Origin of the sequence: Chelativorans sp. ZYF759 (assembly GCF_012911015.1) — a bacterium.
Classification (GTDB): Bacteria; Pseudomonadota; Alphaproteobacteria; order Rhizobiales; family Rhizobiaceae; genus ZYF759.
Genome location: NZ_WVVV01000016.1, coordinates 1 through 56,568, shown reverse-complemented (window position 1 = coordinate 56,568; position 56,568 = coordinate 1). Strand labels below are relative to the sequence as shown.

The window sequence follows — 56,568 nt, the reverse complement described above, 5'->3', positions numbered from 1 at the left end:
CGAACCGATGCCGATCGCTTCGCAGGCAGTCGACACACCCAATCATTTTGCCATCGGCGAGATCGCCCGAGATCCAGGGGAGCCACCAGGCAGCCTGTAACGATCGTACCCGCAACACCGGGTTTTCCAAGACGCCAAACTGACAGCAATAGGTGGGGAAGATGTCGCCTCGCGACGCCAGACTGTCGACCAGATAGGGCACATATGCCGCCATCGTCATGGCACGGATCCGGTCGGCAGTAACACCCGTGCGTTCCGCCAGCTTCTGGATCAAAGAAGCTGATGGCCAGAAATCCACCAGTTCGATATCAGGTCTCTTTATCCCCAAGGCAGCTTCGGCGAATTCTCCGGCGCCCATGTCATATGCATCGGCGAGCCGCCACAGCCATGAAGACAAAGCTTCTTGCGGCAATGGCTGAGGATGAATAGGCAGCCTTGTCGCCATCCTCAGACCAGAAGCTTCTCGGTGAGGCGTCGGCGTTCTGCCGGCCCCTGGTATTTCATCAGACGAAGTGATCGCTGATTGATCGCCTCTTCCTCGCTTTCAACCGCGGCGACAGCCGCCGAACGCAACAGCGCCGCTATTTCGCCGATCGTCCCGCCTGTGCGGGCCAAAATCCACCGCTGCAGCTCGGCCGAGCTGAGAAACGACGGCTTGCGAAGCGGGAACGTCGCCACAAAGCTCTGAAGCAGCCGGTTGAGTTCGTCGCCCTCCACCCACACCGGCAGGATGATCGGATGAAACCGGTTCTCAAGCTGCGAATCGGTGCGGATGGCGAGATAGGCGTCCTTCGTCCCTGCCCCGACAATCGGGATTCGCAGCTCGTTGCCGAGAAACCGCAACAAATTGAGGAATTCCCGCTGTGCCGGTACGGTGCCCGCCAGAAGATTGTGCAATTCGTCGATGATGAGGATTCGTGCGCCAACCCTCTTGAGGATCGATAACGCCAGCGCTTCGAGATCATGTTTGCGGGCCGTTCTTCGAACCGGGGATCCCAAAATCTCAAGAAGATGCTGGTAGAACCGCGCAACGCCCGGATCGGTGAGCATCTGCACTACGACAACGGGGATGTTTTCCTCGTCACGACCGGGCAAGACAGGCGGCGTATGATCGCGTCGGAGTTTCTCGATGATCATCGACTTGCCGTTGTTTGTCGGCCCGAGCACGAGAAAACATTGCGGCCGCACGCGGCCTGGCTCGTTCTCAATCGCGGCGCCGAGCAGATCGAGCGACGCCTGTGCCTGCGGGTAGCCGATCCACCACTGGCCACGGATGAAGGCAATTCGTTGCGCATTGTCCCCGGCGGCGATCTCTTGCAGATCGAGGGGAAGGTGGCTGAGATCACTCATCACCATCTTTCCATCGGAAATGGCGCCGAGTCGGCAGCCTGATCATCGCCGGCGAGCTCGTTTTTGATCGTCGGCATGACAGCCGCGCGATCCACCGATGTTTCTCGGACCGGCGTCTGTCGCGCCAGATGGCGCCGGGCCGCTCTGGATTTCTTCGCCGCGGCCTTCACCAGCCCGCGCTGCTGCTCGATCGTCCTGAAGATGACCTCTTCATCGACCTGGGCGCGACCGCCTGCCCTGATCGTTCGAATGGCCTGGCGATGCTCAAAAAGCGAGATTCCGGGCCTTTCCAGACGTCGGCAAGGCACCGTCACGTAGCTGCGGCCGCCTGGCTCGAGCACGAATATCTGCGACAGATCGCGAGGATCGCGGCGGATCAGGAAGGACCGGCAGCGATCCCTGTTTGCGATCCACGGGCGCAGAACGTCGGAATAGTAAGTAATGTGATCAAGCGTGAAGCCGTCCCGCTGGATCGTCCGGCGAACGACAGGCAGGAAATCGACCAGATATTCGCGACTATTGGCGACTGGTCGAGGCTCTCCATGCTCAGCAACACCATGCTTCCACCGCGCGAGCGGCGGCTCCATGATCCCTTCGTGGACTTCGTGATGGTAGCGTCCGCTGATCACCAGAGCCAGCCAATGCTCCAGCTCGGACAATGTAAGAACCGCAGCTGCATCGCTGTCATAGGTTCCCCGTTCGGTCGTATTTGAGAACGTCGTGCCGGGCAAATCATGCACCAGGCCCATCAATGTACCGATCAGACGTTCGATTACGCCGCCGAAATGAGGTTGGCCCTTCGGGCGGTATTCCAGGCCGATCCCATGCTGCTGGCAGCCGCGCGCGAGAGCCTCGCCATGAAATTCCGCAGCATTATCAAGATGCAGGAGACGCGGGACACCTGCGATCGGCCACTCTGTATCGAGACCCAAGCCGTCGAGATAGGTGCTCTTGTCAACGCCAGTGTGGGCGAGGCACAAACCGACACTCGTTGCGGACGGCGCCTCGAACGAGACCAGAAAGCCGGTGATGCAACGGCTATAGACGTCGATCGCCACGGTCAGCCACGGCCGCCCGACCGGAAGGCGGCTGATTTCGTCCACCAGAATGATATCGACCGGTGTGTGATCGATCTGAATGATGTCGAGCGGTCCCCTCGGAAGTGGTCCATGGCCCGCGGCCGACGTCAGCCGCCTTGCTGCGCTGCTGCGCGGGCCGTCACGACGCATCGCTACCTCTTCAGCCCGAATCGTCTCCAGACGACGGCGGATCGTTTTCGCCGAGGGAGCAGGCAATCCGGCCTTCTTGCAGCGAAGTTGGACCTCCTCGACAACCCGAACGATCCGACGCTTCTGCCGCGTCAGGTAGGTGTCGTAGATTGCGGCGGTGACAATATCGTCCACCCGCGCCGGCATTCTGGATCGGCCTCGACCACCGGATGGTTTTCCGGGTGCCAGCGAGCTCATCAACCCACCTGAGGCCCGAAACCGGGCGACGAGCGTGTAGATCGATCGGGTGCTCATCCCCAAAAGAGCGGCCGCGCCCCGCGCATCGGCGGCTGAGACCAGTTCCTGAGCCGCCAACGGAGCTACTACCGGATAGCGGCGCTGCGCCTCTTGCCGCTCATCTGCAGACAGCCCGAGCGTACCGCGTTCGGCAATCTGATCAGCGTGCTCCTCCACCTCTCGACGTCCCTCCCTTGCCGGCAACCGAATCGGCGACATTGAAGGGAAGTATGGGCAGTTTGTGCTACATAGTGAAGACAACTATGGGGAATCAGGAGCCGATTGCTGTGACCATAACCTTCGCTAAGATATTGATCTTCCATGCTCCGCATTGAAGCTAACTTTGACAACTGACATCAGGCGGTCCAAATGGCCAAAACGCCGCGCAATCCCTCCTCTCGTCGACCACAGGGTCGGCTTATCGGCTATGCGCGCGTCTCCACGGACGAACAGGCGACGGAAGCGCAGGAGATCGAGCTACGGTCGGCCGGATGCGACACAATCGTCCAAGAGCATGGTTCCGGCGCCTCACGAACCCGCCCCGCCCTCGCCAGGCTTGTGCGCGAGATCGGCGCCGGTGACACCCTCGTTGTGGTTCGACTCGACCGCCTGGCGCGCTCCGTCAGCCATTTGCTTGAGGTAATTGAGGATCTGACGGCAAAGGGAGCGCATTTCCGATCTCTGCGCGATCCTATCGACACCACGACGCCGCAGGGAATGTTCTCGCTGCAGGTCCTTGGCGCCGTCGCCCAGCTCGAACGCGCGCTGATTTCGGAACGCACAAAGGCCGGCATCCAGGCAGCCAAGGCGAAAGGCCGACTCCCGGGCAATCCTGGTATCCGCGAGCGCCGGCCCGACGTGCTGGCCAAAATGACAGCCGCACAGAAAGCAGCCTATGGAGCTCGTATCCAGGCGAACGCCAACCAGTGGCTTCCGACGGTCCGGCGCATGCGCCCCGATCATACATGGGACGATATCGCGCGTGTCCTCAAGCAGCGGGGTCTCGACTGGACTCCGGAGCGGCTTCGGCGCGCCGTGAAGTGGCTGGTTGCCGAGCGTTTGGCGGACCCGGCCCTGCTCCGAAAATCTCCGCCGCGGCTTCCCGAGGATCGGCTGATGACACTTGTTGCCGGTATTCATTCCTCGAACCCGGATCTCACGCTTCGCGAAATCGCTGGCCAGCTCGAACGGCTTCACGAGCGCACGCCGCGTGGCGGCACGAAATGGTCGCCCTCCTCGGTCAAGAACCTCATCGACCGCGCCCGACGGACCGGCCTGATTGCCGAGGACGCGGAGAGCGACGCTGGTCCCGCTGGAGGGTGAACCGCGCATCATCGTCTCGGCTTCTGCAAGGACTTCAGCAGCGAATCCGAAACCTGCAGGCGTGGGCTGTCATCATCGGGTACTTTTGCAGGCCCGGCGCTGGTTTCAGACGAATTTTGCGCCTTGAGGCCTGCGTTGAGCAGCGCCATGATCATCGGCCAGGTGGAGAATTTGCCCGCCCTCGCCCGCTCAGTCAGGCCGCGCAGATATCCACCCGGACTGTTGATCTGAGCGGCTCGCTGATAGATGGCCGCCAGCGTGATCGCCGCATGCTGCTCACCCATGACCTCCCGGGCGTCGCTCCAGGCGCTCGGACTGATCGCCAGCATCGGGCGGGCAAGCTCAGCCGTCGCCAGAAAGTCCCGCCAATGGCGAATATCGCCGCCTTGCGCCAACTCACGCAGGCTTGGGCACGCTTCCAGCACGATTCCCAATGGCAGATCCCGCTTCGGGAGGCTGCGTACGTTGTCGGTTTCCGCGGCGCTGCTGCCCGCTTCATTTTCTTTTCCAGAGCCAACTTCAGATTCAGATATGGAGTCTGGTTTTGAATTCTGTATGTGGCGACCAGAATGGGACTCATTGGCGTCCATATTCTGTGTTTTTGTGAATGATTCCAATACCTCTAGTATCTCGGTGTAGAGGCCGTGCAGATCGACGCAGATGTCGTCGATGAGCTGCTTTGGCGCCGAGCGCGGCAGACGGCCGACGATCGCCTGGTAGGCCTGCTGGACCCGGCCCCAATTGCCAGGAACCCCCTCTTCGATGCCAGTCTCGATGAGCTTGACAATATCGCGACGCAGAAGCGTCAGGCGCTCCCTGGCAACACGAAACGCCTTCTTCTCGGCACGGATGGCCTCGGCCATGTCCCTGAACTCTTGAGCCCGCGTGACGATCGGAGAAAGGTCGAAGCCATAGGCCTGTTCGATCTCCCCTCCCCTGCCCTTGCGTGCGAAGCGCTTGCCATTGGGACTGTCGCGGCGAATGACCAGGCCGCAATCGACGAGCACGGCGAGATGTCGGCGCAGCGTCGTCGCCGGCATTCCGTTGGAACGGGCCTTCAGCGCCTCGTTTGATGGCCATACGATCAGCTTGCCGTCACCGGCGAGCTCGTCGTGGTGATGGAACGACAGAAGGGCATTGAGGACAGTCAGCGACCGGTCCGTTGCGCCAATCAGTTCCTTGGCCTCGCGGATCGACTGGAACACCTTCCATTTCTCGACCTGCGCGCCATCCGGCATTGCCTTGGAACGGGCTTGGCTTGCCATCATGCCAAGCGACATCGTTCGCCGCCCAAAGGGCGTCGTTGGGATATGCGTCTGCATTTTTCTTCACCTATCGCTAGGCAAAAGAAACCTGCTCGCCGAAACGGCGCACGAAGTGGCCCATATGGCCTTGACTATGATTCGCGGAAGTGGGATTCTCTCAGTCGCCAAACTAATAGAGAAGGTCTTCCGGACTGCCGTTTCGGGGGGCCTTTTTCTTTTGCGGTCAATCTCCGTTTGTGGTTTCGCCTTTTGCCTTCCGGAAATCCTCGTAAAGAGCAGAGAGGTTCTCCGAGAGGTAGTCACCGAACGCAGTTGCGTCGGCACCCTTCGCCCTGAGGGCGATGGTGTATCTCTTTCCGTTCGCCATCATCTCTGCGGCGAGACGTCCATCGGATGGCGCCCAGGTGCGTTTGGACGATGCCGGCGCCGCGCGACGGCGTGGCTTGGACGCTTTTAGTTTCGCGACGATCGCGTCGAACCGAGCTTCGCTAGGCAGTCCCTGAAAATCGGCATTCGACGTCTGAGCCAAGGCAGTTTCGACATTCCCCGGTTTGTCAAGGAGCAACTTGAGTTCATACCAACGATCGCGGCCAACGCCTTTGGCGCGGCCGATGGCCAAAAGCAGTTCCTGAGGCATCGAGGCAACGGACAGCATTTTCGAGAGGGTGGGCCGGTCGACACCGATTGCGGCGAGCGCGGTCGCATTGTCCTCGTCAAACTTGCGCTGAACGATGTCCGCAGCGAACAACGCCTTCTCGATGAAGGAGGTGTTCGCCCGCGCATTGTTTTCCTGTCCCTGCGCGATCACATGATCGCGTTCGGAAATCTCCTTAACAACGGCACGCAGCTTGAGACCGAGTTCCGTTGCAGCGCGCCACCGGAGCCGACCAAAGACCAACATGTAGCGGCCGGGATGCTGTGGGTGAGGGCGAAGGAGCGCAGGAGAATTCTGGCCAGAACTGCGGATTGACTCGAGCACCTGGGCGTAGTCTGCCTCGTAATCCTCCTGATCAACGTTGAGGCGATCATTGGCGAAGGATTGGTCCACTAGGTTGGGATCAACCTCGACTATTGTCTCGCCCTCGAGCAGCTTGCCTGCCTGGGCCGCCATCTCGTCGATCGAACTTATGAGCGAGCGTGATGCGCCCTTGAAGCTGTAATCCCGCGCGACGGGCCTGTCGGCAGGTGTGTCGCTGCTGTCCATAATGTTGGCAAAGGGGTTTTTCCGAGCCATTCGACTAGAACCCCCTTACTCGGTTTATGCACTTGAAACCGTAGGTTTTTTTGTCGGTTTTGACGGCAGTCAACATCACAACCGCCCCCATGCCTGGTGAATGAGACCCTGGATCTCGAAGTTGACGGCATCCATGCTATCGATTGCCCGATCATAGGTGTCGCGATTGAAGTTCGATCGCTCCACCTCATAGAGCGTCTGCTTGGTGAGGCCGGCATCCGAGATCGCCGTAGATTTGAGCATCGGGCTTTTCAGAATTTCCTCAGCAAGCATCGACTGCATGAAGCCGACCATCTGTGCCTGTGGGATGTCCGTGGGCTCATATCGCGTGATGAGATAGCGCAACCAGTCCAGCTGGACGTGGGCGCCAGCATTCTTGATCGACTTCAGGATATTGCCCAGCATCAGCAGAAACTGACTCATGGACATGAGATCCAGCATCTGCGGGTGGACGGTAATTAGGACGGAAGTGGCTGCCGAGAGTGCCGACAGCGTCAGATATCCAAGCTGAGGCGGGCAATCGATGACGACGACGTCGTAGTTCTCGCTGACAGAATCAAGCGGTCGGGCGACCCTTGTGAAGAATCGTTTCCCCTCCTGAGACGGGGACTGCATAGCAAGCGGCGTTTCGTACTCGTATTCCTGCAGCTCAAGGTTCGCAGGAACGATGTCGAGCAATGGGAAGTTCGTCTTCTGGATGACGCTTTCAAGCGGGGCGGGACTCTCGTACCGGATTGCGTCGTAGAGTGAAGGGTTCTTATCGAGCTCCGGCTGAAACCCGTGGAGCGCTGAAAGTGAAGCCTGTGGATCAAGATCCACCGTAAGGACCCTGTGGCCAGTGAGAGCGAGGTGTTGCGCAAGGTGCGCCGTCGTCGTGGTCTTTCCAGAACCGCCCTTGAAGTTGACGACGGCGATGACCTGCAACTTCTCGCCGGGTTTGCGATAGGGCACATACTTCTTGGAATCCGATCGCCCATTCTTGTCGAGATAGTGCCGGAGCTCGGTCATCTGCTCAGCAGAATAGAAGCGCCGGCCTCCGGCGCCCACAAACGGTTCTGGGCCTTTCTTTTCGAGATGGAGCCGCTTCAGATTGTTCGGACTGACGCCCAAATAGTGGGCGACTTCAGCCATCGAGAACCGCCGGAGCGTTTTTTGGCCCTCAGTCGGAAACTTCTCAATTCGCAATTGATCGAGTTTGCGCGAAATCTCCGCCCCCTGGGCAAGGATCTTGTCATCAAACTCAAATGCTGGGAGAATAGTCATTCCCACTCCGGTCCCCAAGAAAGAAAATAGCGCCAACTACCGCTAGTTGGTCGATTTAGCGCCAGTATGTCCGATTCCCGTTCGTAGGCAAGGAATTTTAGGTTAACAGAAGCTTACCGTCTGGAGCGCTGCTGTCTTTCCGCGGCTTTGATTGGCTCGGACATCGCTATATTTTTCAATCAGTTACGGAGTTCGGTAGCTCCCGAGCACTACAATAGAAATCCCGGCAGAAATGCCGGGGCCTGGGGCTATCCCTCAACGATCGGGCCCACCGGTGAGTGTGGAAGTCCAATATCACCCCGACTCACCCGTCCGTAACCCGGCAATTCTGCCGGGCTGACGTTTCACATTCTTCCGTGGTCCATAGGGCCGCCGAATGAACGAACGGACAGGCGCGATGACGGGCAAAGTGAAATGGGCTGCGAACCCCTTAAACCGCAGTACGTGCTCCACCCTCCCGTGGGCTCGGGGAGGGGGGCAATGACTATGTCACAGTCCCAGTCCCGACTCGTGCGCAAGCTCCAGGAAGCGCTTGGTAAGGGCATTTGTTCGGCCCTAAGGGACGTGTCGGTGGTCGAGATCATGCTCAACCCCGATGGGCGATTGTTCGTGGAACGGCTGGGGGATGGGATCGAGAGCCTTGGCGCACTCGAGCCAGGCGCCGCGGAAATCATCATCGGCAGCGTGGCCCATGCTTTGCAGACCGAAGCCGACAGCGAGCACCCAATCATTTCGGGCGAACTGCCGATCGGCGGACACCGGTTCGAAGGCCTGCTTCCGCCGATCGTCGCAGCACCGACCTTCACCATTCGCCGGCGCGCGTCACGCCTTATTCCCCTCGACGACTATGTGCGTGCAGGGATCATGACCATGGGGCAAACGGCCGCCATCCGAAACGCCGTCGCCTCTCGCCTGAACATCGTCATCAGCGGCGGGACCGGATCTGGCAAGACGACGCTCGCCAATGCGGTGATCGCGGAGATTGTCGCGGCTGCCCCCAATGATCGTCTGGTCGTTCTTGAGGACACCGCGGAGATCCAGTGCGCTGCCGACAACGCGGTTGCCCTCCACACCAGCGACACGGTGAATATGGCGCGGCTGCTGAAGAGCACGATGCGCTTGAGACCGGACCGCATAATCGTTGGCGAGGTCCGCGACGGGGCAGCGCTCACCCTGCTCAAGGCCTGGAATACGGGACATCCAGGTGGTGTGACCACCATTCACTCCAACAGCGCCATTTCAGCCCTTCGTCGCCTCGAGCAACTCACTGCGGAGGTCAGTCAGCAGTCGATGTGCGAGGTGATCGGCGAAGCCGTTGATCTCGTGGTTTCGATCGAACGCGCGGGGCAGGGGCGCCGCGTGCGCGACGTCATGCACGTCAGGGGCTTTGACGGCACGCGCTACGAAACCCGCCACCATCCCCAGATCGATGAGGAAAGCCATGCCGCATAGTTCCCGCCGAACGGCGACCCTCTGGTTCATCGCGGCAGGATTCTGCCTCGTTGCCGCGACGCCCGCACTTGCGGGCGGCGGCGGGGGCCTGCCGTGGGAAGGTCCACTGCAACAGATCCAGCAATCGATCACCGGCCCGGTCGCGGGCTTCATTGCGCTCGCCGCCGTCGCGGTCGCCGGCGGCATGTTGATCTTCGGCGGCGAGCTCAACGATTTTGCCCGACGGCTCATGTATGTCGTGCTGGTCGCGGGCATCCTGCTTGGCGCGACACAGATCGTCGGCCTCTTCGGTGCCTCGGGCGCCTCGATCGGACATGTCGAGCTCACGGTGCGATCTGGGGCAGGGGAGGGGACCGATGGCTGATGCCGGCGACCCGCTCACGCGATCACGCATCCATCGGGCGCTTTCGCGCCCGAACCATTTGATGGGCGCTGATCGCGAACTGGTCCTTCTGACAGGGCTCGCGGCCATCATCCTGATCTTTGTGGTGCTGACCTGGTTCTCGGCGCTGTTCGGCATCGCGATCTGGATCGCGGTCGTTGCCGCTCTTCGCATGATGGCGAAAGCGGACCCTATGATGAGGCAGATCTATCTGCGTCATATCGGATACCTGCCGACCTATCGCCCGACCTCCACACCCTGGAGGAAATCCTGAGCCATGGTCGCGCTGCGACAGTTCCGCAATACAAAGCCATCCTTCGCCGACCTATTGCCCTATGCGGGTCTCGTCGATGACGGCGTGATCCTCTTGAAGGACGGGTCGGTCATGGCAGGCTGGTACTTTGCCGGCCCGGATTCGGAGAGCTCAACCAGTCTCGAACGCAACGAGGTCTCGCGGCAGATCAACACGATTCTCGCCCGGCTCGGTTCAGGCTGGATGATACAGGTCGAAGCCGTCCGTGTGCCCGCGACCGCCTATCCCGCAGGCGAGGATTGCCACTTCCCCGACCGGGTGACACGGGCGATCGACGATGAACGCCGGGCACATTTCGAGGCAGAGCGCGGGCATTATGAAAGCCAGCACGCCATCATCCTGACCTACCGGCCGCCTGAACCCCGACGCTCAGGGCTCGCCCGCTATGTCTATTCCGACAACGAGAGCCGGGGCGAAGCCTATGCCGATATCGTCCTCGACGCGTTCCGGACATCGATCCGTGAGTTCGAGCAATATCTGGCGAACGTTCTCTCCATCCGGCGCATGGTGACGCGCACAATTGTAGATCCGGAGACAAGCCGCAATGTCCAGTATGATGAGCTGTTCCAGTTCATCCGGTTCTGCATTGTCGGCGAGAGCCATCCGGTGCGCCTGCCGGCCATCCCCATGTATCTCGATTGGCTCGCGACGGCCGAGTTCCAGCATGGGCTCTCACCGCTCGTCGATGGCCGCTACCTCGCAATAGTGGCGATCGACGGTTTTCCGGCCGAAAGCTGGCCCGGCATCCTCAACTCGCTCGACCTGATGCCGCTGACCTACCGCTGGTCATCCCGCTTCGTTTTCCTCGACGATCAGGAAGCCCGCGCCAGGCTCGAGCGCACACGCAAGAAATGGCAGCAGAAGGTTCGCCCTTTCTTCGATCAGCTCTTCCAGACCCAAAACCGGTCGGCCGACCAGGACGCCATGTTGATGGTGGCCGAGACCGAGGACGCCATTGCCGAGGCCTCGTCCCAGCTTGTCGCCTATGGCTACTATACGCCGGTCATCGTCATGTTCGACGCCGACGATGCTCGCCTGCGCGACCAGGCCGAGGCCGTGCGCCGGCTTGTCCAGGCCGAGGGGTTCGGCGCACGGATCGAGACGCTCAACGCCACGGAGGCCTATCTCGGAAGCCTGCCTGGGGTCAGCTACGCCAATATCCGCGAGCCGCTGATCAATACGCGCAACCTCGCCGATCTCATCCCGCTCAATTCGGTCTGGTCAGGCAGTGCGGCTGCGCCATGCCCGTTCTATCCGACCGGCGCTCCGCCTCTGATGCAGGTCGCCTCCGGCTCCACGCCCTTCCGGTTGAACCTTCATGTCGACGATGTGGGACATACGCTTGTCTTCGGGCCGACCGGTTCGGGCAAGTCGACATTGCTGGCGCTGATCTGTGCGCAGTTTCGTCGCTATGAGAACGCGCAGATCTTCGCTTTCGACAAGGGCAGATCACTGCTCCCGCTGACGATTGCGGCCAATGGCGATCACTACGAGATCGGGGCAGGGGAGGGGACCGCCTCGCTGTCATTCTGCCCGCTGGCCGAGCTCTCGACCGCCGGAGACCGGGCATGGGCATCGGAGTGGATAGAAACCCTGGTTGCGATGCAGGGCGTCACCATCACGCCCGATCATCGCAATGCCATCTCCCGCCAGATCGGTTTGATGGCGTCGGCCCGCGGCCGCTCGCTTTCGGACTTCGTGAGTGGCGTGCAGATGCGCGACATCAAGGACGCGCTCCATCATTACACGGTCGACGGCCCGATGGGGCAACTGCTCGATGCCGAAGAGGACGGGTTGGCACTCGGCTCCTTCCAGACTTTTGAGGTCGAGGAACTGATGAGCATGGGCGAGCGCAATCTCGTGCCGGTATTGCTCTATCTCTTCCGCCGGATCGAAAAACGCCTGACGGGGGGCCCGAGCCTCATCGTGCTCGACGAGGCCTGGCTGATGCTCGGTCACCCCACGTTCCGTGACAAGATCAGGGAATGGCTCAAGGTGTTGCGCAAGGCCAATTGCGCGGTCGTCCTGGCCACCCAGTCGATCTCGGATGCGGAGCGCTCCGGCATTATCGATGTGCTCAAAGAGAGCTGCCCCACAAAGATCTGTCTGCCGAACGGCGCCGCGCGCGAGCCTGGCACGCGGGAGTTCTACGAGCGCATCGGGTTCAACGAACGCCAGCTCGAGATCGTGGCAACGGCCACGCCCAAGCGCGAATACTATGTCGCGAGCCCCGAGGGCAGGCGTCTCTTCGACATGGCGCTCGGTCCGGTCGCTCTGGCCTTCACGGGCGCGTCCGGCAAGGACCACCTCAAGCGTATCGATCAGCTTCGCCAGGACTACGGCCCGGAATGGCCAAAGGCCTGGCTTTTGGAAAGGGGGATCGGCGATGCCGAAACCATTCTCGCACGCGATTAGGATCAGTTTGGCGTCGGTGCTGGCTGTGGGCCTGATTTTGCCCCTACCGGCTCATGCCGGTGTGGTGACAGGCAATGCCACTGAATGGACGCAGCTGCTCAACAATGCCGAGCTTGTCGGTCTCTCCGCTCAGTCGGCCGAGCAGATCCAGAACCAGGTCACCCAGATTTCTCAATTGGCCGAGCAGATCCAGAATCAGATCCGCATCTACGAAAACATGCTGCAAAACACCTTGCAGCTGCCAAACCACATCTGGAGCCAGGTCGAAGGCGACCTTTCGCGGCTGCAGAGCCTCGTCAATCAGGGCGAGGGCATCGCCTTTGCCATGGGCAATATCGACGATGTTTTGAAACAACGGTTCCAGAGTTTTGCCGAGTTCGAGACAGGGCTTTTCAATGGCGAGGATTTCTCCTCGAGCTATCGGAATTGGTCGGACACCAACCGGGAGACCATCGCCGCCACGCTGAGGGCCGCCGGCCTCACGGCCGAGCAGTTCAGCACCGAGGCCTCCACGATGTCGCAGCTGCGCTCGATGTCGGAGAGCTCCATCGGACAGATGCAGGCACTCCAGGTCGGTCACAAGATCGCCGAGCAGCAGGTGGCGCAGGCCCAAAAACTGCGCGGTCTCGTCTCCCAGCAGGTGACCATGATGGCGACGTGGTTCCAGTCCGAGCAGGCCGCAAAAGACCTCGCCCAGACCCGCCGCGAAGAATTTTTCAACTCGAACGCGCCCGCGACGTCTGGCGGACAGATGATGGAGCCCCGCTGGTGACCAGAATTCTCGTTGTCGTTTTGGCATGCACCGCACTCGTCTGGATCGGTCTTTCGATCTGGTTTGCCTCTAACGGCGGACAGCAGCCCGATCGGGCAGGGGACTTCCTCGAGGGACCAAGGCAATTCGATACGACCGGCGGACAGGAGATGCGGCCGCGCTGGGACAATGGGGAGGGCGAGCGCGATGAAGCCACCGGGAATTAGGCTTGGTTTCGCCGCGTTCCTTGGCGCCCTACTCTTCCTTGAGCCTGCCCTTGCGCAGGACGGCTCGCTTCTGACCAATCTCGAGAACGAGGTCGCGTCAGCCGCGCAGGGCTGGGAGACGACAATCATGCAGGCGGCACGATCGCTGTTCTGGATTCTCGCCGGCATCGAGATCGGCATCGCGGCTGTCTGGCTGGCGCTCGGCGCGGCCTCGCTCGACACCTGGTTCGCCGAACTGGTGCGCCGCATCATGTTCATCGGGCTGTTTGTCTTCATCCTCGAGCAGGGCCCCGATTTAGCCAGGGCGATGGTGGACAGCCTGTTCCAGATCGGCGCCGGCGGCGGCTCGGCTTCGCCAGCCAATGTCTTCAACGCCGGTCTTCAGGTCGCCAGCTCGATGTCCGAGCGGGCGCAATTCGGCCTCTTCGAGGACAATGCGCTGGCGATCGCGGCCGTGTTCGCGATGATTGTGGTGGTCATCTGCTTCAGCCTCGTGGCCGCGATCTTCGTCTCGGTGATGGTCGAGATGTATGTTGGCCTCCTTGCCGGCATGATCATGCTCGGTCTGGGTGGCTCGAGCTTCACCAAGGATTTCGCGGTCCGCTATCTCGTCTACGCGTTCTCGGTCGGGATGAAGCTGATGGCGCTTGTGATGATCGCCCGGATCGGTTCCGAGGTCCTCATCAATCTCGCCAACGATTCCGGTTCCTCGGACGAGTTTCTCGCGACGCTGGCCATCGCCGGGATCTCCGTCGTCGTGTTCATCATCGCGATCTACGTGCCCAACATCATCCAGGGCGTCGCGCAGGGCGTCTCGGTCACGGGCGGCATGGAGGCCATTCGCCACGGCGGACAGGCGGCGACTCTTGCCGCCGGCAGCGCAGCCCTGGCCTGGGGCGGGGCGAGGGCAGGGGCCTCGGCCTATTCCGACGCACGCGCATCGGGCAGCTCATTTGGAGCGGCAGCTCTCAAGGGCATGGCAAGCGGGGCAGGGGCGGCCGGTTCGGCACTCGCTTCGGCCGGGCGCGACAAGGCGATCGGGGTTCCGGGTACCTGGGGTGCCTCAACGCTCGGGCTCGCCAATTCCAAGCTCGACCAGAGCCAGGGCCGGCCCACCACCAGAAAATCAGCAGACGACAAGGCGTGAAACCGACGATGGCCGCGAAGACTCCACCCGAGAACCCATATCTTGCCGCGCGCCAGGAATGGAACGAGCGCTATGGCTCTTACGTCCACGCCGCAGCCTCCTGGCGCATCGTCGGCGTAACCGGCATGCTGATGTCGGTGATCGGTTTTTCATACGCGCTCTACCAGAGCACGCAGGTGCAACTCGTGCCCTATATCGTGGAGGTCGACCGGCTTGGCACGGCCGCGAGTGCCGGCTTCCCCCAGCAGATCGAATATGCCGATCCGCGCGTGGTGCGTGCCACACTCGGCAGTTTCGTTTCGAACTTCCGTTCCGTGACCCCGGATGCGGTCGTGCAGAAGCAATATATCGACCGCACCTACGCCCACCTTCGCACCTCAGATCCCGCGACTGAGAAGGTCAATGCCTGGTTCCGGGGGAGCTCCCCGTTCGACCGCGCGCGCACGATCACCGTCGCGGTCGAAGTCACCAACATCGTTCCGCTGTCGAGCCAGAGCTTTCAGGTTGACTGGACCGAATATGAGCGCGACCGGCAGGGCAGGGAGCTCGCGGTACGGCGGTTTCGGGGCGTTGCCACCGTGACGCTCACCCCGCCCCAGGATGAGGCGGTCATCCGCCTCAATCCGATCGGCCTTTACCTCAGAGATTTCGACTGGACGGCACAGTTGTGAGTGCCCGGAGGATATTCCCATGAGTTTACGAGCATTCCGGAGCACAGCCCTGTGCTCTGGACTGGTTTTCGCAATGATTGCAGGGCCGGCCCTGGCGCAAAATCTCAGCGTCACCGAACAGCGCGCAACCGGGCTTTCGGGCCAGTGGCAGCACGGGCAGGGGGTCGTGACACGCGGACCCGACGGCAAGGTGATTTTTCTCTTCGGCGAGGTGCAGCCCTCGGTCGTCTGTTCACCGCTTCAGGTCTGCGATATCGAGCTTCAGCCGGGCGAGATCGTGCGCGATGTGTTGGTTGGCGACACTGTGCGCTGGAAGGTCGAACCGGCAACCTCGGGGCCTCCCGGCAGCCAGTCAGTACATCTGATTGTGAAGCCATCGGAGGCAGGGCTTTCGACCTCGATGGTGGTGACGACATCGCGGCGCACTTACCACATCCAGCTCAAGTCCCATTCGACCCAATATATGGCCCGTGTCGGCTTCGAGTATCCCGAAGACGTCAATGCACGCTTTGCAGAGGTGGCGGCCCGCATGGAGGCCAGTATTGTGCCCGGCGCCGGCGTGCCGGCCGACCAGCTCGATTTTTCGTTTCGCGTGAGCGGAACGGCAAGGTGGCGGCCGACGCGGATCTACAGCGACGGCCAGAAGACCTACATCCAGTTTCCGTCATCGCTTTCCGGTCAGGACGCGCCGGTCCTCTTCGTCGTTTCCGGGGGCGAAAACCGCATCGTCAACTATCGGATGAACGGCACCATGATGGTGGTCGACTACCATATCGACCAGGCCATCCTCGTGTCTGGCGTCGGGCGCACCCAGGAGAAGATCACCATCAGGCGGGGAGGGTAGGGGGATGCGAAAGCTCTCAAACCTCGTCCGCCTCACTCTGCTGATCGCGTCGGTGTCGGCACTGGCCGCGTGTCAGACGCTTGGCAGCGCGGGACTCGTCCAGAGCACGGCGTCTGCGCAGCTTACGCCCGAAGCAGCGTCCTCGATCGCCGGAGACATGGTGGGCCGTCTCACGGAACAGATCGGACCCGGCAGCACCACGATCAGCCTGACGCCCGACGGCTCGGTGTTCGGCCAGGCGCTCGAAGCCTCGCTCAGGGGCTGGGGTTACGCCGTCGTCACGGACCAGGTGACCGAGGCAACGAACGTGGTGGCACTTGCCTATGTCGTTGACGAGTTCGAGGGAAGCATCCTCGTTCGCCTGTCGACCCTCACGCTCGATCTCACGCGCATGTACCGGCATGGCAGCGAAGGCGCGGCCCCGATCTCTCCCCTTTCGATCATGCAGCGCGGGGCAGGGGAGCCGGTATGAGCGAAGCCCTTAATCTTGGCGGCTCCAATAGTGCCGGAACACCGCGTATCCGGCGGCTCAACCGCCTGCCGATCATCGTGGCGATTGGCCTGGTGGTGCTGTTCCTCGCCGTCATCTTTTATGGCCTGTCCTCTCGCGGCCTGCGCTTGGGGGGTGATGATCCTGGATACGCGCCCGGTTCGCGGCCTGCCTCGACCCATGCAGACCAGCTCACACGGGGCGTGCCCGACGGCATCATTGGGGAACCGGCACGTCCCGAGCGCCAGCCGGCGCCAGCCGAGCCGAGAGAGCCGGCAACCAACCCCTTCATGCCGCAACCGCCGGCCTCAAACGCGGCAGAGCCGCAGCGAACCGCGCTCGAACCGGAAGAGGCTTGGCGTGCTCGGATGGAGCGCGAACAGGAAGAGCAGTTTTTGCGCGAGCTGCATCGCCAACGCATGGCGAGCCTACAGGCCAACGATGCCGCGTTCGATTCTCCGATTACGGTTGACCTGAGTAACGTGTCCGCGCAGAGCCAGGGCGAAACGTCAGGGCCGTCCGGGACCCAAGGCGGATCTACACGACCGCCGAACGCGATGGACCTCTATGCGGCCGCCATGCAAGCCGGCTCGGGTGGTGCTGCGGATGCGAACGCACAGGCGGCCAAGGAGAGTTTCTTCAACCAGGACATTCGCGACCTTGGATATCTACCCAACACGGTCGTCGCGCAATTTTCGGCTTATGAGCTCAAACGCGGCTCGGTCATCCCTGCAACGCTCGTCACCGGCATCAATTCAGATCTTCCCGGCCGCATCACAGCGCAAGTTTCCCAGAACGTCTATGACAGCGCCACGGGGCGGCATCTGCTCATCCCGCAGGGATCGAAACTCTTTGGCCGCTATGATTCCAAGGTCACATTTGGACAAAACAGGGTGCTCGTCATCTGGACTGACATCATCTTTCCGAACGGGGCGACGCTCCAGATCGGCGGCATGGCGGGTACGGACTCTGCCGGCCATGGGGGATTCAACGACCGGGTCGACAATCACTATCTGCGCACCTTCGGATCGGCGATCCTGGTCGCGCTGATTGGCACCGGCACCGAGATGATGCTCCCGCAGGATCGCAATAGTTTGGGCACTGCCAACAGCGCCGAGGATGCCGCGCGGCGTTCCTTTGCGGAGACGTTTGGACAGATTTCCGAGCAGACGGTGTCGCGCAACCTCAACGTACAGCCCACCCTCGAAATCCGGCCGGGCTACCGTTTCAACGTTCTGGTCGACCAGGACATCGTCTTCCCCCGGTCGTACCGATAACCATGGCCCCTATCGTTGTCAGCGCTCCGTGCGGAAGGCAGGCCTTCTGCCGCGCCGCATTGAACTGGAGCTGCTCTCCATTGAACGACATGCTTTTGCTTTTGATCGACAGACTCTCACTCCCGCTCGAAGAGAAGGCTGCACGGCGGGCGCTGCGCGATTTCGCGGAAGCTACGGGCTTCGACTTCTATGCCTACCTCTACCTGAGCGGACCTGAGAGTTTTGCTGTCTCGAACTATTCGCGCGAATGGCAGGAACTCTATGTGGAAAACGACTTCATCCGCGTCGATCCGGTCGTGACCAAGGCCAAGCACGGCCCGCCGCTGTTCGCCTGGTCGGCAGATGAAGCAAGGCGTAGCGGGCGACGTGGCGTTTCACAGTTCTTCACGGAGGCAGACCGGTTCGGCATCCGGTCGGGAATATCGATTTCGATCCCTGTCGGTTTCAAGGACCGCATGGTGTTCACCCTGGCAAGCGGCAGGCCAGTATCCGCCCTCAGCACGGACATCGATCCCGTCACCGCAGCCGTTGCCGTCGCCTTCATTCATTCCCGATTGGACGGGGTGTCAAGCGACGCATCCCTGGCATCCGGCATCCGGCTGTCACCGCGCGAAGCAGAGTGTCTGCGCTGGTTCGCCGAAGGGATGTCGATGCCGGATATCGCTCTCATGCTCGGGGTGGCCTACCGCTCGGTGCGCTCGTATCTCGATGGTGCAACCAAGAAGCTCGGGGCGTCCAATACCAGGCAGGCCGCGTCGATCGCAATCCGTCTGGGCCTCATCTAGAAGGGTGAATGCCAGCCGCTTGGGATCGGCTTCTAACAGCCGGACGCGCCCCCAAGCTTGGACTGCCCGGCTTATTTGCCCGCGACCTGAAACCCGCCATTCGAAAGGCATCTGGCTTTCGGCGTGAATGGGGCCGTGAACAGACCGTCGGCTGTTGGAAATCGGCACACGGTAAGCGGACACTGGGGAAACGCCCTCGTGAGCCCGCGAGGACATTGGCGACTCGGCGGGCAAGGATTGGTAGATTCAGGCTTGTCGCCAACCACTCGGGCGCGGTCCGCTTCGGAGGTGCGTGACGCCAGCAGTGCCCCCCAGCATCAAAGGGCGTAGTGCACCAGCATCCACACCGCCATCCCAATCATCATGAGGTTCTCGGTGAGCGAGACGAAGCCCAGTGGCACGTTTGAGCCACCGCCGACGCAGGCGCATTTGAGTTCGCGCCTGTCGATATAGACGGCCTTGAATACGGATACGGCACCCACCGTTCCAATGAACAACGCAATCGGGATCGACAGCCACATGAGCGCGCCGGCGAGCATCAGCAGACCCGCAAGCGTCTCGGCGAAGGGGTAGATGTAGCCATATGGCACCCACCTGCTGGCGAGCAGATCGTAGTTCAGGAACATCGTTGAGAAGCCCTCGACATCGCGCAGCTTCTGAAGCCCCAGCAGGACCATGGCCGAGGCGATGAACCATTCGGCCGTGTGGATCGGATGAATCGTCCCGAGAGCTGTCCAGGAAATCGCGACACCCATGAGGAATGCGACCGAGAATATGGCGATGACCGGTCTGTAGGTCGTGTCGCCTTCGCGAATGACGGTCTTGCCGAACCGCTCCCGAAGCTCATCATAACCGCCGATCCGCTCGCCATCGATGAAAGCCTGCGGCGTGGTATCGACACCATGCTCTGCCTTGAAGGCGTCGGTCTCTTCGCGCGTTGTCAGGTGATGATCCTCGACCGTATAGCCTTGGGACTCAAGCAGCCATTTGGACTTGGTGCCATAGGGGCAGACATGTTGGGGCATCACCATCCGGTAGAGCGTCGCGGATTTCTCAGAAGTTGGAGTGTGCTGGTTCATGACAGTTTTCCTGTGAAGGGCCCGGGGCGGGCTGCAGCGATCTTTCAGCCCGCGCGACATAGGACGAGGAACTCATCCCCCGCACGGGAAGCCTGATCGTTGGCAGAGCACCGGACTTATTCGGCTCGACCTCGTGGTTGTTTCCGGCATGGGCAGACATCTTGGCTCCAGTCGGCAAGCTCATGGACGCTTTCGTGCGCCTTCCAGTCGATGGAAGGTCAACACCGACCGCCTAACACAGCTATAAAGGATTCTCCCTCTTGACCTTCCACCTGCTGGAATCCCCATCTCCCTGGTGAAACGCAATTCATTCGAGGAGTGCCCGATGCAATTCCGTATCGACAACATGACCTGTGGCGGCTGCGCCAAAGGCGTTACCAAGGCAATCCATTCCGTCGATCCCCAGGCGACGGTGGAGATCGATCTGGCGACCAAGGCGGTGCGTGTCGGGTCGAGCGCTGATGAAGCTGCCCTCCTCGCCAAGCTCGATGATGCGGGTTACCCGCCGGAGAGGTAGGTCTGGTGGGACGCGTCTGCCGCCCATCACAGCTGATGATCGCCGTGCTGCTGGCGCTTGCGGTGGCTCTGGTATGGCCGTCAGCTGGTCCACTTGCCTCCGCTTCGGACACGCACGCGCATGGAGCTGGGGCCACCCAGACGCACGTTCATTCGACGCATCATTCTCCTGTGCATCGGGATACGAACGATGTCCATGTCGGTTGCGAGCCTTCCGGCATCGGCTGCTGCATGATGACGCTTTGTCATCCGGGAGTGGCGATGGACCCTGATGCCATGCCTCTTAAGCGCATGAGTGACGAAACGGAGAACATTCTTGCCTTAGAGGCGTTGGGCAATGGTCCCGGCGTCGACCTCCCGCCTCCGCGAGATCTCCTCGGCTGACCGTATTCAAATCAGACTCAACAGGAGAATTCCGATGAAACCCGTAAAGACCCTACTCATGGCCGCTGTCGCGGCCGCCAGCCTGTCCATCCCGGCTCTTGCCCAGGAGGCCGAGTTCCAGCTTCCCGAGCAGTGCACGTCTTCCACACCGGGCGGCATGGACCATTCGTCGATGGGTCATGGGGGCATGCATGGCAGTCAGAATGACGACATGCACGCGGCCATGATGGACATGATGGGGATGGGCGGCATGAACCTCGAGGCCGTGCCCGAGCATGTTCAGGAAAACATGCGCAAGATGATGATCACCATGCCCGCCATGCACGAGGGCATGATGAACGACGATGCCGACGTGGCGTTCGCCTGTGGGATGATCGCCCACCATCAGGGCGCCATCGACATGGCGCAGGTGCTGCTTGAGCATGGCGACGACCCGCAGATGCGGGCTTTGGCCGAGGAGATCATCGAAGCTCAGGTCGCCGAGATCGAGCAGATGACCAACTGGCTGGTCGAAAACGCGAACTAGACACGACAGGCCGCGCGGTCCTGACCGCGCGGCCACCACCTTGCCGGATTGGCCAGACACCCGTTGAACTTACAGTAGGAGCGGCGCCTGTACGGTACCGACAGCCACAATGAGCGCATCGTCAGCCGGAAAATCGCACTGGGACGGCGTCTATTCGAGCAACGCCGAGGACACGTATTCCTGGTTCCAGGACAATCCTGCCACGTCGCTGGAACTCATCGGCAAATTTGCGCCGAGCCTCGATGCCCCCATCATCGACATTGGTGCCGGTGCCTCGCGTCTCGTCGATGCTCTCTTGGCCAGAGGCTATTCCGACATCACGATCCTCGACCTATCGGAGCAAGCCCTCGACTCCGTCCGCAAGCGGCTGGGCGAGCGAGCCTCTGAGGTCACCATGATCACTGGCAATATCACCCAATGGCAGCCGTCGCGCAGTCACGCAATCTGGCACGACCGAGCTGTGCTTCACTTCCTTACCGAAAGCCAAGACCAGCAAGCTTACATCGATGCGCTGACCGCCGGCAGTCGGGCCGGGTCGACGGTGATCATCTCTACCTTCGCGCCGGAAGGGCCTGAGCGCTGTAGCGGTCTTCCTGTCCGTCGCTATTCCCCCGCGGAGCTGGCCGCGCGACTGGGCGCTTCATTCGCTCTCGTGGAGTCCCGCAAGGAGGAGCATTTCACGCCAGGCGGGAGAACGCAGGACTTCACTGTCGCAATCTTCAAGCGGCTGTGAGCATTTTTTCAAGTTCATCCAGGAGAGGCGGTGGCTCCTCACTTGGACCATGCGCGGTCAAGCGGCGCCACCATTCAGCCTTGGCGCCGCCTGATGGTCGAGGGCAACGGTGGCTTTGGGGAGTTATTGGAAACCATTCTGCGGATGCCAATCGACCTGAACCCTCCAGCGTCGAGGCTCCTGCCTGCCTTCCTACCAGTCCTGACGGCTATGCGGATCGGCAAGCACGGCATCGGGGCGGCTTATTGGCACGGAAGTCAGAGACGTTCGTTTCGCCATTTTCTCCGCTCCGACCTGCTCCAGCAATCGACGGAAGGTGGGATGCATGCCTCCGTCGACATATCCATGCGCGGCTAACGCTGTGCCATTCTCCAAAATTCTCTCGAAGGCTAGGCGATCGGCCTCAGTCTTGTTGGCAATCAATGGAACGACTTCATTAGTTGTCGGCGGGCACGCGGCCAGCGGATTGGGCGGTTCGCCCCCCTGGAATTGTCCATCAAACGCGTAGCGGCCCCCACAATAGGAGACCCTGGGTTGCCGTTTCTTGACTTCAAAAATGTCATAGCCATGCTTCAGGTCGCTCCAGAAAGCGAAATTTGGATCGTCGCGATGATCGGCCATGTTCTGGGGGGTCATTCGGAACGGGAATGCCTGTACCTGAAAGGCCGTCTGGCTACCTTTCAAAGCCTCTCGGGCCACAGCGAAGATTTCCGAGACGCCCTCGTCGGTAAGAGCGTAGCACCCCGATGAAGAGCATGCTCCATGAACCATGAGCGCGTCACCCGTGTAGCCGAGAGCCGCTTCCAGCCTGTTGGGATAACCGAGGTTGAAGGAGAGAAAGTACTCCGAGTTCGGATTCAGCATCCCGGCGCTGACATGATAGAACCCTTCCGGTGCCTGCCTGTCGCCCTCGCGCTTCTTGGGACCAAGCGTTCCAGACCAGCGGCACATCGGATAAATCTTGAGCAAGGCGAATTTTCCGCTGCTGTCCTGCTTCCAGATCTCCAACTCGCTTTCGTGCTTGAAAATCCTGACCAGGATCGGCGCGGATGGGGACATCGATTTTCGCGACATCTCCGCGAGCAGGGCTGATGGTATAGGTTGTGTCGCCTTGCCCTCGACGTCGAGCATACTGGACACGCAACCAGTCACCATGACAGCGATGAGCCCAATCAGGCCAATTCTCAGCATTCGCAGCATACTCGGTGAAATCCTTTGACTTTCGTGCCCGCCGAGGGAACGCATCTATTTCTGTTCGAAACAAGGGTAACTGTAGGTAAGTTGAGGCCCCAATAGGGCGTGGACTAAACTATGCATTCGACGTGACGGGCTTTTCAGCAGCAGGGACCATGGTGAGCAAGTCTCGTCCTAATCGTCCTTAAGAGATTCATGTCGAGGCCCTGGCGATCGCGAATCCGGGCGACTTCTTGTGTGGAAAGCCAAGCCTAATCATTTCATAACCGGGCGCAAGCACCGGGCTGCGACTTGCTTTTGGCGCAAATCAGCCTGGCAGCATCCGGCTCACCACCGCGTCGCGACGGATCAGCATGTGCCACAGCGCGGCGGCAATATGAGCTGCAACGAGCACCAGCAGCAGGCGCGTGAGAGCAACGTGAACGGGCCCGAAAATATCGAAATCGATATATCGTGCCAGGAGCCCGATTGCGGGCAGCGCAAGCAGAACCGCATAGAGCGCAAGATGATTGGCCACGGCCAGCATTTGGATGAAGCGGTGCACGTTCCGGGGCGCGCTGGGTGCTCCGAACACCAGCCGCATCAAGATGCGCAACACAACGAGTCCGAATATCGCAAGTCCACCGAACGTGTGGAGTTCGTGAAGAAGCAGGTCGTAGCTGGCAGGCTCAATGCCCGCAATATGGTCGGCATGGGATCGGCCGATCCCGCCTGATGTCCAAACCTGCGCCAACACGAGGAGAACCACCAGCCAATGTACAAGGATTTGTGGAAGCGCGTAGCGATTGCCTGTCGCGCACCGGCGTTGTCCGGGGAGTTGGTCGTCCTTCATGGGAAAAGCATACGCGGCCCGCTCCTAACGGCGCTTTAACAATCGGTTTGGCGCTCCAACCAAAGCCGGGTCTACTTCAGAACTCGGCCAGGATGAACTCGACGCCAATGCTAGCGTCGTCGAATTCGATGCCGACGTGCCAGCGGCCGGGCATCTCCAACCGCCCAGTTGCTCGGAAAATGCCGTCCGCAACCGCGTCGACCTCCGCCATGACCGACGCCATTTGATGAAGAAGCATGTGGAAGCGGACGACGGGAAGGTTCACTGAAGCCTCCCTTGCTACGGCCATCAGAAAATCCCCCGATGCGCCGATCTGGATTTGAATGGTCGCGGGTTCGCCATCCTCAGCATCCGCTAGCAAGGCCGGATCGCCGGGCCGCACAACCAGCAGCGGCTCGCCAATGAGCAACGGTATGGCCATCAGGCTCCCGGCCAGGCCCAAGATGACCAGCAAAAGCCCACCGGCCAAAAGCTGTATGCGTCTTGTCTGGGTCATCAATCCTCTGCTCGATGGAGGAAGCGCTTCGGGTGGAGGCCGGCCGCCAGTTCAGAAGGCGGAGATGATTTCAGTCTTGCCATTGCCAGGCTGCCGAACTCGGGGCAGCGAGGGCCGACGAAGCGCTGCACATGGCTGCGCATCCCGATCACTCGCGTCGATAGCGGAACCGGGCATGGCACGAGGCGCAGGTTTCCATCATGAGATGGAAAGCATGCTCGGCGGGAACATCTTCATCCTCTCCCGGCCAGACCGTTCCGCGACCGCCAAGCAGGCTGCCGCCGCCCATGGGTGTGCCGGACCGCATTCTCATGGCATCCGTCAGATCGTCGGGATTGTTTCTTCCAGCTTCCGCGACAATTCCCGCGAACCGTTCCAGATAGAGGGCAAGTTCCTGGAATTCTTCCTTCCGTTCCCAGATTTCCGGCCGCGCCTGTGAGACTACGCTTGCTGAATTGTGCGAAAAAAGCTCGACCATGGTGGTTCCAGCTCGCAATCGCACTGTTTCCGCTGCTGTCTTGAGGACCTGACCGCTATAAGGTTCCTGCCCGCTGAACATGCGATTGATGCGGTTCATCGCCTCGGCGATCTCCTTCATGAGATCCTGGCGCTGGCTTACCTCGTCCTGGGCCAGTGCTGCTCCGAGCGCTGCCGCCAGCGCGAGGATGATCAAAAGCGGCCTCATGGGGTTTCTCCCAATCCGGCACGGATGTGGCGCATGCCCGTGCATGGGCCGTCACGACTGACCCGGATACACGCGACACGCGCTTGCCTCAAATGGATGCAAACCTTGCCAATGTGAGTTCGTGTCAACGTCCCTTCGAGCGAACGGCCCATGGAATCCGTGTCCATCGTCGCGCACATGTCCGGAGGCCTTGCTGGCCCGATCGCGCTTGGCTGTATCCTGCTCGCCTTCTTGCTGGCGATGGGCCGCATCGATGCGTTGGCGCTCTCGTTTGCAATCTCGATCACGGTAATGCCGTTGCTGCTCGTCCTCGCCCTGTATGAGGGCTGGCCGCCCATGGACGTTCCCGTCGTGACATTGCTGGTATTTGCCATCGTCGCCCAGGGGTCCCATGCCATCCTCGCCCTCAGGCGATGATTGCCGACCCGGGACGCCTCGAATGCCGGAAACCCGCACCCTCCCTGTTGCAAATGCTGGAGGTCCACAACGGCGACTGCCAACTGCATCCGAGGATTCATGAGAGCTAGAAAGCTGCACGCCGGTGTTCCCATCCGCAACTTCGTGTCGAGAACTGGAACCGCCATCAAAGGATCCGTCCGGTCACCAGATAGCGCCCAAGCGCTCCGGCTGCCAGGATGAGAACGAGCAGCATCATGAAGCCTATGCCTGCCAGAAGGGCCATGCCGAGCCAGCCGGAAAGGCCACAGTCCATCAAACCGTTCGTTTCCATATTCATGTCCTTTCTGATGCTGGCGATGGAGCCCCGGACGGTTGCGGGTCGGCTTCCAGAACGGCTCCCTCGCTCTTCGCTCTGGAAGGACGCCTTTTCTGGCGCCAGGTGACGACGGACGCCGTGATACGGAGCGCGGAAACCAGAACGACAAACGCCACAAACGGCCAGCGCAATGGGTTCGGTGCTGGTACAGCGCGGTGGAAATCAAGGAAGTGCATGAACAGGAAATATGCCGTGTGCAGAACCACGAGGGCCCAGAGCACGAAAGCTGCCGTCTGAACGAACTTCCAGACCTGAGGCCCGAGGAACCGGACCGAGCGGTCATTGGAGGTCGCTGCCAGGACAAAACCATATGCAAGCGCGACGATCCCGACGAGGTTGGCGAGGCCGAAGCCGTGCTGCAGCATGACCTGGTGCCCGAGGTCAGGGTGGAATACGAAGCCAAACAGGCCGAGTAGATCGAACTGGACCCACCCTTCAATTATGATAAGGGCGTGCGCCAGAGCGAGCACGACAGCGTAAATTCCGCATTCGCGACGATAGGCAATCAGGCTGAGGAGCTTCGGCCAGAACCGTGCCGCTGGCCCGATTCCCATCGTGAAGGCCAGAAGAACGAACGACGCGTCGGCGGTAGCCCTGTTCCATCTGTGCATGGGGTCCCAGTCGCCATGGACCATGCCGAAGAGGAAGACCAGAACTGCGGCTATGGTCAGCACCAGGAGATGTCGAAAGCCTGCTCGCGCATTCCTCCCGTTCCGATATCGTCCCGCACGTGGGCCGGGGAGAGCTTCGGTGTTTAACCGCCTCATACCACCTCTCCCACTGAGGGGGCCGATGCCGTTGCTGACCGATGGTCGAGAACAAACACCCGCGTACCGGTTGGCGTTCGCTCGTAGAGGTCTATGATGTCCTGGTTGAACAGCCGGATGCAGCCCGACGACATCGCCCTACCGATGCTCCAGGGCTCATTGGTTCCGTGCAGCCGATAAAGCGTGTCTCGACCGTTCTCAAACAGGTAGAGCGCTCGTGCGCCAAGCGGATTTTGGAGTCCCGGCTCCATCCCTCCAGCGAACCGAGCGAGGCTCGGATCACGCCCGATCATGTTTTCCGTTGGTGTCCAGCGCGGCCACTCCCGCTTCATCTGGATCAGGGCGCGGCCGCTCCAGCTAAGTCCCTCCCTCCCCACGCCGACGCCGTAGCGCAAGGCTCGGCCTCCTTCGCGGACCAGATAGAGGAACTTCTCGGACGTATCGACGACGATCGTACCGGGTTCCTCGCCGGTGGGATCGGAAACTTCCTGGCGCAGATAGCGGGGGTCCACCTGAGTGACGTCAACAGCCGGAATGGGAAACCGCTCCTGGGGCATCGCCGCATACATCCTCGCCAAGTGAGGATCCGGCCGCATGGCACCCGGCACGGTCACCGGATCCGGGCGCGACGCCGGCGACATGCATCCGGTCAGGGATGCGGCGATGCCAGCCAACATCGCGCGCCGTGTTATGAGTGCGCCGCGGGCGCGGCGCAGTATAGACGCTTCATGGTTCTGCATTTCGTTCCTCTTGATGATACGACAGGAGGGCCCCGAAGGCCCCGATCGGAAAATCAAAGAGGAAAGCGCGGTGGCTGGTCGGGTGGGGCCGTGGCGAAGTTCGCGGGCAATTCTTCGGACACAGGCAGGCCGTAGCCGGAGGCGGGTGTCGATGGATGAGGAGTAGAACGGTTCAACGTTGCCCAGCACGATGCCGACGGAGCACAATTGACATCCGCTGAGGCTATTCCGAACTCGTTAGCCCCTTCCGCAGTGGCCGCTATATCCAGAGCACCCACATGCGCGTGCTCTGGGACTGATGGCGCGTGCTGCGACAGCGCCATGGTCGACAGCGCAACCAGCGAGAAGAGGAACATCATGCGCAAGCAGGTTGTCATCCGGTCTCCCAGCAGTGCTGGATGTCTAGTGACGATCCTATGGTGTTCCTATTTAGAACATTAGCCGAAAATGTGACCGGCTGCGACTGCATCCGTGCTGAACATTCGGCTTCCATATTCGGGCTCGTCCTCACCTCACGATCACCTGAGCTCCGGTCTGCACCCGCTCGAAGAGATCTTCGACGTGTTCGTTGATCAGGCGTACGCAGCCATTCGAAATTGCCTGGCCAATTGTCCACGGCTCAGTAGTGCCATGGATTCGATACATCGTGTCGCGGCCATCCCGGTAAAGGTAGAGTGCGCGAGAACCCAGGGGATTGTTCGGCCCTCCAGGAACGCCGTTGGCGTACCGGGCGTATTTCTCGGGCTGACGCCGGATCATGTTTGCTGTCGGTCGCCAGCCTGGCCATTTGGCTTTGCGGCCAATTTCGGCCTGGCCCTGCCATGCCAGTCCCGCGCGACCTACACCGATCCCGTAGCGCCGGGCCAGTCCTTCGCCGAGAATGAGGTAGAGATACCTGGCATCGGTATCCACAACCAATGTGCCGATCGGGTGCGGTTCCAGGAACTCCACCTCCTGCGGAACGTGATCTGGGTCCGGAACGAATGGCTGCGGATGTGCATAGGCGTAGACGGGTGAGGCGACGAATGCCAGCCCGAGCAGGAATCTGCGTCGGTCGATCATGGTGAAGCTCTGTGCTTGCGGTTGACGGGCTAGTGCAGGAGGAAGGAACCCGTACACTTCGGTGGTCTTTCGGGAAGCGCCCGGGGAGTCTCGGCGAAGCCACGCGTAATGATAGCCGACAAAAATTCTGGGCCGGAATAGGCCGCACCAGAAACAGAATGGACCAAGCAGGACTGGTCAGCGAGGCAATGGGAGTCGGGTTGGCGCGCCGAACTGCAGCACTCGTGGGCGGGTGCTGCGTCGGCTGATCCCAGAACTTCACAATGATGCAGAGAACTCGCCTGCGGAAACGCCTTCGCCATAGCATCCGTTACGCCCGCAGTTACAAAGACTGCGACAATTATCAGCATGGTGCAGAGCAGACGAACCAACATCGACGCAATATCGCCGATATGCGCGCAACAATGGTTACCGGGCATTCAACTTCACGTGAAGCGTTCGGAAGAAAGACCGGCCCTCGCAGGGGCTCACATCCGGATCGTAAACTGCTCCACGATCGAAACACTGATGGTCAGACGCTCGCCTGACACGGATGACCTCATTCTGGTCCCGGCGGGCATGCTACTTCGAGTCGAGTCGCGGAAATCGCTGCGTAATCGGTCGGGTCATTGAAAAACTCTTCCGTTAGGCTGCCCCGGTTTTCCGCGATCACCTGATAGGGATCTGGACGTATAATGGCCGTATCGCAATCCGCAGGAAGGCGTCCGATCGATATGTGTTCGTCTTCTTGGAACTCGATCGCTGTGAACAGCGTAGGGTCGTAGATGCCGAAAGTCAGGGATCCCCTCAAAGGGAGGGGGTCACGTGGCTCGGTCTCGAATTCGACGATTAGCTGGAGGTCGTCAAAATATGCTCGCAGTCCAGCCGGTGGTCTCATGACAATCTCTTCACCATTGGACTCGATGGACTGGAAGTAGTTGAAATCCGCAAGTGAGGTGTGAATCGTCCTTGAAACGGCATCGAGTTCCTCTTCATCCAATTCCATACTGCCTGCAGCGCCGAATTCCAGGATGACGGTGCTTGAGAAGAATTCATCGAACCGCCACAGGTGCTTCAGCCGATCAACGGTCCCAGTCGCATTGAGGACGATTTCGAGGTGCGCTTCCGCAAGGATATGTGGATGGGCCTTCAATGGAAAAGTCCTCGCCGTGGCCATCAGCATGGCAATCAGCAGGATTGTCAAAAATCTGCGAGCCTCCAGGCGCATCAGAATGTTGCGTTTCATGCTATTTGATCGCTTCAATTCCTACGGCAGCAACGAACTGGAATGCTCGGCTGGCGCTGCTGTTTCAGTAGCCCGCCACGGTTCGTCAGTAGTTCCTGGCAGCGGCAACGATCTCGTTGTGACAATGTGCTGCATTACCGCGTGTCTGCGATGCAGCGTGAGTGCGTCAAAACTAGGGTAAGGCCCCATAAAGGGTTCCGGTTGAGTGGCCTGATGCGATTCACGGCCTCCGAAAGGAGGACAGCGATGCGTCGGCATCATTTCTGGCTTGCCGACGAGCAGTCTGCGATGCTGAGACCGCACATTCCACGCCCGGGGCAAGCCGCGATTTTCGCCGGCCAACTCGCCTGGGCGATTACGGTGGTCAGACGTGGCAACATGCCATTGGCGACTGCCCTCGTCGCAACGCTTCATGCATCAGCCTCACGTATTGCCCGCGCTCCCAGGAGATGGCGGCGTGTCAGCCAGACCACGAGCGGTGGGATGACGAGCCATTGCAGGAGCGGGCTCAGCCCTGTGCCGAAGGGCGGTACGAGCGGCATCAGGTCAGAATATGTCCAGCGCAGGCTAACGTTGGTGTAGTAGTACTCGAACCCAACGGTCAAAAGGATCCCAACAGCCACGAAGATTGCGACCGGCACGCGCGTCGGGCGAAGGATCCAGACCCGGCCACGCGCCGCCACGCTGGCCATCCAGAATGCCGTCAGCGCAAACCCTACATCGCCAAATGTTGCCGACATGCAAAGCTTGATCGCCTCCCAGTGGGCCATCTCGGCCATGCCGGTGTAGGTCGGCACCTGAACGAACTCCCAAACGAAATGCAGGACGAAGGAAAACAAGGCAACGGGCAGTTCGGGCACCTCCCATATGCCTGCGGCTCGCTCGTCGTCTCCGGAATGGTGGGCGCGCGCGGGCTTTTCGCTGTCCTGCCCCATCAGACGTCCTCAGTCGGCTCAACCAAGCCCGGGAACTGCGCTTGACAGATGTCGGGACAGACGGCGCAGGCCCATTCAATATGGGTGTCCGCGCCGACTGAAACGTCGCATGCCGCGAAGTGATGGTATTGTTTCATGTCACTTGCCTTTGTCTTTCGGTCCTGGTCTCAGACTTGTTCTATGGAAGGCTCAAGGGCTGTCACTGATGATCGTGATCCCCCTGCCGGCCCCGGTTGCGAGATAGGAATACGCGCTCGAACAGGAATACAGACGCCATACCGACAATGCCGACCACGACAATCAGCGGATCGGACTGCCACTTCATCGCCGCGAAGGCGGCCAGCACGACAGCATCGAGCGCGATGGCTATCAGTAGAACCCAACCACGCGCGTTGATTTCCCGACGGAGATGCCGGAACACGCCCCAGTGGATGATGATATCCATCACGAGGTAGAAAAAGGCCCCGAGCGAGGCGATCCGGCTCAGGTCGAAGAATACCGTCAGAAAGCCTGCCAAGACGACCGTATAGACCAGCGTATGATCCTTGATCGTGCCCGGCATCCCGAAGTGCCGATGTGGGATCAGATCCATGTCAGTCAGCATCGCCAGCATGCGCGAGACTGCGAACACGCTCGCGACGAGGCCGGACGCCGTGGCAACCAGGGCCAGCGCCACCGTAAGATAGAATCCGGTCTGCCCCAGCGCAGGCTCAGCGGCCTCTGCAAGCGCGTAGTCCTTTGCCGCAACGATCCGGTCGAGCGGCAGGCTCGATCCGACTGCAAAGGCGACTAGAACGTAGACGATCACGCAGGTCGCGATGGATAGCATGATGGCCCGGCCGACATTGCGGTGCGGATGGGTGATCTCTGCGCCGCTGTTGGTGATGGTCGTAAAGCCTTTGAAGGCCAGAATGGATAGTGCAACGGAGGCCAGAAAACCGCCGGCTCCGGCATCTCCGCCGGTGGCTTCGAATGAAATACCGCTCGCCCACAGCGCGCCCGCACCGAAAAGCGCGATTCCGCCCACCTTGATTATGGCCATAACGATAGACAGAAGGCCGACAGAACGGTTGCCTGACACGTTCACCAGCCACGCGAAAACGATCAATCCGACGCCGAGAACAGGAACCAGGATGCTATCAGCATCGACACCGAAGGCTCGGAGCGCATAGGTCCCGAAAGTACGAGCGACGAGGCTCTCATTGATCACCATGGAAAGCGCCATCAGCATGGCCGCGCCTGCCGCCACCGTCGTCGGTCCATAGGCCTTCGTCAGGATCATCCCGATCCCACCTGCAGAGGGATAGGCGTTTGACATCTTGACGTAGGTATAGGCGCTGAACGCCGACACGATCGCACCAACGAGGAATGACAGCGGGAAGAGCGGCCCGGCAAGCTCGGCAATCTGGCCTGTCAGGGCAAAGATTCCAGCGCCGATCATCACGCCCGTGCCCATGGCGATCGCGCCCGGCAGGCTGATGCTGTTCTTCTCGTAATCTTTTGCCATCAGTCTCTCTTTTTCACTGCCAACTTCGCGCGCTTCAGAAGGATCGAGTTGCCGATAACTGACAGAGAGCTCGCCGTCATGGCGACGACTCCGATCATCGGATGGAGCAGTCCGAGGGCGGCGATCGGGATCGCGGCGACATTGTAAAACCAGGCCCAGAACAGGTTCTGGACGATCTTTCCGAACGTGGCTTTCGACAGACGGATCGCCTCCACAGCCTTGGTCAGTTCACCTTTGACCAGCGTCACGTCCGCCGCCTCGATGGCGACGTCCGCGCCGGCTCCGATGGCGATCCCGACATTGGCTTGCTTGAGGGCGGGCGCGTCATTAATGCCGTCTCCCACCATCGCGACCTTTTCGCCGTGCTCTTCCTGGAGCTTGCGAATCGCGTCGACCTTGCCTTCGGGAAGGACTCCCGCCATCACCTCGTCGAGCCCAACCTGCGAAGCGACATGTTTGGCCGTGCGCTCGTTGTCGCCGGTGATCATGACAACGTGGATGCCAAGGTCGTGCAGAGCTGCAATTGCGTCCTTGGAATCGTCCTTGATGGTATCTGCAACCGCAACCAGACCCGCCGCCGCATTTCCAATCGCAACCAGCATCGCCGTTTTGCCCTGCATCTCAAGCTCCTGCAGCCGACCCTCAAGCGAGGAGGCATCGATCCCTGCTTCATTCAGGAGCCTTCGCGATCCGACGCGGATATGGGCGCCCTCAAGCTGACCCTCGACGCCGCGCGCGGTAATCGACCTGAAGCCGGAGACTTTGGGTACGACGAGGCCACGATCGCGCGCACCCCTCACGATCGCTTGAGCGAGCGGGTGCTCCGAACCAGCTTCGACGCCTGCCGCTGCACGAAGAACCGCCTCTTCCTCGAAACCGTCGAGGGCGACCACGTCCGTCAATGACGGCTGGCCTTTGGTGATGGTTCCGGTCTTGTCGAGAACAACGACCTTGATGTCCTTCAGGGTCTGGATCGCCTCTCCGGAGCGAATGAGTATACCCTGCTCGGCACCCATTCCGGATCCGACCATCAGCGCGGTGGGCGTTGCCAGACCAAGCGCACAGGGACACGCAATGACCAGCACGGCGACTGCTGAAAGAACCCCGAGCATGAGCGGGCTCAGATCAGGATTGACCCAAGGCAGGAACGTTGCACCCCAGAACAGTATGGGTCTCAGGGACTCGGCGAAGAACAGCCACATTAACAGGCTGCCCAGGCTGATCACGATGACAGCCGGTACGAACTTCGCTGTCACTCGGTCGGCGAATTCCTGGATGGGCACTTTTGATCCCTGCGCTTCCTCCACGAGGCGGATGACCTGCGAAAGGAAAGTATCGGCTCCGACCTTGGTGGCGCGGATCTTGAGCATGCCTTCATTGTTGATGGTCGCGCCCAGGACTCCATCGCCCGGCCCCTTTTCCACCGGCACCGACTCGCCCGTAGCGATCGATTCATCGAGATGGCTGTTGCCCTCGACGATCTCGCCATCGGTTGGCACCTTGGCGCCCGGCCGCACCACCATGACGTCGCCAACGATGAGCTCGGCGATGGGAACCTCAATCTCCTCATTGTCGCGCTCCACCGTGGCGGTCTTCGCCCCTAGTGTGATCAAGCGCTTGATGGCCTGGCTGGCTCGTCCCTTCGCCCGCGTCTCCAGATACCGCCCCAGAAGATGGAAGGTCATGATCGTCGCCGCCATCTCGATGAAGGAGGTCATCGGATAGAAGAACCCGACCAGGCCGATCAAATACGGCGGCAGGCTGCCCATCGATATGAGCACGTCCATGTTCGCCGTGCGGTTGGTGAGCGAACGCCAGGCCGAGCGATGGGTCGACCAGCCGCCGTAAAGAAACACCACGGGGAAAGCGAGCGCCGCAACAATCGCCAGGTAGCCAGGAATGGGCTGCCAGAACATGTGCGGGACCATGATCAGCATAATCAAGGTCGTGGGAGCAGCGGCGATCCACAAACGCCTCCAGGCCGTCGCCAAATAACGCTCTTCTGCATCCTCGGCAGTTCCCGAAGCTGCTTTTGCGTCCCCGACCTCCACGGAAACGACGTCATAGCCGGCGCGCTCCACAGCCGCCCTGATGCTGTCTGCGTCCGTCGTGCCTGGCACGAAGGAGACGTTCACGCGATGGGCGGCGATGTTTGTGTCGACCTTGGTGATACCAGCGAGCCTCCGGATCGATTCCGAAATCAATCCGGCACAATGATCGCTGCCCATTCCGGGCACTGTGAGGCGGACATCACCGGCAGGTTCTGCGGCCGGAGGAGCAATTTCCGCGACTTCGTATCCGGCCCGCTCAATGCCCGTCTTGATCTTCGAACTCGACACAGATGCGGGATCGAAGCGTACCGCGACCTTGTGGGAGGCAATACTGGTCTGCACGGCATGCACGCCGGCGAGGCGCTTGAGCGACGTGGAGATCAGCCCAGCGCAATGGTCGCTTCCCATGCCGGGGACCAAGAACTCGACCGTTGTCTCCCCAGCGGCAGCGGAAGCGTCGCCAGGCTTTGTCGCATTCCCTTTGATGGACGAGATCATCGTTCAAACCCTCCAAGCAAAACCCAGACGATGACGATCGGCCATCCCAGCATTAGAGTAGCGATCGGGAGGCTCCACCAAGTCAGGCCAACGAAACCGTAGAGGGCGCCGACGGCCAGTAACCCGAGGACGATCCAAAGCCACGACGGCCGGAACCTGGACGGGATTGTTTGCGGGTTGCCAATCGCCGAAATGGGCGGTTTGACGTTTTGAATAACTGAACGCGTAGGCATGAATGCCTTCCTTCCGCTGGATTGTTGTTCCTGCCGGACTTCCTGCGCGCGGCCGCAAATCGCGGCGCGACGGATGGATGTCGCAGGTAACGTGCATGCGCCTGGTGGCCACGCCGATGCAGGCGAAGCCTCGAAGCGCCGTGGCCGATCAACAGATGGGAGGGCGGTCGATCAGGCTCTGGCCGGAGCCGGGGCAGATACGAGGTCTGAACGGGCGGCGGAGGACTTCTGCTGGCGCAGCCAACACCATCGAGGGGGAGAAAATGGCGGCCGCAGAGCAGTGTCCATAGCCCGAACAGGAGGCCTCGTGATCGTGTTCGCCCGAGTGGCCATGGTGACTACCCCCTTGCGGGTACGCGGTATCGATGGCGATCACCCTGCCGTCGTCCATAGCGTCCAACGCTGCGGCTGCCGTGGAGGTCGAACCGATGACGAGCGCCACCAGGAAGGCCGCCGCGACCAACCCTGCCAGGCGAAACAATCGCCTCGACAAGTGGAATTCTTCGTATCGGGTCATCGGCTTGAACCGGATGCCGTGGGCATATTCGGACGCTAGCACAGAAGTGTCGACCTTGCTTGATCCAGGTCAACCGCCATTGTGGAATCGAGTTTTCGATAACGCGAAGGCGGGGGCTCCATCAAGTACAACATCACGGGTTCTGCCAGGACCTGACGCAGGCGGGAGCAGACCGGTAGCCGGGCACGGGCCTCCTCTCATTCGGCGCCTTGGCTTCTCTCTTCGAACCGCCGGTTGATGTCGTCCTGATGCTGGCGGGCGCGGTCGGGCCAGCGTGACTTGATGAAGGACAGGATGGCGATGATCTCCTCATCGTCGAGCACCCCTTCGAATGCGGGCATGCGGGTCGGATAGTCCGGCAGGTTGGCGGCTTCCGCGATGCCGTATTTGGTGATGCCGAAGAGAAGCTGGTCTGGATGGTGCCAAGTGTGCCCGGTCTCGTCATGCGGCGGACCCGGGAGATAGCCGTCCTCGTCGCGCACCTGCCAATCCGGCGTCTCTCCCTCCAGATTGGTGCCGTGGCAGGCGGCACAGTGATCCCGGTAGAGCACCTCCCCAAGCCGAACGGCGTCGCTGTCGTTTGGGCGGAACAGGCCGAACTCCGGCTCGCTTCGGGGGCGCATCAGAAGGATCACGGCGCCGAGCACGATGACCGCTGCCAGGCCGGCGATGATTCCGATGAGACGCATTCGTTGCTTCAGTTCGTAGGCCCTTTCACTTCGGACCACGTCCGCCCTCCATCCTCGGAAGCAAAGATGTTGCTTTGGTGGGATGCAGCGAAGACGTGCATGGGGTTGGCCGGGTCGAAGGCCATATGCAGGAGCACCTGATCCTCCCATCCCTGAGAGAGGGTGGAGAAGTCCAGCACCTCTTCATCCGTGCGTACCAGGCCGTGGCCCGGCACGAAGGCGAACAGCCCGCCCTCGCCATCCACCGCCACGAGGCTGACGGGAATGTCCGGGAGCGCGGTCTGCCAGCTTTGGCCGCCGTCGCGACTGATCTGGAGGCCGTTTCGTGTGCCAGCATACAGGGTGTCGGTCTGCAGTGCTGAGGCGGCAATCGAGATCAAGTCGGCCGGTAACGGCCCAACGACTGACCAGCTATGGCCGCCATCCGCGCTGCGCTGCAGCGTTCCGTAAGTGCCATAGATGATATCGGGATCGACGAGGCTCACCGTCATCTGGTGGAAGTCGACCGGACCGTTTGCGCCGGGCGACCGCTGCTGCCAGGTCTCGCCGCTATCAGTCGAGACAATGAAGCCGAGATTGCCACCTTGGGCCGGATGGCCGCTGCCATAGAAGATCTGGGCCTCATCGGGATGCGGCGTGAATCCCATGAAATCCTTCACGGGCGAGATCCGCTCGGCCATACCGTCCGGTCCGGCACGGAACACGCCGTGATGAGTGGCGATCAGCAGGTGACCATCATTGGTGCGATCGACGGCAAGGCCATGGATATGGGTGTCCTGCTTCAACGCGTGCACCGGCAGGACTTCGCTGGCCAATGCGAGAGACGGCGCGGCCACGACAGCCAGCAATGCCGTCAAGCCGGTTGCCAGAATTGATTTCTTCATCTCAGACTTCCTCTGCATCCTCTATGGCCAATAGTCGGCCCCACGGCCTCGGCGCGTTTTCATGGGTGCTCTTCCGACAGCGGGTTGTTGGGATAGCCCGCCTGCTCGATCGCTGCGGTCACGGCCGCCGGCGGTGACTGTGTCTCGATCTCGGCGGTGCGACCGCCGAGATCGATGCTTACCTTTGCATCGGGGTCTGTCTTCCTGACCGCCTGGGTGACGGCCTCCACGCAATGGCCGCAGCTCATGTCGGGAATGCTCAGTCTGATCATTTGAAGGTCCTCTCGGTTCAGGATTGTTCAGGCCGCTTGGCGTCACGATCGGCAGATGGAATACGTCGTAACCGGCTATGGGCCATCGCGAGCACGAAGCTGAAGACAAAGAGCATCGGCAGCATGAACAGCGCCGGCAGCAATCCGCGACCCAATCCGATCCCGAAGAGGCCGTGGCCCGCCAGACCAAAAAAGGCGGTCGCCATCACCAGCCACGCCATCGTGGCAAAAGTCGCCGCCTTTGCCAACGCTGTCCGACCTGGCAGAAAATCGTGCAGGCGCGCGTAGACAAAGCCCCAGATGACGGCCCCGGTCACATATGGCATGGCTGAACCCAGAGCTCCTGGAACGATGTTGCCGAGCAACAACTGGAGATCACGATAAGGCTGAAACTCTGGCAGGATGCCGGAGGCCTCCTTCACGCCCATCAACACGAGATGAATTGCCAGCCCTGCGAGGCCGGCAAACACCAGTATGGCCAGATGACGCAGCAGGTTTCTGGCGAGGCTCATCGAAGCTCCGGTTCCATGGCTGCTCTTCGACGGCTCACTTCAGCAGGTACTTGAACAGAGCTGCGATCGCCAACGCGAACAACAGCCCGATCAGCAGCACCCAGATCCAACCCAGACCTGCGAAGCCACCCATCATTGCGCCATCCAGCATCATCGCCTTCGCTCCGTTCAAACACAGCTAGGGATTCCAGTTGGTGGAAGGTCAAGCGGCCAGCCAGATTGACTCCTCTGCCTCATTCCTCGGCCTGACGGACAAAACCCGGATGGCGATTGAAGGCGAGCCGCTGCACTAGCGAACCATCCACGGTCTCGATCTCGGCGATCACCGTTCCGTCCTCGCCACGCTCGACGGCGCCGATGCGGAGCCTCGGGTTTCCATGCTGAAGGAGTTGCATCTCCAGCCAGGCGCGTGCCGTCTCTGGCGTTGTTTCTTCCGGCTGCCCGCCGGGAAGGCCATAGAGCCAGCTACCGTGACCTGCACGCTCTCCCTGCACAGCGCCTCGCCCCATCATACCATGGCGCATTTTGCTTTGGCCTTGCATCATTTCCTGCATCATGGGGCACCTGCCCATCATGCCCTGCATGCCGCCACCCATCATGCCGGGCATCTGGCCCATCATCATACCCGGCGACATTCCGCCCATCGTGCCGTCGGGCGACGTATCGGGCGTCCCCGCCTCGGCAGCCCCAGGCAGAACGCTGTCTGCCTCCGGGTGATGGGCGTCATGTTCCTCTTCAGCCTGTGCCCAGGAGGGCGATGTTGTGCCGAGAGCCAGAAGCAGGGAGAGCGCCGTGATTGCTGCAAACTTGGTGGTCATCAGTAGATCCTCCATTGGTGGTCCTGTTTCGAAGGCAGGCGGCGCGATCTTGTCGCGCCGCCCTTTGTGTCAGGCTTCAAGAGGGCAGAACGCTATGCCGTTCGGGCCGCGCCCGACCGGGATGTCGATTGCCACGGTGCCCTGCCGACGGTCGATGATCGAGACCGTTCCGGCAACGATGTTGGTCACAAACACCCAGTGACCGTCGTCGCTGACCGACACGCCATGCGCGCCGGCGCCGGTGCGGATGGTGTCGACTACCTTGCCGGTTGCCACCTCGATGACCGAAACCGTATCGGAAGGGTCCTCGCTGCTACCCTCATTGGCGGCGTAGACCAGCTTGCCGTCGGGCGTCGCGTGAACTTGTATCGGACCCCGCCCGACGCCGATCGTGGCGACGACCTCCTGTTTGTCGGTGTCGATGACGGCCACGCTGTCTGCGTCCCTGAGCGAGACATAGGCCTTGCTGCCGTCGGGCAGGAAGCCAACCTGGACCGGCGCCTTGCCGACCGCGATCCGGGCAGTCTCCCGCCGCTGTTCTACATCGATCACGGAGACGCTGCCGTCGAGCACATTGGCAACGTAGAGTTCGCGACCGTTCGGGCTCAGTCGCAGTCCGTGCGGATAGCGACCGGTACCCACCGTTGCCACCGTCTGCCTGTTTTCGAGGTCGATCACGGACACCGTATCGTCCCCGGCATTGGTCACGAAGGCTAGTCGCGAATCCTTGCTGGCCACAACATGGGCAGGATGGTCGCCGACCTTGATCTCGGCAATTGGTCCGTCCCCAATCTTGCGTGGGTCGAAGACGAGGAGCTTGCCCTCCGCTCCATTGCCGTGGCCGTGCGCATCGCCATGGCCGTGTTCGCCATCCGATGGCTCGCCAACCGCCAGAAGCAGCCGCCGATCTGGGGTCAGGTCCACATTGTGCGGGGCAATCGGAATGGGAACCGTCAGCACCTCGCCATTGCGGATGTCGATCATGCTGATCGAACTGCCATGCTCGTCGGCGGTGAATATGTGTCCGACGAGGCCTTCGGGAAAGTTTTCTACCGACTGGCGGATTGCCTCCGCCTCGCCATGGGCGGCTGCAGTCGGCGGCCGATATGCCGCCGCAAATCCAAATGCTGCGGTGATCGCCAGAAACCGGCGGCGAGAAACGAAAATCGTGTTCATTGTCCTATCTCTCTGTCTGGAATGTGCCACCGGCTGGTCCGGCAGTCGATTTCCGCGCCGCGTGGGACGCGGAGGCTCAGGCAGGGACAGAGAACCGAGGAGGCCTGATGTCGGGAACGGTTCGGTGACCGCCACGGAAGTCGGTCAATGTGGCAATGAATCCGTCGTCGGGGTGCCACATCACACCGTAGTCTTTCGCATGCCGGAGTGTGCAGACCGGGCAGTTGCTCATCGCCGCACATTCCGGATCAGCGGCATGATCCTGCGCGCAAGTCTGCTGATCCGCGGCCATGGCATGATTGATGCTGGCTTGGTCGGCATGCGTTCGCGCGTGATGATCGCCAGCAACGACGGGCAGAAGGACGAGCGCAATCGACAGCAGAATGAGAGCCCCAAGCCGTAGCGCCGGGAGAGAGTCCGCGCTCAGCGGCAATCCATGTCGAATAAGGCGCGTGGGTTTGGACAACTCGATTCACCTTCGCTGCATTGTGCAGTCTGGATCACGCAGACGACGACCACATTGATTAATGTCAAACAATCTGACCACTCCATCCTGACGGCTGGAGCTATAATGGCGTCCATGTCCTTCCGAGCCGTGGATGTACGATTAGTGGCTCCCACTCTCTGCTCCCGACAAGAACAACTGGTCTAGCTGAATGCCTGGATTCCTGCGGCGATGGCTATGTAGCAGCCATCGTGTGGCCCAGGCACGATCCCGAAATCATCGAACACTGGCACGAGCCGATCGAGCACAGCCACCCTCTGGAGGAAGGAAAACATTATGCTCCACCCCTCATCGAGCCTGCCGCCGACGGTTCGATGCGGCATAAACACGGTAGCATCGGGCATGCGCATGCCTTCGTGATCGACGATCACCACCAAGTGTGGCCGAAGCCTTGATATCCGACCAGAAAGGAGACAGACGAACACGAAGGCATATGGTCGGTAGGAGAGAGGCTGAGAACGCCATCTCGTATCGCCTGGGGCCCTGAGTGCGCGCGTGGGCTATAAGTTTTCGTTGAAAAAAGCTGGCCGCTAAAGGTAAGCAGACCGACCGCTTTCAGGTGCCGCTTCAACGATTGCGAAAGTCGGGAATTGGGCGCATTGCCGTCGAAGTGTGGCTTGCTACCTGAACGGCCGCTTTCTCAGCTTCTAGACCAGGAGCAGTCGGGCGGGCTCCACCAGTAGCACGGTCGAAACAATATGTGTCGCCTGACCTCTCAGCCGGTGCCCTTGAGATTCACATCGAGCGAACGCACAGAGAGAAACTAGTGAACGTTTGTACCGATTTTCGACTTTGCAGACAGCAGAAACATTCGGTTGTCGGCGCCTGCGAACAGCAGGCGGAGGCGAATGGATCGCGATCCTCAGCATGCTCTGGCCGCACACTATCGAGGCCAATTCCTACCATTGGCCAAAGGGTCGCCACTCTTCTGGATTCTTGCGTCTTGCAAGGGTTCACCAGGGACATCCGGCACATATCCAAGAGCATCGATCAAAGTGCCGACCACCTCATGATGGCCGTTCAAATTGATGAGCGCCAGATGGTAGTCGTGCCGTAGATGTTCACCATCTTGTTCGGCGGCCTGATCTGGCACCCCGGCTTGCAGGCGATCGAACAGTGCCTGGGCGTGCTGGAGATAACGCCTGTTCTGGAGAATGATTTCGACGGCAAGTCGCTCAAGCTCGGATTCAGAGAGGTTCTTGAGCAGGCTGGTGATGGATCGTTGCCCCGACGGTGCTAGCACTCGGTTTCTGATTGGACGCTCATCGCTCATGAAATTCCCGCGGCTTGGTTCGCGGTGCGCCCCCGCGAAAGATAAGACCATGACCCCAAGCCGGGGGTTAGAAAACCGCCACAGACGGTCCCTGCGACCTTTAGCACGGGTGCCTGGACATACGTCGCAGGCCCCCGGCCGATGGCCAGAGGATCCTTGGTGTCGCGTCAGCCGACACCAGCTCTGTGGTGGGGTTTCTAAGCCCCGAGGCGGCGCGTACCGCCTCGGGGCAACTTATATGACATGGTCATGCCGAAGGCCAGCAGCGTCGCGGGCAGGTGCTTCAGACCAGAGCTGCGGGCGCCAGTTCCGGCAAGGCTGGGGTCGCGAGCACTGCTGGCGGCAGATCTCCCACCGTCCCGAGGCGCCTGCGCATGTGGTCCGTCATTTCGAACAGCCCGGCATAGGTCATGGACTTGCCGATTCGGGTGGGCGCGCCGATGATTTCGAATGAGCAGTTTGCCGTCCGGAAAATGCGGGCCATCCGGGCATCGAAGACCGAGACCACATGCTCGACGCCGGCCTGCTGGCATACCTCCACGATTCCGCACAGAAGTTCGATCGTCACGCGGTTAACGATGTGATTTGCCTGGGATCGTTCGCCGGTGGTCATGATGGCTGGATTGACAGCAAAACGTGAACTCTCCCAGATAAGAGGGCTTTCCGGTGCCCCGCCCGGCACGAGGACCGAAAACACATCTCGCAGCATGTTGGGGCCGGTCGTCGGCAGCAGGCGAACCGCGCCTTGCAAAGCGCCTGTCTGTTCGTGGACGGAGAGGAGATAGAGCGGGTTTTCCGCATCAAAGCGGTCGATTTCCCGGCCATCCGTAACGGAGACTTCCCACCCGAGACGGCCAGAGAAGACCTCGGCGCGCATGAGAAACATTTCGTCCATGATCTCAGCGTGGAGACTGCGTTCAATACCTTCGACAATTCTGATCATCGCGCTTGTCCTCGCGTTGGTTGACAACGCGAGGAGGCGTAGAAGACGCTGGAAGCCGCAGTAATCCGGCACTTCGGCCGGATTTACGGGGTAGTCCAAAGCAGGCCAGTCTTGACGGCTTTGGCCACCGCATGGGTGTTGCTGGACGCCCGGAGTTTATGCCGGGCGCTTTCAAGGTAGCATCGCACGGTGTGGAGCGAGAGCCCAAGGATCACTGAGCATTCCCATGCCGTCTTGCCTTCAGCAATCCACAGCAGGCATTCGCGCTCCCTCGGCGACAATCTGACATCGGGGATCGGGGCACCCTCAAGGTCGAGCAGAACGGCGTGCACATGCACAGCGAGAACCTGGAAGTCGCGCATGGAGTGCTTCTTCCGCAAGCGCCAGTCACGGTCGCTCACACTGCTCGTAACCGAGAACAGAGCCCTGTCACCGCGTCGGCCATGCACGGGAATTGACAGGCCTCGGCGGCCGACGCCAAACTCCTTCGCCTCGCCAAAGAAATTTCGGATGCGGTCGGTGGGCGAAGCGAAATCTCGCCAATCGATCGGCAGCATCCGGCGCATCCCGACCTGAACGACCGGGTCGATCTCAACGTAGCGCTCCGCCTTGTACCGCTCGATCCAATCGAGAGAGTATGTCGCCGCTACATATGGCTCCCGTTGCTGTTCACCTTTCCCGATGCCCGCGCCGAGATACGCCACGGTCGTGAGGCCGTAGGTCTCGGCAATCTGCTCGAACAGCCTTTCCAGATCGAGAAGATTGCCCACTTCCTCGATTTCTGCCAGCAGGCGGGTGAATTTGTCTCCTGTCATCGGTACCCAGGTAATTGTTGCGGTATTGCGCCTGTCTGCAATCGGACCACCCCTGCCAAGCGTCTCCGACAAGACCTTGAGGCCGGCGCTCTCGAATTTCGTTGTGGCAGAGGCGGACAGAAGTGAGGTGGTCGTATTTGCGGACAATGAAGCGCTCATCTGCAGCGTCGCTCACCGTGAATCTTGCCGCAAGGTAAACCTTCCCAAATCGGGCAACGGGATAGACAAAATGTTCTGCACCGCCAGCCGCATCCACCAAGCGAGATTCTCGGGTGGCCACGATGCTCCGCCAGTTCGAGGGTGCCTGACCGACGAAGCAGCATTCGTCTCGTTGGCGAAACGCGAGCCTGGAGAATGCCTCGCGGTCGTATTCACGCTATACCGGCTTCAGCGCCGAGGAACCCGCTCATTTGGCCGCGAACAATCGGTAGGTGAATTGTCAATCTGCAAATAGCAGAACCGGATCAATAGCCGTTCCATAATGTAAATTACGCGACATCACATCGACCATAGGATGGACAGCGGCGCCGCCTGCATTTTTTCGCCGAAAGGCGTCACGCGATCATGGTCGTGAAGCACCAGTCCGCGCACAAACCGATCGCCGACTGCTTCTTGAAGCTGGCGTAGTCCCCGAAAATCATGCGGACGCACCGTCGCGGAAGCTTTGACCTCGATTCCGATGATCCGGCCGCGTCGATCCTCGATCACGACATCGACCTCATCCTGATCCTTGGTCCGGTAGTGCGAGAAGGACACTCGCCGCTCCGACCAGGATGCGAGCTTCAGGAGCTCCGAGAGCACAAAGCTTTCGAGCACGGCACCGAACCGCGTCCGGTCCTGCCCGAGCGCCTCTTCCTCGTCCTCACGCAATGTCGCAAGGAGCCCACTGTCGAGGAAATGCAGTTTCGGCGTCTTGATAAGCCGGCTCAGCCGATTGCTCGACCAGGGTTTTAGGGTTCTGACCAGAAAAAGCCGCTCGAGGATCGCCACGTATTTCTGTGCCGTCACACTCGACAGGCCGAGAGCTGCGCCGAAACTGGAATGATTGACCAGTTGCCCTGCGTGTTCCGCGAGTACGTTCAGCAGGCGAGGCAACCGATCGAGCTGGTCGATGTTGGCGATGTCGCGAACATCCCGGTCGAGGATCTGCGTCACATAGTCTTCGAGCCATGCGCTGCGCCGCGCATGACTCGGCCTACGCAGCACTTCCGGATAGCCGCCGCGCAGTACGAGTTTGAGCAGTTCGTCCCCGAATACCGTACCCTCCTCGGCCGAAGGCTCTTCACCTGAGAACAGTCGGTCCAGAAGGCGCCCTGGCGTGGAGTGGATCTCCGATTGGGCGAACGGCAGCAGCGAGATTGTCGCCATCCTTCCGGCAAGAGAATCGGCGATCGCAGGCACTGTGGCTATGTTGGCGGAGCCGGTCAAAAGAAACCTGCCCGGCTGATCGTCGCGATCAACGCTCTCCTTTATCGCCAGCATCAGCTCGGGGGCGCGCTGGACTTCGTCGATCACAGCCTTCTCGATGCCTCTGACGAAACCGACGGGATCGGCGCGGGCCGCACTCAATGCGCCTGCGTCATCAAGGGTGATATAGGGTCGATCCGAACCGGCGAATTGCCTGGCGAGAGTGGTCTTTCCTGCCTGGCGTGGGCCAACGATTAGGACAACCCGCGTGTCGGCGAGTGCCGACTCGACGAGCGGTCTCACCTTGCGGTCGATGATTTTGCGCGGCGTAATTGAACTGGTCATTCGTCCATTCTTAATGCAAGAGCCGTCCAATTTAAAGTGAAACGTCGACTGATTTTTGATCTGGTTGATAGATCGACGAGCCCGACGCTTCAACTGCCATAATGTCGCCAATGGCCAGTTCGCTGATCTCGGGCTATGACACCGACATCCTGCGGTTACCCCTCAGCCACATGGGCGGTCAAATGATCGGCAGCTTCATCTCGGAAACGAACTGCTGCACGATTTCGACCTCGAGCCGGGGATCAGCACATTGCTGGATCAATTCGGCATTGATCATCCGATGTCCTCCTATGTGTTGAAGGCCATGAGCAGGGGCAGGCCGAACAGCGACGCCCATGCTTCGGCACTGGCCTTCTGGATCGCGACGATATTGGTCTCGCCGGTCCACCAGCCATTGCCGGTCGCGACGATCACCTCGGGACCATAGACCATCGATTGCAAGACCGGCCAGATGATGAGCTGTTCGTAGCAGATCAGCAGGGCAATCCTGACGCCGGCGAACTCGACGACCGGATTGGCGAAGAAAAGCGCGTTCGCGCCGCCGCTCGTCCAGGGCTGCCACATCGACACAGGAACCGGCATTCTTTCCCGGTAGAGAACCCGCGACCCCTCGCCCGAAATTTCGACCATGACATTGTCGTAGCCCTGTCCGTCGAGGACAATCGCGCCGAGATTGACGGTGACGTCGAGATCTTCGAGCTCTCGGAGCCAAAGCCGCTCGACCGTGGGGGTCCACATCCCGGCAGCGCTCTCTGGCAGAACCACAACCTTGCGGCCCTTTGCTGCAGCAGCCTTCACGGCAGCGATGGTCTCCTGATGCTGGAAATACCCGGCATATTCCCCGAGTTCACCCCCGAATTTCGTGTCGACACCCACCCAACCATAAGGCAGATTCGGCGTGGTCCAGGTTGCGGCGGACCAGGCAAACGCTCCTCCCAAGACGAGCGTGGCGATCGGCCAGACCTTCGTCGTCATGGCGAGGAGGCCGATCGCTGCCGCCGCAAGTCCCCACCACCCCCAACCGGGAAACACGATTCCAGCGGCGGTGATCGGATGCGCCCAGCCGACGATGCCGAATGGCGGGACGCTCATCAGGATCGCAGCAGCGGCATAGCGCAATGCCCTGACCCATCCCGGCCGCGCCGTCCAAAGCATGGCATGGACATAAACGAAGCCGGCCGAGGCGGCCAACCAAAGCGCAAATCCGGCGCCCATGCCGCTGCCGTAGAAATTGACGACACCCTGCGGCAGGCCGCGCGAGGCGGCCAGGAAATACCCCACCGAGACGATGGCCGCAGTGAGCCGCGAGGGAGAGAACGCCCACAATGCAGGAAACGCGAAGGCCAGCGGCAGCGTGAGCGGATGGCCGCTCCAGCCGATCGCGCCGACGGTGACTGCTAGGGCCGCTAGCATGGCCGGTTTCAAGCTGTCACGGGTCAATGGTGAGGACCGGACGGGCGAGACCGAGGAGCCCGGCGGCCGGGATCGGCCCGAAATATCTCGAGTCATAGGAACCTGCATATTCGGAATGAAGAAAGAGATGGCCGGGCGGCACGGCGCCGCCAACATGGGGAAGAAGTGCCCTGCCCTCGGCGTCCGTCTCCCGAACCTCGGATCCCGCGAGCGGCGCTCCGTCGATGCTGATGGCGCTGGCGATCTCGACCTGTTTACCTGGTGTCGCCACCACCGTCTTGATCAGCGGGCTGCACCAGCCCGGACACAGGCCCGGGCGCAGATAGCCCCGCTCGAGGGCGAGCGCGAATGCTTCGGTTTGAGGCGGGCAGATAAAGACCAGATCGCCGATGGCGGTTTCGCGGTCGAGCGGCACGATGCGCCAGATGCCGAGCGCATAGCTCGGTGTCAGGTTGAGCCGCAGACCGCCCAAATGGCCCGCCGCAAACAGGCCGAGGACAGCGGCCCCGCCGATGCCCAGAATGATGATCGCCAACCCCCGCCGCGTCATTTGAGCACCTGGGACTGGCGCTGCGACTGGCGCAACGCCTCGGTCTCCTTGAGCGCCTGGACGGTCCGCTCGTGGGCGGCCAGTTGCTGACCGGCACGCATGATCGGCCAGGCCGCCGTCAGCTTCTCACGCTCGTGGGCGGGCAAACCACTGGCGGCCTTCTTGAACACCTGACCCTCGATATCCCTCGCGGCGTTCGCGAGCAGTGTGCGTTCGCCGAAGCGCTCGGATACCGCCTTGTTGAACCCGTCGATTTCGGCCTTGGCCATGCGGTCGGCCAGTGCGAACCCCAGGGCGGCCGCAAGGTCGTTGCGGTCGATTGCGTCGCGGACCTTTTCGAGGACAACGCTGGCGCCGGGCGACAGCGCGGGGATATCGATCGAGACGCGAAGGCGCAGTGCCTTTTCGTCGGCTTCGAGCCGGCGCGTGGCGGCCTCGCGCAAGCGGATGTAGCGCTCGATCTCGCGCTTGAGCGCCGGCACATTGATCTCGGCTTCGCGCCTCGCTTCGCGATCGGCCCGACCAGCAAGAAGCCCTTCGCGGCCGCGCAGTGATCCGATCGTCTCTGGCGCGCGTTCAAGCTGGCCGAGACGCTCCGAGGCAGTCGATGAATCGGACAGCATGGCATCGAAGCGCATAGCCCGAAACGCTGCCTCGGGGTTGGCGAAGACCAGGCGGAAGCGATCGGAGACCTCTTCCCATTGTTTTGCCACTGCGGGGTCGGCATGCGCCTTCTCCGCGACAATCTCGGAGACGGGTTTAGGGAAGGCCGTGATGCCCTTGACCATCGGTTCGAGCTCCCTGTTGGATCTGACGGTGGCGGCTTGGCGGCGATCGACGAAGCCGAGTCGTTCCCCGACCGCGCGCAGTTTGCGGCCCAGATCGGAAAGACGCCGCTTCTGGCGTAACGTCCATTCGAGCCGGTCACGGGCAAGCGTTCGCGCAACGCGCATGAGATGCAGGCCGCGATTGTTGGCAAAGCGGAGCGCCTGGCGGTAGAAGCGGCCATTGGCGTAGTCGAGCGTCGTTTCCTTGGCATTCCGTTGCGACAGGATCTTTTCAAAGCCGCCGGCGATCTGGAAGGATCGCGCGCCGTAATGCACCTCCAGATCCTCACGGTGCCGGGTCATCGCCACATAGGTCAGGTGCCGGTCCAGCGAGAGCGAGGCGAGCACCTTGACGCGGTCGATGGTTGCGCCCTGGCTTTTATGGATTGTCGTTGCGTAGCCGAGATCGAGATTGCGATAGAAGCGGTCCTCGACCGTAATGCGTCGGCTACCCTCGCCCTCGCCGATCTCGGCGACGATCCTGCCTGGGTCAGCTTCGACCACCTTGCCGATCATGCCGTTCTTCACTTCGAGCGAGCCCTCATTCTTGAGGAACACGATCTGGTCACCAGCATCGAAATGCCGGGTCCCGTCCTCGGTCCGGAACGCAAAACCTTCGCCGACAATGCCGCGTTCGACCATTTTTGCACGGGCGAGAATATTGAGCGTGCGCACGTCCCGCCGCAGATGGGCCAGGATGAGCGAGGATCTTTTGGGATCGTAATCGCGGTTCCAGGATGCAATCAGGTTCTCGACGGCTTGAGCCTTCAGCTTTGCCCCGATGACCCTGCCATTGGCCTTGTAGGCGTCGAGCGCAGAGCTGACATTCCCGCGCGCCAGATCGAGCGATGCGGCGCGCATCCAGGCTTCCTTCTGGCGGTAGATCGTCTCCAGTTCAGCATAACCGGTGCGCTCGACGATGGCGCGGAAGGCGGCCCCCGCCTCGATCGGCTGGAGCTGTTCGGCATCGCCGACAAGCACCATTTTGGCCCCTGCCCTCGATACGGCTTCGACGAAGCTCGCCATCTGCTTCGAGGCGACCATGCCGGCCTCGTCCATGACAAAGACAGTTGTCGAGTCGATCCGGTTCCGGTTGTCTTTCCAGGCCAGCTCCCAGGAGGCGAGCGTGCGCGAGACGATGCCTGCTTCCTTCTCCAGCCCCTCCGCCGCCTTGCCGGCGAGGGCTCCGCCGACCACCGTGTAGCCGGCGACCTCCCATGCCTCACGCGCCGCGCGCATCATGGTGGTCTTGCCGGCACCCGCACGCCCGACAACGGTCGCGATCCGCGCGCGGCCCGTAACGTGCTCGATCGCTATTCGTTGCTCGTCCGAAAGCCGCGCATGCCGCGCAAAGATCCCCGCCAGCACATTCTCCCGGACGCCATGCGAAATTGCCCGCGAGAGGAATGCGGCACGCTTGACCATCTCGGATTCGACCCGGATCGTCTCGCGTGTGGTGAGCTTGGCTGGCACTCGCGCGCCGGTCGCAAAGTCGATGGTTCCGGTTTCGAGCCTGAGACAATCAGGGCTTTGGAGAATGCGGGTGAGGAGTTGCTGGAATACGCCGGCATCGTCGACATAGCGGTGCAGCACTTTTGCGATGTCACGCTCGTCGAAGACGCTCTTTTCCCGTGAGACGAGGTCGAGGACAATTTCGGGTCGGGCAATGATGCGCTTGGCATTGATCTCGCGGGTGCGTGCGTGCTGGCGCAGCCGGTCGAGCTCGGTTCCCATGCCCTCGCTCATTGCCTTTCGTCCGATCGCCTTGGTGGCGGTGCCGATATGGGTCGTCGGCACGAGGTCGATACCGCGCTCGGCATAAGAACGCCCATCGACGCGGATCTCGAAGCCACCGAGAGCGAGATGCTGGTTCTGGAGATCAAGCCAGCGCTGGCGCTGTTCGAGGAATTCGGCCTTTTCTCCAGCCCAAAGTCGATACTTAATTTTTCCGGTCTTGGTGCGAACCGGCTGTCCGTCCGGTCCGATCTCGGCAACCTTCTTTGCCCCGAACCCCGTTTCGGTGAGCGGCCGCAGGCTTGTCATCAGATGGATGTGGGGATTGCCCTGATCCTCGTGATAAACCCAGTCCGCGACCTGGCCGCGGGCAAGCACCTGCTCGTGGACGAACTGGCGAACAAGCGCGATGTTCTGCTCCTTCGATAGCTCGACCGGAAGAGCGATGATGAACTCCTTGGCGAACTGGGCATCAGCGCGTTTCTCAAAAGCCTCGACCCTGTTCCAGAAGGCCTCGGCTGCACCGGCAACGGAACGGTCGGCAATCATCTCGCGCGCCCATGTTGGCGCATCGGCGGGAAGCAGGAACTCTTCATGGGCGAGGTTGCGCTTGGCCGAATAGTCGACCATCCGCGCCTCGGCCCCATGTTCCATCTTCGCGCAGTGCCGGTAGGCGGCCGACAGCACCGCGCTGCGCCCGTCCGAGCGTCCGATGATCTGGGGCGTGAAATGCGTGATGGCCAAGACGACGATCGCTCCCGAGGTGTGAATCGGACTGGGGGTTCCGCCGATCTGCCCCGCACTATCGGGGGCTGGGCGAAGCACGTCGCATCAGCGACGTATTACTGCGCCCTTGGAGGCATTCCTTCGGAACGCCGGGATGATCTCTCAAAGCGTCGGCTTCGCCGACCCGGCATTTGTGCCGGGTCGCGCTGTGCGCGATCCCGGGGGAATCTCGACATCGCCAACGGGCGAATGATCGAGAAGGAAACAACCGGAATGAAGAAGCCGTCATCAAGGATCAGGGAAGAGATCGCCAAACTGCAAGAGCAGCTCAAACTTGCTGAGACGCGCGAGGCAGAGCGCATCGGACGGCTCGCACTCCGAGCGGGCCTCGGCGATGTCACTGTCGAGGACGGCGCGCTCGTTTCCGCCTTCGAGGAAATCGTAGGGCGGTTTCGCAAGGGGAGCGGGCGAGCCTCGAAACCCAGCGCCCCGCAGGTCGCGCCTGGCGCGACTCCGGGGCCGGCTGGCGAGGCTTGAGCGGATGCGACAGGCAAGCCAGACCGAAGCGCGCAAAAAGGACACGCGCGAGAAGATCCGGCTTGGCGGGCTGATCGCCAAGGCAGGTTTGCGTTATGAGAAGCGCGCGCTGCTGCTGGGCCTTCTAATCGATGGTGCTAACCGCATCAGGGCGGACGAGAAGGAACGCGGCAGGCTATTGGCGATTGGGGAAAAGGCGTTCGTCAATGACCCCGACTAGGATCGCCATGCTGGTGGTGCCCGGTGTGCTGATGACGACCATGGTCGTGTTGCTCAACGGCATCGAACACTGGATGGCGAGCTTCGGCACAACGCAGGACGCCCAGCTCGTGCTGGGCCGGGTGGGGATCGCGCTGCCCTATGTCGTGGCTGCGGGCACCGGGATCGTCATCCTCTTTGCAGCAAAGGGCTCGATCGCGATCCGAAGCGCTGGCGCTGGCGTGATGATCGGCTCGATTGCGATCGTGATCGTCGCCATTGTTCGGGAGTTTGTACGGCTCGAGGCGCTCCTCGAGGCCGTTCCACCAGAAAGCAGCATCACCCACTTCATCGATCCGGCGACATCAATGGGTGCGCTCGTCACCACCATGACCGGCGTCTTCGGCCTGCGTATTGCGATGCGCGGAAATACTGCGTTCGCGATGGCCGCGCCTCGTCGGGTGCGGGGCAAACGCGCCATTCATGGCGAGAGTGATTGGATGAGTATCCCCGCGGCTCGCCGCCTCTTTCCCGACACCGGCGGGATCGTCCTTGGCGAGGCTTACCGCGTCGACAAGGACGTGACCGGCGAGCGCGGTTTCCGCGCCAATGACAAGGAGAGCTGGGGAGCGGGCGGCAAGTCTCCCCTGCTCTGCTTTGATGGTTCTTTCGGCTCCTCGCACGGGATGGTCTTTGCCGGTTCGGGCGGCTTCAAGACCACCAGCGTCACCGTGCCGACGGCGCTCAAATGGGGCGGCGCGTTGGTCGCTCTCGACCCGTCCAATGAGGTTGCGCCGATGGTGATCGGGCATCGGCGAAAGGCTGGACGCTCGGTGTTCGTGCTCGATCCCAAGGCGCCTGCGACGGGATTCAATGTGCTCGACTGGATCGGCCGTTTCGGGGGCACGAAAGAGGAAGATGTGGTGGCGGTTGCCACCTGGGTCGTGACCGACACGGCACGCCAGGCCTCGATCCGCGACGACTTCTTCCGCGCGTCTGCGCTCCAGCTCATCACCGTTCTGATCGCCGATGTGTGCCTGTCCGGGCATACGGAAAAAGAACACCAGCATCTGCGACAGATGCGGGCAAATCTCTCTGAGCCAGAGCCCAAGCTGCGCGAGCGGCTGCAGCTGATATATGACAGTTCGCAGTCGGCTTTCGTCAAGGAGAACGTCGCCCCCTTCATCGCCATGACGCCGGAAACCTTTTCGGGTGTCTATGCCAATGCGGTCAAGGAAACCCACTGGCTGTCCTATCCAAGCTATGCCGCGCTCGTTTCCGGCAACAGCTTTTCGACCGATGACCTGGCGGACGGCAACACCGATCTGTTCGTCAATCTCGATCTCAAGACACTCGAGGCGCATCCAGGACTGGCGCGCACCATCATCGGTGCGCTGGCGAACGCGATCTACAATCGGAATGGGGAAGTGAAGGGGCGCACGCTGTTTCTGCTCGATGAGGTCGCCCGGCTCGGCTATCTGCGCATCCTGGAGACCGCGCGGGACGCCGGACGGAAATATGGCATCAGCCTGTTGCTGCTCTTCCAGGCGATCGGCCAGATGCGCGAGACCTATGGTGGCCGGGACGCGACCTCGAAATGGTTCGAATCGGCCTCGTGGATTTCGTTTGCCGCAATCAACGATCCGGAGACCGCCGACTACATCTCGCGACGATGTGGCAACACCACCGTCGAGGTCGACCAGCTCAGCCGCACGTCCCGAATGGCGGGATCGTCGCGCACACGCTCCAGGCAACTGGCGGCGCGACCTTTGATCCTGCCCGAGGAGGTCATGCGCATGCGCGCTGACGAACAGATCATCTTTACAGCCGGCAATGCTCCGCTCAGATGCGGCCGCTCGATCTGGTTTCGCCGGGCGGACATGAAGTGCGTCGTCGAGAGAAATCGCTTCCATGATAGTGACTGACAACCGGCGGAAACGTGAAGTGACTGTCACCCACCCGAGATCTCCAATCGATAAACATCGGCTCGGGTCGTCTATACAGGTGTTTCGGCTTCGGGGTGGATGGACTAAGCCGCTCGCGCGGCAATAGCGCTTGTAACAGGCGGTGCGCCTACTGATTGACCGTGGTTCTTTGTGTTTCGGGGTTCCCGGCCTGACGATTGGGGTGTTCTCAATCATTAGACAGGAGGTTCCCGTGAAGGAGGAGAGGACCACCCCACTGCGCGCGCGCATGATCGAAGACATGCGCATCCGTGGAATGGGCGACAAAGCCCAGGAGGCCCATATCCGGGCCGTCAAAGACTTCGCCGGGTTTCTGAGGCGATCACCAGACACCGCGACACTCGACGACCTGCGCGCCTATCAGCTGCACATGACGAATGCCGGGGTGACGCCCTCGATGTTTAATGCCCGGATCGTCGCGCTGCGGTTTTTCTTCGGCGTCACCTGCGGACGCGAAGAGATGAAGCGGCATATGCAGTTCCAGCGCAACCCGCGGAAGCTGCCTGTCGTCTTGAGCGTCGAGGAGATTGCCGAGCTGATGGCTGCGGTTCCCGGGCCGGGTCTGAAGTATCGCGCAGCGCTTGGCATCAGCTACGGTGCTGGCTTGCGGGCCTCAGAGGTTTGCCACCTCAAGGTCATCGATATCGACAGCGAGCGCATGTTGATCCACGTCGAGGAAGGCAAGGGCGGCAGGGATCGCAAGGCCATGCTCTCGCCGGCCTTGTTGGATCTGCTGCGCGAGTACTGGCGGGAATCGCGGCAGCGGGGATGGCTGTTTCCGGGCCAGCCGAAGATCAATCCGCTGTCGCCGCGTCAGCTCAATCGAGCCTTCACCTCGGCCAGGCATAAGGCGGGCATCGCCAAGCCCGCCACGCTGCACACCTTGCGCCACTCCTTCGCCACGCATCTCCTGGAGGCAAACACCGATGTGCGGGTGATTCAGGTTCTGCTCGGCCACGCCAAACTGAGCACGACCGCCCGCTATGCCCATGTCGCCACCAAGACGATCCGCAACACGGTCAGCCCGTTCGAGCGCCTGAAGCAGTTGCAGGATCAGACCCTCAGACGCGGGTTGGAGTGACACGCCGCCGGGGTGTCCCGGCCGAAGCTGGAGATCGCTGACATCTTCCGCGCCCATGGGCCTGCATGGCGGCAGGCCAATGCCGGGCATGTCAGTCTGAGCCAGCTCAAGGTCATGTCGGCGATCGAGGCCTGCCGGACCGAGGCGCTCGGCGGGCATGTGGCGGCTTGCGCCAAATGCGGCCACCAGCACATCGCATACAATTCCTGCAAGAATCGGCATTGCCCGAAGTGCCAAGGACCGGCTGCGCGCGACTGGATGGCCGCCCGTGCCGAAGACCTGCTGCCGGTCGAGTATTTCCATGTCGTCTTCACTCTGCCGGCACAGATCGCGCAGATCGCCTATTGGAACAAGAAGGCGGTCTATGACCTCCTGTTCCACGCTTCCGCGCAAACGCTGACCACCATCGCCGCCGATCCGCGCCACCTCGGCGCCCGCATCGGCATGACCAGCGTGCTGCATACCTGGGGCTCGGCGCTCACCCATCACCCGCACGTGCACATCATCGTGCCCGGCGGTGGGCTGTCGCCGGATGGCACGCGCTGGATTGGCTGCCGTCCGGGGTTCTTTCTGCCCGTGAAGGTTCTGTCGCGGCTGTTTCGACGGCTGTTCATCGACGGGCTGCTGGCGCTGCATCGCGCACGTAATCTGGTCTTCTTCGGTGACCTGGCCGGGCTGGCTGAAGCTGACACCTTCGCCGCCTGGCTTGCCCCCTTCCGCAAATCCGAATGGGTGATCTACGCCAAGCCTCCGTTCGGCGGTCCCGAGGCCGTGCTGGCCTATCTCAGTCGATACACCCATCGCGTGGCCATCTCTAACAGCCGCCTGATCAGCGCCGATGCCGAGACGGTCACCTTCCGTTGGAAGGATTACCGGATCAAGAATGGCGACCATCAAAAGGTCATGCGGCTGGCCACCGGCGAGTTCATCCGCCGTTTCCTGATCCACGTACTGCCCGACGGCTTCCACCGCATCCGGCATTACGGCCTTCTCGCCAGCGCCGGCCGCAAGACCACGATCGCAAGGATCCGCGCCTTGCTCGGAGCGCACACCGCCAGACAGGGTAATCCGCCAAGCGCCGAGATCATCCCGCTCACCCTGAGAGAGCCATGCCCCGACTGTGGCGGCCCGATGCGCATCATCGAGATCTTCCGACGCGGCCAGAAGCCCAGATCCCGTGCACCACCAAGGGAGCAGGCAGCATGACGAGCCGCCCGTCATATCGGCCAAAGCCGACCCGGAAAGACACAGCATTCCGGGATCGCATCGGTTTGCGCCACATAAGGCTGAGCACCACAAAACAGTCGGAACCGCCAGGAAGGAGACCGTCAGGGCTGCTGCCCATCATGTCATCACACGCGCTCGGGCCGGCCCGTCTTCTTCTGCAGTCAGCATCAAACTCCACACCAGACACCTGCGGCCGCGCGCTTTCCCCATAGGTCCCACCCAGCCCACGCGGCTTCCTCCTTCCAAGGTTTGTCAACGCGGGCCGCCAATGCCAGCGGCAAACGTTGCGCTGCGGCCCGCATCGAAAAACCTTCAGGGAAGGGGACTGGCAGGTTTCGGGCGGCTCAGCGGAGATAGCGGCCGTTCAGGAGGCGACCCCGCTGAAAAAGGTATGCACGAGGCCGAGACCAACGGCGAATGACTTTGAGTCGTCATTGCCGGCATTGCGATTCTTTGGTTGAATGAGGTTCGAGTGCCACTAGCCGCCAGCGTCTCAGGAGGTTCCAATTATGGATGGCAACATAGCGGGCAGTCCACAACTCGATACGTCAGGCGTTTATCTCTCCAGCGCCGTTGCGAGCGAAGTGCGCTGGATGGGCGAGACCTGCACCCATTTCTTGGCCACCGGCAAGACCACCAGCGGTCAGTTTTGCTTAGTCGAAGAGACATCGAAGCGCGGCGAGGCCGTCCCTTTGCACAGACATGAGAAGGATGTCGAATCCTTCTATGTGCTAGATGGGGAGATCACCTTTTATATTAGTGGCCAAGCCGGAATCCGCAGCGGCCCGGGTTCATTTCTTCATGTGCCTGCTGGGGCAATCCATGGGTTCCGGATCACTTCGGACACCGCACGCTACCTTATCTTCACCACGGCCCATCACGGCGAGTTCTATCGTGCCATTTCAGCACCTGCGGGCGCGGACGGGCTGCCCGCAACCCATGACGTTGACTGGGACAAGGTCATGGCGACGGCTCAGGACTTCGGGATCGAATTCATCAGTGAACTGCCGGACGAGTGACCGAAATTCGGAGCGGCAGCTTTCGGGAGGCCGCAAGCGACTTGCGATCGACCGCAATGGCGAAGGGTTTCGGGTGCCGTCAGGCGTACGAAAGCCTCTCATGCAGGAACCCGCGGGCGACAGTCGATATCTATGGGGATTTCGATTTGCGGCTGATGTCGGCGATGGCGCGACCGTCATGGGGAAGCGGCAGGATGGATGCGG

General features: G+C 61.1%; 58 protein-coding genes (1 of these 58 only partly in view). 24 read left to right on the top strand and 34 right to left on the bottom strand.

Translation table 11 applies throughout. From position 1 onward, the window contains the following. The 3 genes in view from GRZ55_RS19530 to GRZ55_RS19520 are tightly spaced (at most 2 nt apart) and all read right to left on the bottom strand, a layout consistent with a single transcriptional unit that may run on beyond the window. Positions 1-445 carry the beginning of a TniQ family protein gene (locus tag GRZ55_RS19530; protein WP_169288637.1) on the bottom strand. The gene continues 719 nt to the left of window position 1, outside the view, so 445 of the gene's 1,164 nt are visible here — the first part of the coding sequence; the start codon lies at positions 443-445; the stop codon falls past the left edge of the window. 2 nt (positions 446-447) lie between these two features. Next, entirely contained in the window at positions 448-1,350 is a 903-nt protein-coding gene (locus GRZ55_RS19525) for a TniB family NTP-binding protein (RefSeq protein WP_169288636.1), read from the bottom strand. Beyond that, entirely contained in the window at positions 1,350-3,032 is a 1,683-nt protein-coding gene (locus GRZ55_RS19520; protein WP_169288635.1) for a Mu transposase C-terminal domain-containing protein, read from the bottom strand. Before GRZ55_RS19520 ends, GRZ55_RS19525 begins: the two co-directional genes overlap by 1 nt. A 192-nt stretch (positions 3,033-3,224) precedes the next feature. Between GRZ55_RS19520 and GRZ55_RS19515 the strand changes: the two genes are divergently transcribed. Further along, positions 3,225-4,178 (top strand): recombinase family protein, encoded by a 954-nt coding sequence (locus GRZ55_RS19515; RefSeq protein ID WP_169288634.1) that lies wholly within the window; start codon positions 3,225-3,227, stop codon positions 4,176-4,178. 8 nt (positions 4,179-4,186) lie between these two features. Here GRZ55_RS19515 and repC read toward each other — a convergent pair whose 3' ends face one another. The 3 genes from repC to repA form a co-directional block, all read right to left on the bottom strand. After that, on the bottom strand, positions 4,187-5,500 hold the full coding sequence (gene repC / locus GRZ55_RS19510; RefSeq protein WP_169288633.1) for a plasmid replication protein RepC: 1,314 nt from the start codon (positions 5,498-5,500) through the stop codon (positions 4,187-4,189). A gap of 166 nt (positions 5,501-5,666) precedes the next feature. Then, positions 5,667-6,677 carry a plasmid partitioning protein RepB gene (gene repB / locus GRZ55_RS19505; RefSeq protein ID WP_169288632.1) on the bottom strand — a complete coding sequence of 337 codons (1,011 nt, stop codon included), beginning with the start codon at positions 6,675-6,677 and terminating at the stop codon, positions 5,667-5,669. A gap of 75 nt (positions 6,678-6,752) precedes the next feature. Beyond that, on the bottom strand, positions 6,753-7,940 hold the full coding sequence (gene repA / locus GRZ55_RS19500; RefSeq protein ID WP_169288631.1) for a plasmid partitioning protein RepA: 1,188 nt from the start codon (positions 7,938-7,940) through the stop codon (positions 6,753-6,755). A 480-nt stretch (positions 7,941-8,420) separates the two neighbouring features. On the opposite strand from repA, the gene trbB reads away from it, so the two are divergent. The 12 genes from trbB (at position 8,421) to GRZ55_RS19440 (ending at position 18,694) form a co-directional block, all read left to right on the top strand. Beyond that, complete coding sequence (gene trbB, locus GRZ55_RS19495; protein ID WP_169288630.1) at positions 8,421-9,392, top strand: P-type conjugative transfer ATPase TrbB; 972 nt, start codon at positions 8,421-8,423, stop codon at positions 9,390-9,392. Continuing rightward, positions 9,382-9,756 carry a TrbC/VirB2 family protein gene (locus GRZ55_RS19490; RefSeq protein WP_169288629.1) on the top strand — a complete coding sequence of 125 codons (375 nt, stop codon included), beginning with the start codon at positions 9,382-9,384 and terminating at the stop codon, positions 9,754-9,756. Before trbB ends, GRZ55_RS19490 begins: the two co-directional genes overlap by 11 nt. After that, positions 9,749-10,048: a conjugal transfer protein TrbD gene (locus GRZ55_RS19485; RefSeq protein WP_169288628.1), complete on the top strand. Its 300-nt coding sequence runs from the start codon at positions 9,749-9,751 to the stop codon at positions 10,046-10,048. Before GRZ55_RS19490 ends, GRZ55_RS19485 begins: the two co-directional genes overlap by 8 nt. A 3-nt stretch (positions 10,049-10,051) precedes the next feature. After that, the gene (locus GRZ55_RS19480) at positions 10,052-12,502 is read left to right on the top strand and encodes a conjugal transfer protein TrbE (protein WP_169288627.1); all 2,451 of its coding nucleotides are present in this window, start codon (positions 10,052-10,054) and stop codon (positions 12,500-12,502) included. Next, positions 12,474-13,274: a P-type conjugative transfer protein TrbJ gene (gene trbJ / locus GRZ55_RS19475; protein WP_169288626.1), complete on the top strand. Its 801-nt coding sequence runs from the start codon at positions 12,474-12,476 to the stop codon at positions 13,272-13,274. Before GRZ55_RS19480 ends, trbJ begins: the two co-directional genes overlap by 29 nt. Continuing rightward, positions 13,271-13,480, top strand: a complete 210-nt coding sequence (locus tag GRZ55_RS19470; RefSeq protein ID WP_169288625.1) for a DUF2749 domain-containing protein — start codon at positions 13,271-13,273, stop codon at positions 13,478-13,480. Before trbJ ends, GRZ55_RS19470 begins: the two co-directional genes overlap by 4 nt. Next, on the top strand, positions 13,461-14,627 hold the full coding sequence (gene trbL, locus GRZ55_RS19465; protein ID WP_246734888.1) for a P-type conjugative transfer protein TrbL: 1,167 nt from the start codon (positions 13,461-13,463) through the stop codon (positions 14,625-14,627). Before GRZ55_RS19470 ends, trbL begins: the two co-directional genes overlap by 20 nt. Positions 14,628-14,635: 8 nt before the next feature. Continuing rightward, positions 14,636-15,298, top strand: a complete 663-nt coding sequence (locus GRZ55_RS19460; RefSeq protein ID WP_169288623.1) for a conjugal transfer protein TrbF — start codon at positions 14,636-14,638, stop codon at positions 15,296-15,298. A gap of 73 nt (positions 15,299-15,371) precedes the next feature. Next, positions 15,372-16,142: a P-type conjugative transfer protein TrbG gene (gene trbG, locus GRZ55_RS19455; protein WP_246734887.1), complete on the top strand. Its 771-nt coding sequence runs from the start codon at positions 15,372-15,374 to the stop codon at positions 16,140-16,142. 4 nt (positions 16,143-16,146) lie between these two features. After that, complete coding sequence (gene trbH / locus GRZ55_RS19450; RefSeq protein WP_169288621.1) at positions 16,147-16,614, top strand: conjugal transfer protein TrbH; 468 nt, start codon at positions 16,147-16,149, stop codon at positions 16,612-16,614. Further along, positions 16,611-17,909 carry an IncP-type conjugal transfer protein TrbI gene (trbI, locus tag GRZ55_RS19445; RefSeq protein ID WP_169288620.1) on the top strand — a complete coding sequence of 433 codons (1,299 nt, stop codon included), beginning with the start codon at positions 16,611-16,613 and terminating at the stop codon, positions 17,907-17,909. Before trbH ends, trbI begins: the two co-directional genes overlap by 4 nt. An 89-nt stretch (positions 17,910-17,998) precedes the next feature. Continuing rightward, entirely contained in the window at positions 17,999-18,694 is a 696-nt protein-coding gene (locus GRZ55_RS19440; RefSeq protein ID WP_246734892.1) for an autoinducer binding domain-containing protein, read from the top strand. 317 nt (positions 18,695-19,011) lie between these two features. Here the strand turns inward: GRZ55_RS19440 and GRZ55_RS19435 are convergent, their stop codons facing one another. After that, positions 19,012-19,773, bottom strand: coding sequence for a MauE/DoxX family redox-associated membrane protein (locus tag GRZ55_RS19435; RefSeq protein ID WP_169288618.1), 762 nt, complete (start codon positions 19,771-19,773; stop codon positions 19,012-19,014). Between the two features lie 325 nt (positions 19,774-20,098). Here GRZ55_RS19435 and GRZ55_RS19430 point away from each other — a divergent pair, with 325 nt between their 5' ends. From GRZ55_RS19430 to GRZ55_RS19420, 3 genes are all read left to right on the top strand, one after another. Beyond that, positions 20,099-20,290, top strand: a complete 192-nt coding sequence (locus GRZ55_RS19430) for a heavy-metal-associated domain-containing protein (RefSeq protein WP_169288617.1) — start codon at positions 20,099-20,101, stop codon at positions 20,288-20,290. Positions 20,291-20,707: 417 nt separating this feature from the next. Beyond that, the gene (locus tag GRZ55_RS19425; RefSeq protein WP_169288616.1) at positions 20,708-21,199 is read left to right on the top strand and encodes a DUF305 domain-containing protein; all 492 of its coding nucleotides are present in this window, start codon (positions 20,708-20,710) and stop codon (positions 21,197-21,199) included. Positions 21,200-21,308: 109 nt separating this feature from the next. Beyond that, positions 21,309-21,932 (top strand): trans-aconitate 2-methyltransferase, encoded by a 624-nt coding sequence (locus GRZ55_RS19420; RefSeq protein ID WP_169288615.1) that lies wholly within the window; start codon positions 21,309-21,311, stop codon positions 21,930-21,932. 192 nt (positions 21,933-22,124) lie between these two features. Here GRZ55_RS19420 and GRZ55_RS19415 read toward each other — a convergent pair whose 3' ends face one another. From GRZ55_RS19415 to GRZ55_RS19400, 4 genes are all read right to left on the bottom strand, one after another. Beyond that, complete coding sequence (locus GRZ55_RS19415; RefSeq protein ID WP_246734891.1) at positions 22,125-23,087, bottom strand: murein L,D-transpeptidase family protein; 963 nt, start codon at positions 23,085-23,087, stop codon at positions 22,125-22,127. Between the two features lie 346 nt (positions 23,088-23,433). Continuing rightward, positions 23,434-23,958 (bottom strand): cytochrome b, encoded by a 525-nt coding sequence (locus GRZ55_RS19410; protein WP_169288614.1) that lies wholly within the window; start codon positions 23,956-23,958, stop codon positions 23,434-23,436. A gap of 76 nt (positions 23,959-24,034) precedes the next feature. After that, on the bottom strand, positions 24,035-24,454 hold the full coding sequence (locus GRZ55_RS19405) for a hypothetical protein (RefSeq protein WP_169288613.1): 420 nt from the start codon (positions 24,452-24,454) through the stop codon (positions 24,035-24,037). A 148-nt stretch (positions 24,455-24,602) separates the two neighbouring features. Further along, on the bottom strand, positions 24,603-25,139 hold the full coding sequence (locus GRZ55_RS19400; RefSeq protein ID WP_256379820.1) for a cytochrome c: 537 nt from the start codon (positions 25,137-25,139) through the stop codon (positions 24,603-24,605). Positions 25,140-25,289: 150 nt separating this feature from the next. Here GRZ55_RS19400 and GRZ55_RS19395 point away from each other — a divergent pair, with 150 nt between their 5' ends. Next, on the top strand, positions 25,290-25,556 hold the full coding sequence (locus GRZ55_RS19395; RefSeq protein ID WP_169288611.1) for a hypothetical protein: 267 nt from the start codon (positions 25,290-25,292) through the stop codon (positions 25,554-25,556). A gap of 166 nt (positions 25,557-25,722) precedes the next feature. Here GRZ55_RS19395 and GRZ55_RS19390 read toward each other — a convergent pair whose 3' ends face one another. The 15 genes from GRZ55_RS19390 to GRZ55_RS19320 all read right to left on the bottom strand — a co-directional run bounded on the left by GRZ55_RS19390 (position 25,723) and on the right by GRZ55_RS19320 (position 39,800). Next, positions 25,723-25,869 (bottom strand): hypothetical protein, encoded by a 147-nt coding sequence (locus GRZ55_RS19390; protein ID WP_169288610.1) that lies wholly within the window; start codon positions 25,867-25,869, stop codon positions 25,723-25,725. A 2-nt stretch (positions 25,870-25,871) separates the two neighbouring features. Further along, positions 25,872-26,588: a ferric reductase-like transmembrane domain-containing protein gene (locus GRZ55_RS19385; protein ID WP_368856649.1), complete on the bottom strand. Its 717-nt coding sequence runs from the start codon at positions 26,586-26,588 to the stop codon at positions 25,872-25,874. Positions 26,589-26,677: 89 nt separating this feature from the next. Next, positions 26,678-27,421 carry a L,D-transpeptidase gene (locus GRZ55_RS19380; protein WP_169288609.1) on the bottom strand — a complete coding sequence of 248 codons (744 nt, stop codon included), beginning with the start codon at positions 27,419-27,421 and terminating at the stop codon, positions 26,678-26,680. A gap of 507 nt (positions 27,422-27,928) precedes the next feature. After that, positions 27,929-28,483 carry a L,D-transpeptidase gene (locus GRZ55_RS19375; RefSeq protein ID WP_210257424.1) on the bottom strand — a complete coding sequence of 185 codons (555 nt, stop codon included), beginning with the start codon at positions 28,481-28,483 and terminating at the stop codon, positions 27,929-27,931. Positions 28,484-29,021: 538 nt separating this feature from the next. Further along, positions 29,022-29,708 (bottom strand): DUF1007 family protein, encoded by a 687-nt coding sequence (locus GRZ55_RS19370; RefSeq protein ID WP_246734886.1) that lies wholly within the window; start codon positions 29,706-29,708, stop codon positions 29,022-29,024. Positions 29,709-30,118: 410 nt separating this feature from the next. Next, complete coding sequence (locus tag GRZ55_RS19365; RefSeq protein WP_246734885.1) at positions 30,119-30,643, bottom strand: hypothetical protein; 525 nt, start codon at positions 30,641-30,643, stop codon at positions 30,119-30,121. Positions 30,644-30,842: 199 nt separating this feature from the next. After that, a complete protein-coding gene (locus tag GRZ55_RS19360; protein ID WP_169288608.1) occupies positions 30,843-32,150 on the bottom strand; it encodes an APC family permease in 1,308 nt (435 codons plus the stop codon). Next, positions 32,150-34,699 (bottom strand): heavy metal translocating P-type ATPase, encoded by a 2,550-nt coding sequence (locus GRZ55_RS19355; RefSeq protein WP_169288607.1) that lies wholly within the window; start codon positions 34,697-34,699, stop codon positions 32,150-32,152. Before GRZ55_RS19355 ends, GRZ55_RS19360 begins: the two co-directional genes overlap by 1 nt. A gap of 381 nt (positions 34,700-35,080) precedes the next feature. Further along, positions 35,081-35,449 (bottom strand): hypothetical protein, encoded by a 369-nt coding sequence (locus GRZ55_RS19350; protein WP_169288606.1) that lies wholly within the window; start codon positions 35,447-35,449, stop codon positions 35,081-35,083. Positions 35,450-35,646: 197 nt separating this feature from the next. Then, positions 35,647-36,138 (bottom strand): cytochrome c, encoded by a 492-nt coding sequence (locus GRZ55_RS19345; RefSeq protein ID WP_169288605.1) that lies wholly within the window; start codon positions 36,136-36,138, stop codon positions 35,647-35,649. A gap of 8 nt (positions 36,139-36,146) precedes the next feature. After that, positions 36,147-37,022, bottom strand: a complete 876-nt coding sequence (locus GRZ55_RS19340) for an exo-alpha-sialidase (protein WP_169288604.1) — start codon at positions 37,020-37,022, stop codon at positions 36,147-36,149. 59 nt (positions 37,023-37,081) lie between these two features. Next, positions 37,082-37,294 carry a heavy-metal-associated domain-containing protein gene (locus GRZ55_RS19335; protein WP_169288603.1) on the bottom strand — a complete coding sequence of 71 codons (213 nt, stop codon included), beginning with the start codon at positions 37,292-37,294 and terminating at the stop codon, positions 37,082-37,084. A 17-nt stretch (positions 37,295-37,311) separates the two neighbouring features. Beyond that, entirely contained in the window at positions 37,312-37,806 is a 495-nt protein-coding gene (locus GRZ55_RS19330) for a DUF6789 family protein (protein WP_169288602.1), read from the bottom strand. Positions 37,807-38,039: 233 nt separating this feature from the next. After that, positions 38,040-38,624, bottom strand: a complete 585-nt coding sequence (locus tag GRZ55_RS19325; RefSeq protein WP_169288601.1) for a hypothetical protein — start codon at positions 38,622-38,624, stop codon at positions 38,040-38,042. A 69-nt stretch (positions 38,625-38,693) separates the two neighbouring features. Continuing rightward, on the bottom strand, positions 38,694-39,800 hold the full coding sequence (locus tag GRZ55_RS19320) for a YncE family protein (protein ID WP_169288600.1): 1,107 nt from the start codon (positions 39,798-39,800) through the stop codon (positions 38,694-38,696). 124 nt (positions 39,801-39,924) lie between these two features. Between GRZ55_RS19320 and GRZ55_RS19315 the strand changes: the two genes are divergently transcribed. Then, positions 39,925-40,203, top strand: coding sequence for a hypothetical protein (locus GRZ55_RS19315; RefSeq protein ID WP_169288599.1), 279 nt, complete (start codon positions 39,925-39,927; stop codon positions 40,201-40,203). Between the two features lie 245 nt (positions 40,204-40,448). Here the strand turns inward: GRZ55_RS19315 and GRZ55_RS19310 are convergent, their stop codons facing one another. The 8 genes from GRZ55_RS19310 to traA form a co-directional block, all read right to left on the bottom strand. Then, positions 40,449-40,682 (bottom strand): hypothetical protein, encoded by a 234-nt coding sequence (locus GRZ55_RS19310; RefSeq protein ID WP_169288598.1) that lies wholly within the window; start codon positions 40,680-40,682, stop codon positions 40,449-40,451. A gap of 506 nt (positions 40,683-41,188) precedes the next feature. Further along, on the bottom strand, positions 41,189-41,578 hold the full coding sequence (locus GRZ55_RS19305; protein ID WP_169288597.1) for a transcriptional repressor TraM: 390 nt from the start codon (positions 41,576-41,578) through the stop codon (positions 41,189-41,191). A 283-nt stretch (positions 41,579-41,861) separates the two neighbouring features. Next, on the bottom strand, positions 41,862-42,593 hold the full coding sequence (locus GRZ55_RS19300) for an acyl-homoserine-lactone synthase (protein ID WP_368856648.1): 732 nt from the start codon (positions 42,591-42,593) through the stop codon (positions 41,862-41,864). An 11-nt stretch (positions 42,594-42,604) separates the two neighbouring features. Then, entirely contained in the window at positions 42,605-43,495 is an 891-nt protein-coding gene (locus GRZ55_RS19295; protein WP_169288596.1) for a LuxR family transcriptional regulator, read from the bottom strand. Positions 43,496-43,834: 339 nt separating this feature from the next. Continuing rightward, the gene (locus GRZ55_RS19290) at positions 43,835-45,088 is read right to left on the bottom strand and encodes an ATP-binding protein (RefSeq protein ID WP_169288671.1); all 1,254 of its coding nucleotides are present in this window, start codon (positions 45,086-45,088) and stop codon (positions 43,835-43,837) included. Positions 45,089-45,376: 288 nt separating this feature from the next. Further along, positions 45,377-46,501: a conjugal transfer protein TraB gene (locus GRZ55_RS19285; RefSeq protein ID WP_169288595.1), complete on the bottom strand. Its 1,125-nt coding sequence runs from the start codon at positions 46,499-46,501 to the stop codon at positions 45,377-45,379. A 16-nt stretch (positions 46,502-46,517) separates the two neighbouring features. Continuing rightward, on the bottom strand, positions 46,518-47,051 hold the full coding sequence (gene traF, locus GRZ55_RS19280; protein ID WP_169288594.1) for a conjugative transfer signal peptidase TraF: 534 nt from the start codon (positions 47,049-47,051) through the stop codon (positions 46,518-46,520). Next, positions 47,048-50,356 carry a Ti-type conjugative transfer relaxase TraA gene (gene traA, locus GRZ55_RS19275; RefSeq protein WP_169288593.1) on the bottom strand — a complete coding sequence of 1,103 codons (3,309 nt, stop codon included), beginning with the start codon at positions 50,354-50,356 and terminating at the stop codon, positions 47,048-47,050. Before traA ends, traF begins: the two co-directional genes overlap by 4 nt. 255 nt (positions 50,357-50,611) lie before the next feature. Between traA and GRZ55_RS19270 the strand changes: the two genes are divergently transcribed. The 6 genes from GRZ55_RS19270 to GRZ55_RS19245 all read left to right on the top strand — a co-directional run bounded on the left by GRZ55_RS19270 (position 50,612) and on the right by GRZ55_RS19245 (position 56,364). Continuing rightward, positions 50,612-50,875, top strand: a complete 264-nt coding sequence (locus tag GRZ55_RS19270; RefSeq protein ID WP_169288670.1) for a TraC family protein — start codon at positions 50,612-50,614, stop codon at positions 50,873-50,875. 4 nt (positions 50,876-50,879) lie between these two features. Next, positions 50,880-51,095: a conjugal transfer protein TraD gene (gene traD, locus GRZ55_RS19265; RefSeq protein WP_169288592.1), complete on the top strand. Its 216-nt coding sequence runs from the start codon at positions 50,880-50,882 to the stop codon at positions 51,093-51,095. Beyond that, complete coding sequence (gene traG, locus GRZ55_RS19260) at positions 51,082-52,998, top strand: Ti-type conjugative transfer system protein TraG (RefSeq protein ID WP_169288591.1); 1,917 nt, start codon at positions 51,082-51,084, stop codon at positions 52,996-52,998. The genes traD and traG overlap by 14 nt, the downstream gene beginning before the upstream one ends. A 232-nt stretch (positions 52,999-53,230) precedes the next feature. Continuing rightward, positions 53,231-54,118: a tyrosine-type recombinase/integrase gene (locus tag GRZ55_RS19255; protein ID WP_169288590.1), complete on the top strand. Its 888-nt coding sequence runs from the start codon at positions 53,231-53,233 to the stop codon at positions 54,116-54,118. A gap of 12 nt (positions 54,119-54,130) precedes the next feature. Next, positions 54,131-55,324, top strand: coding sequence for an IS91 family transposase (locus GRZ55_RS19250; protein WP_169288589.1), 1,194 nt, complete (start codon positions 54,131-54,133; stop codon positions 55,322-55,324). Positions 55,325-55,854: 530 nt separating this feature from the next. After that, a complete protein-coding gene (locus GRZ55_RS19245) occupies positions 55,855-56,364 on the top strand; it encodes a quercetin 2,3-dioxygenase (RefSeq protein ID WP_169288588.1) in 510 nt (169 codons plus the stop codon). The last annotated feature ends 204 nt before the right edge of the window (positions 56,365-56,568 follow it).

Coding starts and splice junctions, on each gene's coding strand:
- GRZ55_RS19525 (WP_169288636.1), bottom strand. CDS start 1,350: ATGAGTGATCTCAGCCACCTTCCCCTCGATCTGCAAGAGATCGCCGCC.
- GRZ55_RS19515 (WP_169288634.1), top strand. CDS start 3,225: ATGGCCAAAACGCCGCGCAATCCCTCCTCTCGTCGACCACAGGGTCGG.
- repC (WP_169288633.1), bottom strand. CDS start 5,500: ATGCAGACGCATATCCCAACGACGCCCTTTGGGCGGCGAACGATGTCG.
- repB (WP_169288632.1), bottom strand. CDS start 6,677: ATGGCTCGGAAAAACCCCTTTGCCAACATTATGGACAGCAGCGACACA.
- repA (WP_169288631.1), bottom strand. CDS start 7,940: ATGACTATTCTCCCAGCATTTGAGTTTGATGACAAGATCCTTGCCCAG.
- trbB (WP_169288630.1), top strand. CDS start 8,421: ATGACTATGTCACAGTCCCAGTCCCGACTCGTGCGCAAGCTCCAGGAA.
- GRZ55_RS19490 (WP_169288629.1), top strand. CDS start 9,382: ATGCCGCATAGTTCCCGCCGAACGGCGACCCTCTGGTTCATCGCGGCA.
- GRZ55_RS19485 (WP_169288628.1), top strand. CDS start 9,749: ATGGCTGATGCCGGCGACCCGCTCACGCGATCACGCATCCATCGGGCG.
- GRZ55_RS19480 (WP_169288627.1), top strand. CDS start 10,052: ATGGTCGCGCTGCGACAGTTCCGCAATACAAAGCCATCCTTCGCCGAC.
- trbJ (WP_169288626.1), top strand. CDS start 12,474: ATGCCGAAACCATTCTCGCACGCGATTAGGATCAGTTTGGCGTCGGTG.
- trbL (WP_246734888.1), top strand. CDS start 13,461: ATGAAGCCACCGGGAATTAGGCTTGGTTTCGCCGCGTTCCTTGGCGCC.
- GRZ55_RS19460 (WP_169288623.1), top strand. CDS start 14,636: ATGGCCGCGAAGACTCCACCCGAGAACCCATATCTTGCCGCGCGCCAG.
- trbG (WP_246734887.1), top strand. CDS start 15,372: ATGATTGCAGGGCCGGCCCTGGCGCAAAATCTCAGCGTCACCGAACAG.
- trbH (WP_169288621.1), top strand. CDS start 16,147: ATGCGAAAGCTCTCAAACCTCGTCCGCCTCACTCTGCTGATCGCGTCG.
- trbI (WP_169288620.1), top strand. CDS start 16,611: ATGAGCGAAGCCCTTAATCTTGGCGGCTCCAATAGTGCCGGAACACCG.
- GRZ55_RS19440 (WP_246734892.1), top strand. CDS start 17,999: ATGCTTTTGCTTTTGATCGACAGACTCTCACTCCCGCTCGAAGAGAAG.
- GRZ55_RS19435 (WP_169288618.1), bottom strand. CDS start 19,773: ATGAACCAGCACACTCCAACTTCTGAGAAATCCGCGACGCTCTACCGG.
- GRZ55_RS19430 (WP_169288617.1), top strand. CDS start 20,099: ATGCAATTCCGTATCGACAACATGACCTGTGGCGGCTGCGCCAAAGGC.
- GRZ55_RS19425 (WP_169288616.1), top strand. CDS start 20,708: ATGAAACCCGTAAAGACCCTACTCATGGCCGCTGTCGCGGCCGCCAGC.
- GRZ55_RS19420 (WP_169288615.1), top strand. CDS start 21,309: ATGAGCGCATCGTCAGCCGGAAAATCGCACTGGGACGGCGTCTATTCG.
- GRZ55_RS19415 (WP_246734891.1), bottom strand. CDS start 23,087: ATGGTGACTGGTTGCGTGTCCAGTATGCTCGACGTCGAGGGCAAGGCG.
- GRZ55_RS19410 (WP_169288614.1), bottom strand. CDS start 23,958: ATGAAGGACGACCAACTCCCCGGACAACGCCGGTGCGCGACAGGCAAT.
- GRZ55_RS19405 (WP_169288613.1), bottom strand. CDS start 24,454: ATGACCCAGACAAGACGCATACAGCTTTTGGCCGGTGGGCTTTTGCTG.
- GRZ55_RS19400 (WP_256379820.1), bottom strand. CDS start 25,139: ATGAGGCCGCTTTTGATCATCCTCGCGCTGGCGGCAGCGCTCGGAGCA.
- GRZ55_RS19395 (WP_169288611.1), top strand. CDS start 25,290: ATGGAATCCGTGTCCATCGTCGCGCACATGTCCGGAGGCCTTGCTGGC.
- GRZ55_RS19390 (WP_169288610.1), bottom strand. CDS start 25,869: ATGGAAACGAACGGTTTGATGGACTGTGGCCTTTCCGGCTGGCTCGGC.
- GRZ55_RS19380 (WP_169288609.1), bottom strand. CDS start 27,421: ATGCAGAACCATGAAGCGTCTATACTGCGCCGCGCCCGCGGCGCACTC.
- GRZ55_RS19375 (WP_210257424.1), bottom strand. CDS start 28,483: ATGATCGACCGACGCAGATTCCTGCTCGGGCTGGCATTCGTCGCCTCA.
- GRZ55_RS19370 (WP_246734886.1), bottom strand. CDS start 29,708: ATGAAACGCAACATTCTGATGCGCCTGGAGGCTCGCAGATTTTTGACA.
- GRZ55_RS19365 (WP_246734885.1), bottom strand. CDS start 30,643: ATGGGGCAGGACAGCGAAAAGCCCGCGCGCGCCCACCATTCCGGAGAC.
- GRZ55_RS19360 (WP_169288608.1), bottom strand. CDS start 32,150: ATGGCAAAAGATTACGAGAAGAACAGCATCAGCCTGCCGGGCGCGATC.
- GRZ55_RS19355 (WP_169288607.1), bottom strand. CDS start 34,699: ATGATCTCGTCCATCAAAGGGAATGCGACAAAGCCTGGCGACGCTTCC.
- GRZ55_RS19350 (WP_169288606.1), bottom strand. CDS start 35,449: ATGACCCGATACGAAGAATTCCACTTGTCGAGGCGATTGTTTCGCCTG.
- GRZ55_RS19345 (WP_169288605.1), bottom strand. CDS start 36,138: ATGCGTCTCATCGGAATCATCGCCGGCCTGGCAGCGGTCATCGTGCTC.
- GRZ55_RS19340 (WP_169288604.1), bottom strand. CDS start 37,022: ATGAAGAAATCAATTCTGGCAACCGGCTTGACGGCATTGCTGGCTGTC.
- GRZ55_RS19335 (WP_169288603.1), bottom strand. CDS start 37,294: ATGATCAGACTGAGCATTCCCGACATGAGCTGCGGCCATTGCGTGGAG.
- GRZ55_RS19330 (WP_169288602.1), bottom strand. CDS start 37,806: ATGAGCCTCGCCAGAAACCTGCTGCGTCATCTGGCCATACTGGTGTTT.
- GRZ55_RS19325 (WP_169288601.1), bottom strand. CDS start 38,624: ATGACCACCAAGTTTGCAGCAATCACGGCGCTCTCCCTGCTTCTGGCT.
- GRZ55_RS19320 (WP_169288600.1), bottom strand. CDS start 39,800: ATGAACACGATTTTCGTTTCTCGCCGCCGGTTTCTGGCGATCACCGCA.
- GRZ55_RS19305 (WP_169288597.1), bottom strand. CDS start 41,578: ATGAGCGATGAGCGTCCAATCAGAAACCGAGTGCTAGCACCGTCGGGG.
- GRZ55_RS19295 (WP_169288596.1), bottom strand. CDS start 43,495: ATGAGCGCTTCATTGTCCGCAAATACGACCACCTCACTTCTGTCCGCC.
- GRZ55_RS19290 (WP_169288671.1), bottom strand. CDS start 45,088: ATGACCAGTTCAATTACGCCGCGCAAAATCATCGACCGCAAGGTGAGA.
- GRZ55_RS19285 (WP_169288595.1), bottom strand. CDS start 46,501: ATGCTAGCGGCCCTAGCAGTCACCGTCGGCGCGATCGGCTGGAGCGGC.
- traF (WP_169288594.1), bottom strand. CDS start 47,051: ATGACGCGGCGGGGGTTGGCGATCATCATTCTGGGCATCGGCGGGGCC.
- GRZ55_RS19270 (WP_169288670.1), top strand. CDS start 50,612: ATGAAGAAGCCGTCATCAAGGATCAGGGAAGAGATCGCCAAACTGCAA.
- traD (WP_169288592.1), top strand. CDS start 50,880: ATGCGACAGGCAAGCCAGACCGAAGCGCGCAAAAAGGACACGCGCGAG.
- traG (WP_169288591.1), top strand. CDS start 51,082: ATGACCCCGACTAGGATCGCCATGCTGGTGGTGCCCGGTGTGCTGATG.
- GRZ55_RS19245 (WP_169288588.1), top strand. CDS start 55,855: ATGGATGGCAACATAGCGGGCAGTCCACAACTCGATACGTCAGGCGTT.